This window comes from Synechococcus sp. CCY 0621 (assembly GCF_019038465.1).
Classification (GTDB): domain Bacteria; phylum Cyanobacteriota; class Cyanobacteriia; order PCC-6307; family Cyanobiaceae; genus Cyanobium.
On sequence record NZ_JAFKRH010000005.1, the window covers coordinates 1 to 53,329 of the forward strand.

General features: G+C 67.4%; 62 protein-coding genes, 2 pseudogenes and 1 riboswitch. Of the genes and pseudogenes, 19 read left to right on the forward strand and 45 right to left on the reverse strand.

The window, feature by feature from the left end; translation table 11 throughout:
- Positions 1-301, reverse strand: a 301-nt coding sequence (locus KUG43_RS00665; RefSeq protein ID WP_216905210.1) for a hypothetical protein, incomplete at its 3' end; no start/stop codon positions are given.
- A 238-nt stretch (positions 302-539) separates the two neighbouring features.
- On the opposite strand from KUG43_RS00665, the pseudogene KUG43_RS16835 reads away from it, so the two are divergent.
- Positions 540-647 (forward strand): annotated as a pseudogene (locus KUG43_RS16835) (sulfite exporter TauE/SafE family protein); the annotation flags it as partial.
- Positions 648-745: 98 nt separating this feature from the next.
- Positions 746-901 (forward strand): hypothetical protein, encoded by a 156-nt coding sequence (locus KUG43_RS16840; protein ID WP_353617876.1) that lies wholly within the window; start codon positions 746-748, stop codon positions 899-901.
- Between the two features lie 11 nt (positions 902-912).
- Here KUG43_RS16840 and KUG43_RS00675 read toward each other — a convergent pair whose 3' ends face one another.
- From KUG43_RS00675 to KUG43_RS00695, 5 genes are all read right to left on the reverse strand, one after another.
- Complete coding sequence (locus tag KUG43_RS00675; protein WP_216905279.1) at positions 913-1,446, reverse strand: universal stress protein; 534 nt, start codon at positions 1,444-1,446, stop codon at positions 913-915.
- Positions 1,447-1,893, reverse strand: a complete 447-nt coding sequence (locus KUG43_RS00680) for a hypothetical protein (protein ID WP_216905211.1) — start codon at positions 1,891-1,893, stop codon at positions 1,447-1,449.
- The gene (locus KUG43_RS00685; protein ID WP_286194258.1) at positions 1,890-2,756 is read right to left on the reverse strand and encodes a sulfite exporter TauE/SafE family protein; all 867 of its coding nucleotides are present in this window, start codon (positions 2,754-2,756) and stop codon (positions 1,890-1,892) included. The genes KUG43_RS00680 and KUG43_RS00685 overlap by 4 nt, the downstream gene beginning before the upstream one ends.
- A gap of 11 nt (positions 2,757-2,767) precedes the next feature.
- Positions 2,768-3,322: a rhodanese-like domain-containing protein gene (locus KUG43_RS00690; RefSeq protein ID WP_216905213.1), complete on the reverse strand. Its 555-nt coding sequence runs from the start codon at positions 3,320-3,322 to the stop codon at positions 2,768-2,770.
- Positions 3,323-3,384: 62 nt separating this feature from the next.
- Entirely contained in the window at positions 3,385-4,506 is a 1,122-nt protein-coding gene (locus KUG43_RS00695; protein ID WP_216905214.1) for an MBL fold metallo-hydrolase, read from the reverse strand.
- A 139-nt stretch (positions 4,507-4,645) separates the two neighbouring features.
- Here KUG43_RS00695 and KUG43_RS00700 point away from each other — a divergent pair, with 139 nt between their 5' ends.
- Complete coding sequence (locus tag KUG43_RS00700; RefSeq protein WP_216905215.1) at positions 4,646-4,993, forward strand: ArsR/SmtB family transcription factor; 348 nt, start codon at positions 4,646-4,648, stop codon at positions 4,991-4,993.
- On the opposite strand, the gene KUG43_RS00705 is transcribed toward KUG43_RS00700, so the two are convergent.
- Complete coding sequence (locus KUG43_RS00705; protein WP_216905216.1) at positions 4,994-6,289, reverse strand: NAD(P)/FAD-dependent oxidoreductase; 1,296 nt, start codon at positions 6,287-6,289, stop codon at positions 4,994-4,996. It lies immediately after the preceding gene.
- A 126-nt stretch (positions 6,290-6,415) separates the two neighbouring features.
- Here KUG43_RS00705 and KUG43_RS00710 point away from each other — a divergent pair, with 126 nt between their 5' ends.
- Positions 6,416-7,309 carry an ion channel gene (locus KUG43_RS00710; protein ID WP_216905217.1) on the forward strand — a complete coding sequence of 298 codons (894 nt, stop codon included), beginning with the start codon at positions 6,416-6,418 and terminating at the stop codon, positions 7,307-7,309.
- Between the two features lie 30 nt (positions 7,310-7,339).
- Here the strand turns inward: KUG43_RS00710 and petC are convergent, their stop codons facing one another.
- The 4 genes from petC to psbA all read right to left on the reverse strand — a co-directional run bounded on the left by petC (position 7,340) and on the right by psbA (position 10,339).
- A complete protein-coding gene (gene petC / locus KUG43_RS00715; protein ID WP_216905218.1) occupies positions 7,340-7,888 on the reverse strand; it encodes a cytochrome b6-f complex iron-sulfur subunit in 549 nt (182 codons plus the stop codon).
- 70 nt (positions 7,889-7,958) lie between these two features.
- On the reverse strand, positions 7,959-8,603 hold the full coding sequence (locus tag KUG43_RS00720; RefSeq protein ID WP_216905219.1) for a Tll0287-like domain-containing protein: 645 nt from the start codon (positions 8,601-8,603) through the stop codon (positions 7,959-7,961).
- Positions 8,604-8,607: 4 nt separating this feature from the next.
- The gene (locus tag KUG43_RS00725) at positions 8,608-9,078 is read right to left on the reverse strand and encodes a DUF4079 domain-containing protein (RefSeq protein WP_216905220.1); all 471 of its coding nucleotides are present in this window, start codon (positions 9,076-9,078) and stop codon (positions 8,608-8,610) included.
- 181 nt (positions 9,079-9,259) lie between these two features.
- Complete coding sequence (gene psbA / locus KUG43_RS00730; RefSeq protein ID WP_216905221.1) at positions 9,260-10,339, reverse strand: photosystem II q(b) protein; 1,080 nt, start codon at positions 10,337-10,339, stop codon at positions 9,260-9,262.
- 243 nt (positions 10,340-10,582) lie between these two features.
- Between psbA and KUG43_RS00735 the strand changes: the two genes are divergently transcribed.
- Positions 10,583-11,017, forward strand: a complete 435-nt coding sequence (locus KUG43_RS00735; protein WP_216905222.1) for a DUF3122 domain-containing protein — start codon at positions 10,583-10,585, stop codon at positions 11,015-11,017.
- Positions 11,018-11,358: 341 nt separating this feature from the next.
- On the opposite strand, the pseudogene KUG43_RS00740 reads toward KUG43_RS00735, so the two are convergent.
- Positions 11,359-11,700 (reverse strand): annotated as a pseudogene (locus KUG43_RS00740) (Mo-dependent nitrogenase C-terminal domain-containing protein).
- 346 nt (positions 11,701-12,046) lie between these two features.
- On the opposite strand from KUG43_RS00740, the gene KUG43_RS00745 reads away from it, so the two are divergent.
- Positions 12,047-12,280, forward strand: coding sequence for a hypothetical protein (locus KUG43_RS00745; protein ID WP_216905223.1), 234 nt, complete (start codon positions 12,047-12,049; stop codon positions 12,278-12,280).
- A 267-nt stretch (positions 12,281-12,547) separates the two neighbouring features.
- On the opposite strand, the gene KUG43_RS00750 is transcribed toward KUG43_RS00745, so the two are convergent.
- Positions 12,548-13,588 carry an L-lactate dehydrogenase gene (locus tag KUG43_RS00750; protein WP_216905224.1) on the reverse strand — a complete coding sequence of 347 codons (1,041 nt, stop codon included), beginning with the start codon at positions 13,586-13,588 and terminating at the stop codon, positions 12,548-12,550.
- Between the two features lie 189 nt (positions 13,589-13,777).
- Positions 13,778-14,194, reverse strand: coding sequence for a hypothetical protein (locus KUG43_RS00755; protein ID WP_216905225.1), 417 nt, complete (start codon positions 14,192-14,194; stop codon positions 13,778-13,780).
- 146 nt (positions 14,195-14,340) lie between these two features.
- Between KUG43_RS00755 and KUG43_RS00760 the strand changes: the two genes are divergently transcribed.
- Both KUG43_RS00760 and hemN read left to right on the forward strand, forming a co-directional pair.
- Positions 14,341-15,030 (forward strand): biliverdin-producing heme oxygenase, encoded by a 690-nt coding sequence (locus KUG43_RS00760; protein ID WP_216905226.1) that lies wholly within the window; start codon positions 14,341-14,343, stop codon positions 15,028-15,030.
- Positions 15,031-15,077: 47 nt separating this feature from the next.
- Positions 15,078-16,448 (forward strand): oxygen-independent coproporphyrinogen III oxidase, encoded by a 1,371-nt coding sequence (gene hemN / locus KUG43_RS00765; RefSeq protein ID WP_216905227.1) that lies wholly within the window; start codon positions 15,078-15,080, stop codon positions 16,446-16,448.
- 6 nt (positions 16,449-16,454) lie between these two features.
- Here hemN and KUG43_RS00770 read toward each other — a convergent pair whose 3' ends face one another.
- The 4 genes from KUG43_RS00770 to cpcB all read right to left on the reverse strand — a co-directional run bounded on the left by KUG43_RS00770 (position 16,455) and on the right by cpcB (position 19,753).
- A complete protein-coding gene (locus KUG43_RS00770; RefSeq protein ID WP_216905228.1) occupies positions 16,455-17,174 on the reverse strand; it encodes an SDR family NAD(P)-dependent oxidoreductase in 720 nt (239 codons plus the stop codon).
- Positions 17,175-17,269: 95 nt separating this feature from the next.
- A complete protein-coding gene (locus tag KUG43_RS00775; protein WP_216905229.1) occupies positions 17,270-17,608 on the reverse strand; it encodes a P-II family nitrogen regulator in 339 nt (112 codons plus the stop codon).
- Positions 17,609-17,622: 14 nt separating this feature from the next.
- Positions 17,623-18,924, reverse strand: a complete 1,302-nt coding sequence (locus KUG43_RS00780; RefSeq protein WP_286194264.1) for an ammonium transporter — start codon at positions 18,922-18,924, stop codon at positions 17,623-17,625.
- A gap of 310 nt (positions 18,925-19,234) precedes the next feature.
- A complete protein-coding gene (gene cpcB, locus KUG43_RS00785) occupies positions 19,235-19,753 on the reverse strand; it encodes a C-phycocyanin subunit beta (RefSeq protein ID WP_216905231.1) in 519 nt (172 codons plus the stop codon).
- Between the two features lie 122 nt (positions 19,754-19,875).
- Here cpcB and KUG43_RS00790 point away from each other — a divergent pair, with 122 nt between their 5' ends.
- Genes KUG43_RS00790 through KUG43_RS00800 form a run of 3 tightly spaced genes read left to right on the forward strand, consistent with a single transcriptional unit; the run spans position 19,876 to position 22,095 of the window.
- Positions 19,876-21,171, forward strand: coding sequence for a glutathione S-transferase family protein (locus KUG43_RS00790; protein WP_216905232.1), 1,296 nt, complete (start codon positions 19,876-19,878; stop codon positions 21,169-21,171).
- A 26-nt stretch (positions 21,172-21,197) separates the two neighbouring features.
- Positions 21,198-21,773 (forward strand): DUF2808 domain-containing protein, encoded by a 576-nt coding sequence (locus KUG43_RS00795; protein ID WP_216905233.1) that lies wholly within the window; start codon positions 21,198-21,200, stop codon positions 21,771-21,773.
- 43 nt (positions 21,774-21,816) lie between these two features.
- Positions 21,817-22,095, forward strand: coding sequence for a DUF427 domain-containing protein (locus tag KUG43_RS00800; protein WP_216905234.1), 279 nt, complete (start codon positions 21,817-21,819; stop codon positions 22,093-22,095).
- Between the two features lie 5 nt (positions 22,096-22,100).
- On the opposite strand, the gene KUG43_RS00805 is transcribed toward KUG43_RS00800, so the two are convergent.
- The 10 genes from KUG43_RS00805 to KUG43_RS00850 form a co-directional block, all read right to left on the reverse strand.
- On the reverse strand, positions 22,101-22,352 hold the full coding sequence (locus KUG43_RS00805; RefSeq protein WP_353617877.1) for a hypothetical protein: 252 nt from the start codon (positions 22,350-22,352) through the stop codon (positions 22,101-22,103).
- A gap of 60 nt (positions 22,353-22,412) precedes the next feature.
- Entirely contained in the window at positions 22,413-23,573 is a 1,161-nt protein-coding gene (locus KUG43_RS00810) for an FAD-dependent oxidoreductase (RefSeq protein WP_216905236.1), read from the reverse strand.
- A complete protein-coding gene (locus tag KUG43_RS00815; protein WP_216905237.1) occupies positions 23,570-23,989 on the reverse strand; it encodes a tellurite resistance TerB family protein in 420 nt (139 codons plus the stop codon). The genes KUG43_RS00810 and KUG43_RS00815 overlap by 4 nt, the downstream gene beginning before the upstream one ends.
- Before the next feature lie 109 nt (positions 23,990-24,098).
- A complete protein-coding gene (locus KUG43_RS00820; RefSeq protein WP_216905238.1) occupies positions 24,099-24,365 on the reverse strand; it encodes a DUF3136 domain-containing protein in 267 nt (88 codons plus the stop codon).
- 134 nt (positions 24,366-24,499) lie between these two features.
- Positions 24,500-26,668: a glutamine synthetase III family protein gene (locus KUG43_RS00825; RefSeq protein WP_216905239.1), complete on the reverse strand. Its 2,169-nt coding sequence runs from the start codon at positions 26,666-26,668 to the stop codon at positions 24,500-24,502.
- 106 nt (positions 26,669-26,774) lie between these two features.
- Positions 26,775-27,203: a Hepatitis C virus core protein gene (locus KUG43_RS00830; protein WP_216905240.1), complete on the reverse strand. Its 429-nt coding sequence runs from the start codon at positions 27,201-27,203 to the stop codon at positions 26,775-26,777.
- 13 nt (positions 27,204-27,216) lie between these two features.
- Positions 27,217-27,582 (reverse strand): hypothetical protein, encoded by a 366-nt coding sequence (locus KUG43_RS00835; protein ID WP_216905241.1) that lies wholly within the window; start codon positions 27,580-27,582, stop codon positions 27,217-27,219.
- 69 nt (positions 27,583-27,651) lie between these two features.
- Entirely contained in the window at positions 27,652-28,344 is a 693-nt protein-coding gene (locus KUG43_RS00840; RefSeq protein WP_216905242.1) for a pirin family protein, read from the reverse strand.
- Between the two features lie 28 nt (positions 28,345-28,372).
- Positions 28,373-28,891, reverse strand: coding sequence for an NADPH-dependent FMN reductase (locus tag KUG43_RS00845; RefSeq protein ID WP_216905243.1), 519 nt, complete (start codon positions 28,889-28,891; stop codon positions 28,373-28,375).
- A 1-nt stretch (position 28,892) separates the two neighbouring features.
- Positions 28,893-29,960 carry an alkene reductase gene (locus KUG43_RS00850; RefSeq protein ID WP_216905244.1) on the reverse strand — a complete coding sequence of 356 codons (1,068 nt, stop codon included), beginning with the start codon at positions 29,958-29,960 and terminating at the stop codon, positions 28,893-28,895.
- Positions 29,961-30,106: 146 nt separating this feature from the next.
- On the opposite strand from KUG43_RS00850, the gene KUG43_RS00855 reads away from it, so the two are divergent.
- Positions 30,107-30,463 (forward strand): winged helix-turn-helix transcriptional regulator, encoded by a 357-nt coding sequence (locus KUG43_RS00855; protein ID WP_353617879.1) that lies wholly within the window; start codon positions 30,107-30,109, stop codon positions 30,461-30,463.
- On the opposite strand, the gene KUG43_RS00860 is transcribed toward KUG43_RS00855, so the two are convergent.
- From KUG43_RS00860 to KUG43_RS00875, 4 genes are all read right to left on the reverse strand, one after another.
- Positions 30,372-32,375, reverse strand: coding sequence for a glycosyltransferase family 2 protein (locus KUG43_RS00860; protein ID WP_216905245.1), 2,004 nt, complete (start codon positions 32,373-32,375; stop codon positions 30,372-30,374). The genes KUG43_RS00855 and KUG43_RS00860 overlap by 92 nt on opposite strands.
- 629 nt (positions 32,376-33,004) lie before the next feature.
- The gene (glnT, locus tag KUG43_RS00865) at positions 33,005-34,252 is read right to left on the reverse strand and encodes a type III glutamate--ammonia ligase (protein WP_216905246.1); all 1,248 of its coding nucleotides are present in this window, start codon (positions 34,250-34,252) and stop codon (positions 33,005-33,007) included.
- A 41-nt stretch (positions 34,253-34,293) separates the two neighbouring features.
- Positions 34,294-35,325 carry an alpha/beta fold hydrolase gene (locus tag KUG43_RS00870; protein WP_216905247.1) on the reverse strand — a complete coding sequence of 344 codons (1,032 nt, stop codon included), beginning with the start codon at positions 35,323-35,325 and terminating at the stop codon, positions 34,294-34,296.
- An 11-nt stretch (positions 35,326-35,336) separates the two neighbouring features.
- Positions 35,337-36,308 carry a fatty acid desaturase gene (locus KUG43_RS00875; protein ID WP_216905248.1) on the reverse strand — a complete coding sequence of 324 codons (972 nt, stop codon included), beginning with the start codon at positions 36,306-36,308 and terminating at the stop codon, positions 35,337-35,339.
- 171 nt (positions 36,309-36,479) lie between these two features.
- Between KUG43_RS00875 and KUG43_RS00880 the strand changes: the two genes are divergently transcribed.
- Both KUG43_RS00880 and KUG43_RS00885 read left to right on the forward strand, forming a co-directional pair.
- Complete coding sequence (locus tag KUG43_RS00880) at positions 36,480-37,340, forward strand: sugar phosphate isomerase/epimerase family protein (RefSeq protein ID WP_353617880.1); 861 nt, start codon at positions 36,480-36,482, stop codon at positions 37,338-37,340.
- 16 nt (positions 37,341-37,356) lie between these two features.
- Complete coding sequence (locus KUG43_RS00885) at positions 37,357-37,572, forward strand: hypothetical protein (protein ID WP_216905249.1); 216 nt, start codon at positions 37,357-37,359, stop codon at positions 37,570-37,572.
- Here KUG43_RS00885 and KUG43_RS00890 read toward each other — a convergent pair.
- From KUG43_RS00890 to KUG43_RS00930, 9 genes are all read right to left on the reverse strand, one after another.
- Positions 37,521-38,570: an aromatic ring-hydroxylating oxygenase subunit alpha gene (locus KUG43_RS00890; RefSeq protein ID WP_216905250.1), complete on the reverse strand. Its 1,050-nt coding sequence runs from the start codon at positions 38,568-38,570 to the stop codon at positions 37,521-37,523. The genes KUG43_RS00885 and KUG43_RS00890 overlap by 52 nt on opposite strands.
- Before the next feature lie 10 nt (positions 38,571-38,580).
- Positions 38,581-39,348 (reverse strand): ABC transporter ATP-binding protein, encoded by a 768-nt coding sequence (locus KUG43_RS00895; RefSeq protein ID WP_216905251.1) that lies wholly within the window; start codon positions 39,346-39,348, stop codon positions 38,581-38,583.
- Between the two features lie 5 nt (positions 39,349-39,353).
- Positions 39,354-40,130, reverse strand: coding sequence for an ABC transporter permease (locus tag KUG43_RS00900; RefSeq protein WP_216905252.1), 777 nt, complete (start codon positions 40,128-40,130; stop codon positions 39,354-39,356).
- A gap of 5 nt (positions 40,131-40,135) precedes the next feature.
- The gene (locus KUG43_RS00905) at positions 40,136-41,146 is read right to left on the reverse strand and encodes an ABC transporter substrate-binding protein (protein ID WP_216905253.1); all 1,011 of its coding nucleotides are present in this window, start codon (positions 41,144-41,146) and stop codon (positions 40,136-40,138) included.
- Positions 41,147-41,273: 127 nt separating this feature from the next.
- Complete coding sequence (gene glnT, locus KUG43_RS00910; RefSeq protein WP_216905254.1) at positions 41,274-42,638, reverse strand: type III glutamate--ammonia ligase; 1,365 nt, start codon at positions 42,636-42,638, stop codon at positions 41,274-41,276.
- On the reverse strand, positions 42,638-43,339 hold the full coding sequence (gene hypB / locus KUG43_RS00915; protein WP_216905255.1) for a hydrogenase nickel incorporation protein HypB: 702 nt from the start codon (positions 43,337-43,339) through the stop codon (positions 42,638-42,640). Before hypB ends, glnT (KUG43_RS00910) begins: the two co-directional genes overlap by 1 nt.
- A gap of 6 nt (positions 43,340-43,345) precedes the next feature.
- Positions 43,346-43,747 (reverse strand): hydrogenase maturation nickel metallochaperone HypA/HybF, encoded by a 402-nt coding sequence (locus KUG43_RS00920; RefSeq protein ID WP_216905256.1) that lies wholly within the window; start codon positions 43,745-43,747, stop codon positions 43,346-43,348.
- Between the two features lie 3 nt (positions 43,748-43,750).
- Positions 43,751-44,965 (reverse strand): agmatinase, encoded by a 1,215-nt coding sequence (gene speB / locus KUG43_RS00925; protein ID WP_216905257.1) that lies wholly within the window; start codon positions 44,963-44,965, stop codon positions 43,751-43,753.
- Positions 44,966-44,996: 31 nt separating this feature from the next.
- Positions 44,997-45,144, reverse strand: a riboswitch (guanidine-I (ykkC/yxkD leader).
- A 68-nt stretch (positions 45,145-45,212) separates the two neighbouring features.
- Positions 45,213-45,491 carry a DUF3136 domain-containing protein gene (locus KUG43_RS00930; protein ID WP_216905258.1) on the reverse strand — a complete coding sequence of 93 codons (279 nt, stop codon included), beginning with the start codon at positions 45,489-45,491 and terminating at the stop codon, positions 45,213-45,215.
- A gap of 227 nt (positions 45,492-45,718) precedes the next feature.
- Between KUG43_RS00930 and KUG43_RS00935 the strand changes: the two genes are divergently transcribed.
- From KUG43_RS00935 to ppk2, 3 genes are all read left to right on the forward strand, one after another.
- Positions 45,719-45,877: a hypothetical protein gene (locus KUG43_RS00935; RefSeq protein WP_216905259.1), complete on the forward strand. Its 159-nt coding sequence runs from the start codon at positions 45,719-45,721 to the stop codon at positions 45,875-45,877.
- 69 nt (positions 45,878-45,946) lie between these two features.
- Entirely contained in the window at positions 45,947-46,105 is a 159-nt protein-coding gene (locus tag KUG43_RS00940; protein ID WP_216905260.1) for a hypothetical protein, read from the forward strand.
- Positions 46,106-46,207: 102 nt separating this feature from the next.
- Positions 46,208-47,170: a polyphosphate kinase 2 gene (gene ppk2, locus KUG43_RS00945; protein WP_216905282.1), complete on the forward strand. Its 963-nt coding sequence runs from the start codon at positions 46,208-46,210 to the stop codon at positions 47,168-47,170.
- Here the strand turns inward: ppk2 and KUG43_RS00950 are convergent.
- The 3 genes from KUG43_RS00950 to KUG43_RS00960 are packed head-to-tail and all read right to left on the reverse strand — an operon-like array spanning position 47,161 to position 51,137.
- Positions 47,161-49,545: a CPBP family glutamic-type intramembrane protease gene (locus tag KUG43_RS00950; RefSeq protein ID WP_286194267.1), complete on the reverse strand. Its 2,385-nt coding sequence runs from the start codon at positions 49,543-49,545 to the stop codon at positions 47,161-47,163. The two genes, ppk2 and KUG43_RS00950, sit on opposite strands and share 10 nt — an antisense overlap.
- 7 nt (positions 49,546-49,552) lie before the next feature.
- Positions 49,553-50,134 (reverse strand): rhomboid family intramembrane serine protease, encoded by a 582-nt coding sequence (locus KUG43_RS00955; protein WP_216905262.1) that lies wholly within the window; start codon positions 50,132-50,134, stop codon positions 49,553-49,555.
- A 37-nt stretch (positions 50,135-50,171) separates the two neighbouring features.
- Positions 50,172-51,137, reverse strand: coding sequence for an AEC family transporter (locus tag KUG43_RS00960; RefSeq protein ID WP_353617883.1), 966 nt, complete (start codon positions 51,135-51,137; stop codon positions 50,172-50,174).
- Between the two features lie 65 nt (positions 51,138-51,202).
- Between KUG43_RS00960 and KUG43_RS00965 the strand changes: the two genes are divergently transcribed.
- Together KUG43_RS00965 and KUG43_RS00970 are read left to right on the forward strand one after the other, a co-directional pair.
- On the forward strand, positions 51,203-52,006 hold the full coding sequence (locus KUG43_RS00965) for a prohibitin family protein (protein WP_216905284.1): 804 nt from the start codon (positions 51,203-51,205) through the stop codon (positions 52,004-52,006).
- Between the two features lie 11 nt (positions 52,007-52,017).
- Positions 52,018-53,001, forward strand: a complete 984-nt coding sequence (locus tag KUG43_RS00970; RefSeq protein WP_216905263.1) for an isopenicillin N synthase family dioxygenase — start codon at positions 52,018-52,020, stop codon at positions 52,999-53,001.
- Here KUG43_RS00970 and KUG43_RS00975 read toward each other — a convergent pair.
- Positions 52,955-53,254, reverse strand: a complete 300-nt coding sequence (locus KUG43_RS00975) for a hypothetical protein (protein ID WP_216905264.1) — start codon at positions 53,252-53,254, stop codon at positions 52,955-52,957. The genes KUG43_RS00970 and KUG43_RS00975 overlap by 47 nt on opposite strands.
- Positions 53,255-53,329 lie beyond the last annotated feature (75 nt).

Consider the following 53,329-nt stretch of genomic DNA (forward strand, 5'->3'; position numbering starts at 1 on the left):
TGACCGAATAGACGACGCTGAACCAGAAGTGGATCCGCCGCCAGGGCCGCCAGCGCGTGGCCGGACCGACCGTGGTGGCGGCGTAGGCGATCAGCACGATCGCGATCAGCGGCAGCAGGAAGTAGCCGAGCATCGCCCCGAACAGCAGCGGCAGAGCCCCCTCCTGCACATGACTGTGGATCTCCGGCGAATGGCCGTGGAACAGGGGCATCAGACCCAGGTCCACGTGGAAGAGCATCGCCAGCAGCCAGGCGATCCAGAGCGTGATCAGCCGCAGGGCATGGTTGATCGACGCGTTCATTGGCCTGGAGGCTTGTTCCTTCAGTGTGGAGAGCACGGCAGCGAACACATCGGCAACGTGGCGGTTCTTCGCGGATGGATGAACCAGCTGCCGACCGGATGCGGCTACGGGGCCAGCCGCTCGATCGCCCAGCGAATCGGCCCTGGTGGCACCCATGCCGAAAGCTCCGAACCCCCGTAGTGGCGCTTGGCTCCTGATCCGGTTAGGAATCTCCCCTCTTCTCCCTGCGGACAACGCCATGATCACCGTCATCCTCTATGTCCTGCTGGGGATCACAGCCGGCACCCTGAGCGGCCTGATCGGCATCGGCGGCGGCGTGATCATCGTGCCGGCGCTGGTGTTTGTCTTCGGGTTGTCGCAGCACGCCGCCCAGGGCACCACGCTGGCCCTGCTGGTGCCGCCGATCGGCATCTCGGTGCCTGGACCTACTGGAAGCAGGGCTATGTGGACATCCGCATCGCCGCTTTCATCTGCCTCGGGTTCCTGCTTGGCAGCCTGCTGGGGGCACGGGTCGCCACTCAGCTGCCAAACCTGCTGCTGGGGAGGATCTTCGGTGGGGCGACGGTGCTGATCGGCCTCAGGATGCTGCTGGCCCGTTAGGCCTCACGGCCTCACGAGGCAGGGCTCACCGCAGGGGGCCGCCACACCAGCACCGGCAGTGTGCTGTGCGTGAGCACTTTCTGTGTCTCGCTGCCCAGCAGCAACGCCCCGAGCCCGCGACGGCCGTGGGAGGCCATCACGATCAGATCACAGCCCAGCCGCTGAGCCGCTTCGAGGATCGCGCGGTGCGGCTCATCGCTCTCGAAGCATTCCGCCGCCACCTGGATCGAGCCATCAGGGTCGCCGGCCTGCTCAACACGAGCCACGAGGCCCTTCAGATAGGTGGCGGCGCTATCAGTGATCAGCTGGTGAACCTCCAGGAGGGTCTTCGCATTGATCTCAGCCTTATCCACGAAAGGTGGCACCGTGGCGTAGGCATAGGCGCCGACCGTGGGCAGCGCATAGAACACGGTCAGCCGTGCGTCCAGCCTCTTGGCTAGAGCGATGGCGGCCTGCAGCGCCCCTTCCGACAGCTCACTGCCATCGACCGGAATAAGGAAGTGGGTGAATATGTCAGCGGGGAATAGGGGAGAACTCCATCGGATTCAGCCCAGAGAGGTGAGGTCGATGCGCTTGCGCACCCCATCGGGCAGGTTGCGGGAGATGGGGCAGAGCTTCATGCGCTCCTGCATGTAGGCGATGGCGTCAGCATCGGCAAGGCCCCGTTCCTGCTCGGAGGCGGCGGCATCCAGGCGGATGCGGAAGTCACCCTCCACGCTGGCCACGATCCAATCGCTGCTTGTGGTGACGACGAAATCGGCCTCCACCTGTTGCAGCGGAATGGCCTTCTCCCTGGCATTGGCCACCAGGTAGAAGTGCTGGCAGAGCAGCAGCGAGATCAGGTAGATCCGGAACCCCGGCATGGTGAGGCTGAGCTGCTGGGGTTCCCAGGCGCCGGAATCGGTGAGGAACTCCACCACTAGGCCAGCGGTGGCGCGATCCGGAGCGGTGTGGCTGCTGCGCAGTCTGAACTGGAAGGAGCGTCCACTCATGGTGCGATTGAAACGGCTGAGGAAGCGGAGACGGGAGAGGCTGGCCAGGAGGGAGACCGCACGTTCTGGCGGCTGGCGGCAGCTGTGGAAACGGCAGGCGGGTGGTCGTGGCGTCGCCAGGCCTCAAATCCGGTGAGCAGCGCCGAGCCGATCAACAGGGCCGAGAAACCCTGCCGCAGCCGCACCTCTGGCAGGTGAGGCGCAAGACGCTGGCCGACCACTGCCCCCAGGAAGCCACCACCCACCAGAGGAAACAGGAGCGGCAGCTGGGCCGTGGGCCAGTGGCCCAGGGCGGCAAGGGCCACCAGGGAATTCGTGGTGATCAGCAGCAGGCTCGTGCCGCTGGCGAGCGGCATCGGCAGGCCCGCCAGAAGAACGAGGGCTGGCACGATCGCAAAACCGCCGCCCACCCCAGCGACACCGGTGAGCAGGCCGACCAGCACGCCCTGGCTGGCCAGCGCCACGGGGGAGCCTGCTGGGCGTCCGTCGTTGGGGGGATGCTCCAGTGCAACCCGGCGATTGAGCAGCCAGGACGCAAGCAAAGCCGCTGCCGTGAAGATTCCCAGCTGCACCGCCTCCGGGATCAGACCGGCCTTCACCAGGGAGCCGCCGATCCAGCTGCCGGCGAGTGCCGGCAACCCCAGCACCAGGGCGGGTTGGATCGCGACCTGGCGGCGGCGGATGTAGGGACCCACATTGCCGAGGGCCAGCAGGCTGACCACCAGCAGCGAGAGCGGAACCGCGGCCTTGGTGGGCAGGGCCGCACCGCTCACCAGCAGGGGCAAAAGCAGGATCGAGCCGCCTGCCCCGAGCACGGCGAGCAGAAATCCGATCAAGGCGCCGCCCGCCAGGAGCAGCGCCATGGTTGCTGTGATCATGTCCGTTGTGATCCCATCGCCACCTTGTTCCAGGGCATGGCGGCGAGCAGGCGGGCCATGCCGCAGAAGCCGCTGATGCCCGCGAAGGTGAGGCCGGCGCCCACGAAGCCACTCAGCCAGATCCAGCCCGGGGCGACCGTCTGGCTCAGGATCACCCCCAGCAGCACCAGGCTGCCGGCCGCGATCTGCACCTGGCGCATCAGGGGAAGGGGTGCCCCCTTGAGCTTGCGCACGTCAAAACCGGCCTGCTGCCAGGCGGGCACGCCGCCCAGCAGGTCGGCCATCGGGTGGGGGTGGCCCTGCCGGAGGAGTTGGTTCAAGGCCTTGGCACTGCGATTACCGCTCTGGCAGACCAGCACCAGTGGCCCGCGGGGTAGATCGGCCTGGGTGATGCGCGAGAGCGGAATGTTGAGGCTGCCGCTGATGTGGCCGGAGGCATACTCCATCGGTTCGCGCACATCAATCACGGTGACGCCTTGGGCCGCCAGTTGGTCGGACAGGTCATGGGCGCTGATGCGGGTGGCGCCTGGTGTCGCGGAGGTGGTTGTCATGGTTAGGGGAGTGAAGATCTGAGGAAGGGGTGGCACGGGCTAGACGATCGGAACTGGAAGCCTCAGGCCTGCTTGGCACCATCGAGTGGGTAGCCCTCAGCAGCCCAGCGGCTCAGGCCGCCGCGGAGGTTGGCCACCTGGGAACGGCCGGCCTTGAGCAGCTGCTGGGTGGCCAGGGCCGAACGGCTGCCCGAATGGCAGACCACCACCAGGGGGCGACCTGTGGGGATCTCGCTGGAGCGGCTCTCGAGCTCCGGCAGGGGGATCAACAGGCTGCCGGCCACCCGGCCATCGGGTCCGTTGAATTCCTCGGCGGAGCGCACATCGAGCACGGTGAGATCGCTCTGATGGGCGACCACCCAGGCCGGGGTGAGTTCAGGCAGGCCGGCATAGCTGCGGGCGAGGGGCGCCCAGGCGGGCGCGGCGGCGGCCTCGCGGGGCTTGCCGGAGCGCATGTTGCCTGGCAGGGCCTCGGCGATCTTGTGGGGATGGGGGAGCTTCATGTTCTCCATGTGACCCACAAAATCCCGCTCGCTGGCGTCGCCGCCCAGGCGGGCGTTGAAGGCCTTCTCCTCGGCCACGGAGGTGACGCCCCGTCCGGTGTAGTCGTGGCCGGGATAGAGCAGGCAGCGCTCGGGCAGGGAGAGGATCTGCCCGGTGATCGAGTTCCAGAGGGTGTGGGCATTGCCCTGCTGGAAGTCACAGCGGCCGCACCCGCGAACCAGCAGGGCATCGCCCGTGAAGGCCATGCTGTGGTCGTCGAGCACGAAGGTGATGCAGCCGTCGGTGTGGCCTGGGGTGGCACGCACCTCCAGAGCGCGGCCGCCGAAGTCGATGCGATCCCCATGGGCCAGGGGAAGGGTGACGTTCTCGGCGCGGGCAGCTGCCGCCAGGCCGATGGCACAGCCGGTGGCCTCGTGCATCAGCCAGCTGCCGGTCACATGGTCGGCATGGGCGTGGGTGTCGATCGAGGCCACCAGATCAATGCCCAGCTCCCGGATCAGGGAGAGGTCGCGGCCGTGCTGCTCGAAGACCGAATCGATGATCACCCCCTTGCGGCTCGGCACATCGGCCAGCAGGTAGGTGAAGGTGCCGGTGTCGGCATCGAACAGCTGGCGGAAGAGCAAGGAGCCACCGCCGGCGGCGGCCGAGAGGGACAAGGCGGGAGCGGGAGCGACGGCCATGGGTGATCGATCACTAACTGCTATGAGCATAGCCGCATTATGCGCGTTAAGACCATGTGTGTTGTCCGGGCCGCTGGTCGCCAACGGCCCACGCCCTTAACGCGTGCTGCATAATGCGTTTATCGACATAAGCCCGTTCATGCGCCGGACCCTGCCCCAGTCCCTGCCAAGTCCCCAGCTGCTCGATGAACTCAGCAGCTTCTTCCGCCTTCTGAGCGAGTCGGCCCGACTTCAGTTGCTCTGCCAGCTCAAGCACGGCGGGCCCATGGATGTGGCCTCCCTGATCGAGGCCACCGGCTTCAGCCAGTCCCACATCAGCCGCCAATTGGGTCAGCTGCAGCGCGCCGGGCTGGTGAGCTGTGACCGGGATGGCACACGGCTGATCTATGCGGTGGCCGACCCCCTGGTGGAGGACCTCTGCAACCTGGTGCAACGTCGGCTCAAGCAGCGGTTGGAGCAGCAGCTCAGCCAACTGCAGGCGGTGTGATCACGGCTGCTTGAAAGCCAGCCCCAGGGCACGCACCAAGGGCCCGAACGGCTTGAGGAAGCGGCTCTCGTGCAGGCGCCCCTTGAGCACCCGGTGCCAGTACACCCAGGGGAACACCCGTGTTTCCACCAGGAACATGCTCCAGCGCTCCTTGGTGGGATCCACCAGGAAGGAACTCACCGGCTGGAGGCTGTAGTCGAACTCCGCCATCACCACGTCGTGGAAGCTGGTGATCAGGGGGCAGGCGGTGTAGCCGTCGTAGTGGGCTTGTAGCGGGCCTCCATCGAGCTGGGCCAGCAGGTTGGCCACCAGCACCGGCGCCTGGCCGCGCACGGCCGCCAGGCTCTTGGCGGTGGGCAGGGAACTCACATCCCCGAGGGCGAACACATCGCCGTAGCGCTTGTGCTGGCAGGTGAGCCTGTCGACTTCCACCCAGCCCCCCGGCCCGGCGATCGCCAGGGGGCTGCTGGCGATCACATCCGGGGCCGCCATCGGCGGCACCACGTGCAACAGGTCGTAGGGGATCTCCTCCCGCCGGGGCTCCCCGCCCTCGCCCCTGACCTCGAAGACGGCCACCCGCTCCTCGGCTCGCACCTCGATCAGGTTGTGGAGCAGGCGGGTCTCGATGCCTCGGCGCGCCACGACGCACTCGACGCTGGCGTTGTAGGCCTCCACCGGATACAGCTGCGCCTGGGCGCTGCAGAAGATCACATGCGTGTTCACGCCCACCCCGCTGGTGGCCTGGAAGATGTCGTCGGCCAGGTACATCACCTTCTGCGGGGCCCCCCCGCATTTGATCGGTGTGGCGGGATGGGTGAACAGGGCCGTTCCACCGCGGAAGTCGCGGATCGCCTTCCAGGTGGCGGCGATGTGGGGGTGGGAGTAATTGCTGACGACCCCGTGCTGGCCGAGGGCCTCCGGCAGGCCCTGGATGCGGCTCCAGTCGAGCTTCAGGCCGGTGGCCACCACCAGCACCTCGTAGCTGAGGGCGACCCCGGCCGCGGTGATCACCCGCCGGGCCTCCGGCTCGAAGGAGGCGGCGCTATCCCGGATCCAGACGGCACCGGCCGGGATCACGGCGGCCTCGGGCCGTTGGGTCTGGGCGTAGGGGAGCAGGCCGGCGCCGGCCAGGATCCAGCCGGACTGGTAGGCGTGAACGGAGGCGGGCTCCAGGATCGCCACGTCCAGGCCGGGGCGGGCGCGCAGCAACTGGGCGGCGACGGTGATCCCGGCAGAGCCACCGCCCACGATCAGAACCTGGTGGTGGCGGTGGTGTTTCGCTACGGATTCGACCATCTCACGGCCATGCTCTTCGTCCCAACCTGGGTCGGGCCCCAGCCGACACGCCGCCCGCCACACACAAGTTAATGCGCCAAAACGCATAAAAAGATAAAATCAGTTGAAACCTCGCCGGTCACGCCGATGCCTCCAGCTCCGCTGCGGCTGCAGAAGCATGGGGGCATCTTCACCGCGGTGAACCCCTCCGACTGGCTGCGGCACTGGCGCCACCCCAATCACCTGATGCTGGCGGTGCCTTGGCCCGGTTTCTTCGGGCTGATCGCCGCGGGGTATCTGCTGCTCAACCTGCTGTTCGCCCTTCTCTACTGGCTCGATCCCCATGGCATTGCCGGGGTGGCTGGCGAGACCACCAGTTTCCTCGAGGCCTTCTTCTTCAGCGTTCAGACCCTGGGCTCAATCGGCTATGGCGCTTTCCATCCCAGCAGCCTGTTCACCCATCTGGTCGTCACCGTCGAATCGTTGCTGGGACTGATCGTGATCGCCCTGACGACGGGGATGGCGTTCAGTCGCTTCTCCCGTTCCACGGCCCGGATCCTGTTCTCGGAGGTGGCCACCGTGCACGACTACGACGGCCAGCCCACCTTGATGTTTCGCCTGGCCAACGAACGCCGCAAGACCATCCTGGAGGCCACGGTTCAGGCTTATCTCGCCATCGATGAGCGCACGACAGAGGGCCATCGGATGCGGCGTCTGCACCCGCTGGCCCTGAACCGCGATCGCTCCCCGCTGTTTCTGCTCACCTGGACGCTGATGCATCCGATCGATGACCGCAGCCCGCTGCGGGGGCGAACAGCCCGGGATCTGGCCGCTGGCGAGGCCGAGATCCTGGTGTCCTTCCGCGGCATTGACGAAACCCTGGAGCGACCGATCTATGCCCATCACAACTACCCCATCTCCCGGGTGTTGTTCGGTATGGCCTTCGTGGACATGATGCAGGAGGAGGATGACGAGGGCCAACGTTTCGAGTCCGCCAATTTCAACAGGACCCACCTCTGCCCATCCATTGAGCCGTCCTGAGTGGCTGGAGCCAGCTTCCTGACGCTCAGCTCAGCTCCACCAGGGCTTCTCGCCGGTGCGGGGATCACTCTCGCTCCAGGTGCTGAGCAGCACCCGTTCGTCCTCCACGGCCACATGGGCCAGGGCCAGGGGCAGCGGGGCGGGACCGCGGACCACGGCCCCCTCGGGGTCGTACTGGCTTCCGTGGCAGGGGCAGATGAACTTGTTTTCGCCGCTGTTCCAGGGGACCACGCAGCCCAGATGCGTACAGATGGCGTTGAGGCCGATGGCGCCGATGGCGCCCTCTGCTTCAACGATCAGATAGGTGGGATCGCCCTTGAGGCCCTGCACCAGGCTGCGGTCGCCTTCGCTATGGCTGGCCAGCCAGCCGCTGGCCGCGATCGGATTGCCGAGCTCGTCGAGGGCAAGGGCGCCACCCGATGAGCCAGCCTCCCGTGGAGGGATGAAGTAGCGCACCACCGGGTACAGGGCGCCGAGCGCCACCCCGGTGACGGCACCGAAGGTGAGCAGGTTCATGAACTGGCGACGCCCCAGGCTGGGGACCTCGTCTCTGGATGGGAGTGCGGGAATGAGGGTCATGGCTCAGGAACGTCCGATCCATTTATGAGGTGATACGCATACTGTAGAAAAGTCTTGGCAGTGGTGTGGCTCAGCCCGCGGCAGCGGCGAGAGCCGCCTGAACCTCCGGCAGGTGTACGGCATACATGCCCCGCAGGTCACCCACCTTGAAGTCGAAGGCCTTGTCGTCGGGGTAGTTGGCCTTGATGAACGCCGGCCGACTGGCCTTGGTGCCGTGGCAGGCCAGGCAGCTCGGCTCAACGTTGATGCGGCGGTAGTAGTTCAGGCCGGCGCCCTGGTCTGCCACGGCCGGCTCCCAGAGCCCGTTGATCTCAGGGTGTCGGCTGAACAGATCGATCACCTGGCGCTCCTGAGCGTTGGCGGGGGCATGGTCGGGGTTGCGGTATTTGCTGGCCACCTGGCGCACCTGCCAGCCGTTTTCCTTTCCGATGGCGATGACCCGCATGCCTACGGGCTTGCACACCTCCTTCATCGTTTCGATGGTGGGCTCCTCGGTGCGGCCCTCGAGGGTGGAGGCCAGGGAGATGCGCATCTGATCGAGCTGCTCCATCGCCACAACGGCCTTGGAGAGTGCTGCCGAATCGACCGGCGGCGAGGCCTCTGCTGCCAGGGCGGTACCCGGCAGGGCCGTCAACAGCCCAACGCCGACCAGCATCAGGAGCAGGGTGGAGAGGGCCAGCCGTGCCAGCCGCTGGAGAGGAGTGGTGAACGTCATCGGATCAGGTGCCAAGAGAGGTTGGTGATGCCGCTGAACTCAGCAGCTTCTGGACAATGGCGATGCCAGTGGTGGCCTGCCAGCCGAACAGCAGCAGCACACCCCCGTTGATGGCCACGTGCAGGCCCCGGGCCCAGTCCTTGCCCTTCTGGAGGGAAGGGCCCAGGGAGGCCGTGGCGATCACCAGCACGGCAACGGCAAGACCGACAAACAGGTGGGGGCCGATGATCAGCTTGCCGTTCTTGAGGAAGGTGGCAGCCATCCCACCGGCGGCGCCCAGCAGGGTGAGGCCCAGGATCACCACACCGAGTTGGGCATGACGCTGGCCGTAGTGCAGGGGAACCAGCGCCTTGCGTTCCTCGGCGCTCACCTTGCGGATCAAGCTGGCCTTGTAGCCGAGGTAGCCCGAGTAGAGCATCAGGCCCAGCAGCACCCACATCAGCACCGGGTGGACGAAGTTCAGGGCGAAGGGCATGGGGCCTCGGGAACGAAAGGGATCCGCGAAGGCGGCATCATTTCAAGCCTTGCCAGGTTGCCCATCGGTGAAGGGGGAGGGAATCAGGAGATTGAAAAGGGCCCGGATCACTCCAGGCCCCAGGGTGGCTGCTCAGTCCATGGAGCGAAGCAGGATCGACTGGGCGGGATTCAAAGTCCCACTAACCGATCGCAGGCGCACGGAGCGCCACAGGGGTCAGCTCAACCGCCGCCAGATCGAGGGGGAAGTTGTGCACGTTGCGCTCGTGCATCGCCTCGATGCCGAGGCCTCCGCGGTTGAGGATGTCGGCCCAGGTGTTGATCACCCGGCCCTGGTGATCCATCACCGAGTGGTTGAAGTTGAGGCCGTTGAGGTTGAACGAGAAGCTCACCACCGCCAGGGAGGCGAACCAGATGCCCACCACCGGCCAGGCGGCCAGGAAGAAGTGGAGGCTGCGGCTGTTGTTGAAGGAGGCGTACTGGAAGATCAGGCGACCGAAGTAGCCGTGGGCGGCCACGATGTTGTAGGTCTCTTCCTCCTGGCCGAACTTGTAGCCCTTGTTGAGGGATTCGGTTTCCGTGGATTCCCGCACCAGCGAACTGGTGACCAGGGAACCGTGCATGGCGGCGAACAGGGCGCCACCGAATACGCCCGCGACACCAAGCATGTGGAAGGGGTGCATCAGCACGTTGTGCTCCGCCTGGAGCACCAGCATGAAGTTGAAGGTGCCGGAGATGCCCAGGGGCATGCCGTCAGAAAAAGAGCCCTGACCGATCGAGTAGATCAGCAGCACGGCGGTGGCGGCGGCCACCGGAGCGGAATAGGCGACGGCGATCCAGGGGCGCATCCCCAGGCGGTAGCTCAGTTCCCATTCACGGCCCATCCAGCAGAAGATGCCGATCAGGAAATGGAAGATGATCAGCTGGTAGGGGCCGCCGTTGTAGAGCCATTCATCGAGGCTGGAGGCGGCCCAGACCGGGTAGAAGTGCAGGCCGATGGCGTTGGAGCTGGGCACCACCGCGGCGGTGATGATGTTGTTGCCGTAGAGGAGGCCGCCGGAGACGGGTTCGCGGATGCCGTCGATGTCGACGGGCGGGGCGCCGATGAAGGCGATCACGAAACAGCAGGTGGCCACCAGAAGGGTGGGGACCATCAGCACGCCGAACCAGCCCACGTAGAGGCGGTTGTCGGTGCTGGTCACCCAGTCCTTGAAGCTGTTCCATGGGTTGCCCCAGGAACGCTTGAGGATGGTTGTCGTCATGGCGAGGAATGAAGACGGGACTGGGGAGAGCTGCGAAGGCGAGGGCGGCCCATCGTGGTGGATGGACAGCCGAGCGCCGACTCTTCCCAATAAAACGGTAGCGTTGAAGCCTTCTATGACGCGAAAGACGTTATGAGCATTCTTTCTCAAAGGGCTGGTGCGGGTTTCCGCCCAGCTGCGCACCGGCTGCATCGACCCAACTGGCGGCCAGTCTTCGCCGCTGTTCTGCTGGCCCTGACCCTGATGCTGCTGCCGCTCCAGGCCCAGGCAGCAGCCGATCCACAACGCTGGACCCTCACGGATTCCTCGGGTCATCTCTGGGGCCTGACCCTGTCCGAGCAACCTGATCCCGCCTACCCAGCCGGCTGGCGAGTGCGCCTGACTGCCCGCTCACCCGGGCAGATAGTCGATCACCAAAGGCCACTGCTCCTGAGCGATGGCCTCGGCGGCGCCTGGGAGCTGCCGAACCGCAGTGAGGAACTGGTGCGACAGGGGGAGGAGGTGATCCCCGAATCCTCGGCCCAGTTCGACGCCCACGCCCTGGACCCAAGGCCCAGCGACGTGCTGCCGCTGCAGCTGGAGGTGCCGACCGACAATCGAGAGGGCACGACCTTGGTCATGCTGCAACCTGAACTGGTTCAGGCGCTCCATGAGCTGCCACCCAATGAGGTGACATGAATGCGTTGGGCTACCGGCTGAGAGGAAGGCTTCGCCCGGCTATCAGCGAGGCTTGAATGTATGACGAGCAGGATCAGGGGCCTTGGGATCTGCCGAACCCTCCTGGGTCTGTCCGCAGTGAAGCCCAGATCACAGACTGCCAACCCGTCGTCATCTACGGAAGCTTTCAGGTGCCAGAATCTCTAGCTACATATTTTCACTGTGAACTTCGGCTTCGCCGGTGCCTGCCCTCAGCGGCATGAGCGACATTTCAAGCTGCCTCTGCTATGCGTGGGGTCCTCTGAGGCGCAGGGCTCCTAACAGCAGGCCCGTGAGTTTCCCGATCGGTTGATTACCTTCGGCTATGGCAACGTGTTTCTGTTTCCGCCGGCCTGAGTTGGGGCCTCCAAATAGCAGAGGCAGCGAAAACGCAGGGCCGCCAATTCGTCGTAGAGAGGATTCAGTTTTCAGAGCGCGGGAATGTGGAGCAGCGTTCTCCCGTACAGCATCACATCGCGCTCGAATGGATACTGGCCGGGGATCAGGCGCAGCAGCAGTCGCGCGAAGAACGGATCCCTGGGTTCGATGCGCTGCAGCAACCGCTGTAGCGGGGTGAACAGCGATGCGGTTCTCTCGCCGGGAGCCTGGAGGTTCGTGGCGGTCATCAGACAGCTCACTGGGTGACTCAAAGGGGAGGGGGCCATGCGAATCAGCCGGACCTGGCAGGCGTTCCCGTGGAGGCTGCGCCCTCATTCCCTCGGGCGAGGGTGGGCAGCGCCGTGGATGGTTGCCCGCCGCCGTTCGTAAGCCAGCGCCCACTCCATGGGATCGCCGCCACGGGGGAGCAGACGGAGGAATTCCGGCAACGCGAGGATTACCTCCACTGCCTCGCCCAATCGTTCCACCGAGCGACTGCCAGCCTACTGTTTTTTCAGCTTCTGCTCCAGCCGTTGGAAGTACCAGGCCGAGGCTTCCAGGCCCGCCCTGGGCCGTTGCCAGCAGGTGGGATCGCGGTGGCTACCGAGCAGGTGATCCCAGACGTAGTGCGCCTTGTCCGCCGCAGTTGCAGCAGGCTTCTCGAATCTCAGACATGTCTGGTTTTTCAATTTCATTCCGATGGCGGACGGATTTGCCAAGGTTGGCGTGATGGAGGAGTTCGGCCCCTCCTCTCAGATCTTCAATTCCCCCAAGCAGGAATCAACCAGGGATTACGTCGCCGGGCTGTTCGGCTTAGAGCTTGCTGAAACACCCTGCGAGACCTGCAAAAATGGGTCATTGCCCTGAGGTTGATGCGAGGTCAGCAGGAGCGAAATAGCTCTCTGTTTCCTAGGTGTTTGCGGGTAGCCGTCTCAGCTGCCGTGTTTTCACAAATTCCCAAAGAAGCTCTTGGCAACAAGCCTCTGATAAATCCGCAGACTTTCTAATTGTTCAGTACCAACTTCAAAGGGCATATTTTGGCGATTCGGTTTTTCCCCGATCGTGCGCCTGATTGGCCTCGTTCTGTGGTGGGTGATGCCCCTCAACGAGAGCAGCCCAACGCCGCCCATCGCCTCAGAACCCCGCCTCATCGAGCATCCCCCGCAGCACCTCGGCGCTGTGGCGCAGCTGCCCCATCTCCTTCTCGGTCAGGGCCATCTGCACCAGGGCGGCGGCGCCGCTGTCGTTGACGATCGTGGGCAGGCTGAGGCAGACGTCGGGCAGCCCGTAGTGGCCGTGGCTGCGGCTGCTCACGGTGAGCATCTGGTCCTTGCTGCGCAGCACCGCCTCGACGATCTCGGCGGTGGCCAGGCCGATCGCCCAGGAGGTGCTGCCCTTGAGCCGGATGATCTCGTAGGCCGCCTGGCGCACCTCGCCATGGAACAACGCCTGAAGCTCGGGATCCGCCAGGGTGCGGCTGCCTTCCCAGCCTCCATCGACCAGCTCCGAGCCGGCCACCACCACCCGGCTCCACACCGGCACCTCCGAATCGCCGTGTTCGCCGATCACGTAGGCCTGGACGTCGTGGGGATCGATCCCGAGACGACGACTGATCGCCATGCGGAAGCGGGCGGAATCGAGCACGGTGCCCGAGCCGATCACCCGGTGGGCGGGGAAGCCGCTCAGCTGGCCGGCGATGTGGGTGAGCACATCCACCGGGTTGCTCACCACCAGCAGCACCGCCCGGGGGCAGTGGAGGGCGATCGGTGGCACGAGCTTGCGGAACAAGGCCGCATTGCGCTCGATCAGCTCCCGCCGCGACTGGCCCGGCTGCTGGGCCACACCGGCAGTGATCACCACCAGGTCGGCATCCCGTCCCTCCGCCTCCACGCTCCCGGCCCGCAGGTCGGTGCGGGGCAGGAAGGGCAGGCCATGGCAGAGGTCCATCACTTCCCCCTCCAGCCGGTCATGGGCCACATCCACCAGCACCAGCTCCTCCTGGCAGCCCCGATGCAGGATCGCCACGGCGCAGGCCATGCCCACGGCGCCGCAGCCCACGATCACCACCTTGCGGCCGGGGAGGGTGCGCCCCCGCGTCTGGGCGCCGGTGGGAAGCAGCAGGTTGCAGAAAGGGGCGGCTGAGGCGTCGCCGACCGCCGGGGTGAGATTAGGCACCGGCGGCAGGGGCCTGGGGGTGGCTGGAACAGGTCGTTGCGGTTGGGTTCACTGCGCCTCCGCCCTGGGAATCGGGCCGTCAGCCCAACGGAAACACCACCGGGCGCCGCTGTCACGGCTCCGGGACCACAGCCGGGGGTGTTCCCCGAGGCCAAGGAACCGCACGCCAGCGGCGCCGGGATCCCCCGACTAGTTCCTGTCGGCGCGGGAGGCGGTGTCGGCGGCCGGCGCCCGGGGCGGCAGTCCCCCCGCCCGCTCCTGCAGCCAGCCTGCCGGCAGAGCGAGGCTGCCGGCGCAGCCTCCGAAGCGCAGCTGCAGCCAGGTGATCACCGCCGCGTCGCCGGCCACGATCGCTTCGATGGGCTCCTGTGGACTCCCCTGGTCCTGGTCTTTCGCAGGGGGATGGCGGAAGGCCTGGGCCAGTCGCAGCTCCTCCACCAGCTCCGGCCCCAGGTACCAGAGCTCCACGGCCGCGCCCTTGCGCTGGCGCCGTTCCTCGATCAGTTCCCGCAGCTGGCCGTCCCCGCTGAGCTGGCCCCGTGGGGCCACCAGGAAGGAGAGGGAGCGCTGGGGCGCGGCGGTCGGGGCCTTGGTGGTGGTGGACATGGCGTAGCGGGGTGCGGAGGGGACGGAGGTGGGGTACGGCGGCGGATGCAACGAATTTGCCTCCATAGCAGCATGAAACCACAGTACCGTTATACCGTAAGCACCAGCGCCCTCCCGGGCCCGACCTCCCCCCTGCGCCGTTCCCCATGACCACCGCCATCCCTGTCGCCATCTCCGACCATGCCAGGCCCGCCGATGTGCAGGCTCACAAGGGTTTCGGTCCCCGGGTACACCGGCTCCACGGCCGCATCGGCGCCGCCCACCACCAGGCCGAGGGCATGTCCTTTTCCCGGTCGCTGCTGGCGGGCCAGGCCAGCCCCCGCCAGCTGGCGGCCCTGATCCGTGCCCTCGCCCCCGCCTACGGCCTGATCGAGGCCCAGGGCCCCCTGCTCGCTGCCGCCCTGGGAGCCGGCGGTTTCCCCTGGGCCGACCTGGCCCGCAGCCAGGCCCTGCACCAGGACATCGACAGGCTCGCCGTTGTCCCGGCCACGCCCGCTTCCGCGGCGGCCGGGATCTGGTTGGAGCACCTGCAGCGCCTGGCCCAGCAGGCCCCGCACCGGTTCATGGCCCACGTCTACGTGCGCTACGGCGGCGATCTCTCCGGTGGCCAGCAGCTGGCCGAGCAGGCCCAGGCCATCCTCGCCAGCCAGGGCCTGCCGCCCCTGCAGTTCTGGCAGTTCCAACGCCCCATCCCCGAGCTGAAGCAGGAGCTGCATGACGCCATCGAACGGATGGACCTCAGCGATGACGAGGAGCAGGAGCTTCTGGAGGAATCCGTGGTCGCCTTCCACGACACCCAGCGATTGCTGGCGGAGCTGGGGGACCTCGCCGTCTAGCCGCCCCGCCTGAACCCCTCTCCCACCCAACCTCCCCTCCCCACACCATGACCCCAGCGGCCACCGTTTCAGCGCCCGGCGCCACCACCATTGATCTGCTGCTCAAGCACGACCGGCCCGTCCCCCGCTACACGAGCTATCCCACGGCGGCGGCCTTTCACGGGGGCGTCACGGCGGCCGACCTCGAGACCCAGCTGGCCCGCCCCACGGACGAGCCGTTGTCGCTCTATGTGCATGTGCCCTTCTGCCGCAACGCCTGCTGGTTCTGTGGCTGCAACCGCGTCACCACCGGCGCCGGTTCCAAGGTGGTGGGTCCCTACCTGGAGGCCCTGGCCGCGGAGCTGGAGCTGATCTCCCGCCGCTCCGCCCAGCGGCGGCGCCTGGCCCAGCTCCACTGGGGCGGAGGCACCCCCAACTACCTGACCATTGCCGAGCGCGAGAGCCTCTGGCGGTTGATTGAGCGGCACTTCGATCTGGAGGACGATCTGGAGGCCTCCATCGAGGTCAATCCGGAGGCCCTCAGCCGGGAGGATGTGATGGAGCTGCGCCGCCTGGGCTTCACGCGGATCAGCTTCGGCATCCAGGATGCCGATCCCCTGGTGCAGCGGGCGGTGAACCGGGTGGTGCCCGTGGACCAGCTGCGCCGGGCCATGGCCTGGATGCGGGAGGCGGGCTTCGCCAGCGTCAACGTCGATCTGATCTGCGGGTTGCCGCTCCAGACCCCGGAGCGCTTCGACGCCACCCTGGCCCTGGTGCAGGACCTGCGCCCCGACCGGGTGTCCCTGTTTTCCTTCGCCTACCTCCCCGAGCAGCTGCCCCTGCAGCGCAAGATCGCCCGGGAGGATCTGCCCTCCCAGCGGCAGCGGCTGCAGATGTTGGAGAGTGCCGCCTCCCGGCTGGGCGGCTGCGGCTACGACGCCATCGGCATGGATCACTACGCCCTCTCCGGCGACAGCCTGGCCGTCGCGGCGCGGCAGGGTCGCCTGCACCGCAACTTCCAGGGCTACACCACCGGTGGGGAGCTGGAGCTGCTGGGGGTGGGGCCCACGGCCATCAGCCAGTTTCCCGGGCTGTTCAGCCAGAACCAGCGGGATCTGAAGGCCTACGCCGCCAGCATCGCCGCCGGCCAGCTGCCGGTGGAGCGGGGGCTGGTGGTCAGCGATCCGGAGGTGCTGGAGCGGCGGGAACTGATCCGGGAAGTGATGTGCCATTTCCAGGTGGCGATCGATCCGGAGCTCTACGCCGCCGAATGGGCCGCCCTCGGGGAGCTGGCCGGCGACGGGCTGGTGCGACTCAGCCAGGTCGACGGCCTGGGACTGGTGGAGGTCACCGCCTCGGGCCGCTGGCTGATCCGAACCGTGGCGGCCGTGTTCGATCCATCCCAGCGCCGGGTGGCCTCCGGCTCGCGGCTGATCTGAGCGGCCTCAGCCCTCCAGGACGCAGTTGATCTTCAGCTCGAAGGGCACGGCGCTGGCGGGCAGTCGCAGCAGCTGGGCGGTGAGGGCGGCCAGGTCCTCGGGCTGGGTCATGGCGTCGGCGGAAACTGCCGTCACCTGGGAGGCCATGGCGGTGTTCACCCAACCCGGGCAGATCGCCGTCACCCGGATGCCGGCGTCCCAGCCCTCGTTGCGCATCGACTGGCACAGGGCCATCAGGGCGAACTTGCTGCATGGATAGGCCGCCAGGGAACCCTTCACCCGCTGGCCGCTCATCGACACCAGGGTGATCACCCGGCCGTCGCCGCTGGCCACCAGTGCCGGCCAGGCGGCCCGGCTGAGCCACCAGGGACCCATCAGATTCACGCGCCACAGGTCCTCGATCTCCTTTTCCCCGCCTGGCGGAAACAGCAGGCACAGCCGGGAGAAGAGCCCGGCGCAGTGGATCACCCCGTCGATCGTGCCGAAGTGGGCCAGGGTCGCCGCTACCCAGTTGCTGGCCTGGCTGGGGTCGCGGGCGTCGTAGGGATGGAGCCGCACCCGCCCGGGCTGCAGGCGGGCGGCCTCCAGCAGCAGGCCCTGCGGCAGCCTGGCGGGATCCCGCACCCCCAGGCTGAGCCGATGGCCGTCGGCCAGGGCCCTCTCGGCGATGGCGCGGCCGATGCCGCGGCTGGCGCCGCTGATCAGCAGGGTGCGGGGCTGGGTCATGGCCGGCAGGTGCGGGGGTAGGGAGGGACAAAAAAAGGAGCTGACCGCCGTGGTCAGCTCCTGGTGATGTCTCCTGAGCCGCAGGGATCGTGGGGTCAGAGCGTGGCTTCGCCGGACTCTCCGGTGCGGATCCGGATCACCGTTTCCACGGAGGTGACGAAAAGCTTGCCGTCGCCGATTTCGCCGGTGTGGGCCGCCTTGGTGATGGCGGCGATGGCAGCGTCCAATTTGGCGGTGGGAACCACGATCTCGATTCTGGCTTTGGGCAGAAACTCGACAGTGAACTCGGTGCCTCGGTAGCGTTCGACCTGGCCTTTCTGGCGACCGAATCCACGGGAATCGGTGACCGTCATGCCGATGATGTCAAGGGCGACGAGGGCTGTCTTGATGGCATCCACCTTGGAGGGGCGGACCATGGCCGTGATCATTTTCATGGAAGGTTTGGTCTTCAGTTGGTCATTGGATCGTAGGCCTCTTCTCCGTGAGCCACGAAGTCGAGACCGCGCTCTTCCTCTTCAGCGCTGACGCGCAGGGGCATCAACGCACCGAGAATCCAGAGAATAACAGCCGTGCCCAGAGCAACAAATCCGTAGGTGAGGATAACAGCTTTGAGCTGGGCGATGAACAGGCCGAAGTTACCTGATTCCTCAAGGATCTTGGCGGAGAGGGGGAAATAATCCCCGGGCACCAGCGCCTTGGAGGCGAGGATCCCCGTGAGCAGGGCGCCCACCGTGCCTCCCACGCCATGCAGCATGAACGTGTCGAGTGAATCGTCGAACTGGATGGTGGCTTTCACCCGCACGGCGATGAAACAGGCCACGGCCGTGAGGATGCCGATCAGGATGGATTGCTCCATGTAGACAAAACCCGCTGCCGGGGTGATGCCCACCAGGCCGGCAACGGCACCGGTGGAAGCCCCCACTGCCGTGGGTTTGCCGTCCTTGAACCATTCGATCAGGCACCAGGTCAGCATGGCCGCTGAGGCCGAGGTTGTGGTGGTGAGAAAGGGGTAGCCGGCTGTCTTGGAGGCGAACATGCTGGCCCCGTTGAACCCGAACCAGCCGAACCAGAGCAGGCCGGCGCCCAGCAGGATGAACGGAACGTTGTGGGGCGGTCGCTTGCTGTTCGGCCACGTGGTGCGGGGGCCGATGATGGCGGCGGCCACCAGGGCGGCCACGCCGGAGGCGATGTGGACCACGGTGCCACCAGCGAAATCGATGGCTCCGATCGCACCGAAGGGTCCGATGAATCCACCCCCCCAGACCATCTTGGCCATGGGGGAATAGATCAGCAGGCTCCAGATCAGGCAGAACCAGAACCAGGCCTTGAAGCTGACACGCTCCACGAGGGCCCCGGAAATCAGGGCGGGGGTGATGATGGCGAACATCCCCTGGAACAGGGCAAACGATGTGGCGCTGATTGGGAACCCAGCGGCCAGGGGCTGGTCGCCCAGTTCACCGCCGACGCCATGCAGGAACATGGATCCCAGGCCACCGATGAAGGGGCTGCCGAAGCCCGTATCAAAGGACAGGCTGTAGCCGATCACCACCCAGAGAACCCCGATGAGCCCCATCAGGAAGAAGCTCATCATCATGCAGTTCAACACGTTCTTGGAACGGGTGAAACCGCCGTAGAAGAAAGCCAGACCTGGGGTCATCAGCAGGACCATCGCCGAGCCCACCAGCATCAGCAGGGTGTCGGCCCCATCGGTCGGGGCCAGGGCCAGGGAGGCGTTGGCGGCTCCGGCCATCAACGGCAGCAGGCCGGCCCCAAGCGCGAGCAGAAAAAAGGCGAGACGACGCAGCTGAGGATCCTGGAGGCGTTCCAGAAACGTTTGGCGGAAGCGATCAAAGGTCCTTGCTACGGACCAAGCTCCACCGGAAGGTGAACCGTGCATTGTGAGGGGAAGAATCCTTCCTCAGTGGCCACCTTTCACCCTCTGTGCCTAGGGAGCAAGCCTCTGTAGCAACGACCACAAACATCCGGTCCGACGAGCAAACGGTCACAAAAAAGCCGGGAGTGGTTCCCGGCTCAGTGTTTGGCTAGAGGAGGGGCCGGACTCAGGCGACGGCGGCGGCAGCGCGGTCGAAGTAGGTGCCCACTTCCGACATCAGGGCGGCGCAGTCCCCCTGGGTGATGCCGTTGCGATCACTGGCGATGGCGATGGCGGCGTCCTTCATCTTGCGGATGCCTTCGGCCACCGAAGCCCCGGGAACGCCGAGGGCCAGGTAGGTCTCACGCAGGCCGTTGAGGCAGCGGTCCTCAAGCACAGACGCATCACCGGTGAAGATCGCGTAGGTGATATAACGCAGAACGATCTCCATGTCGCGCAGGCAGGCAGCCATGCGGCGATGGGTGTAGGCGTTGCCGCCGGGGGCGATCAGGGCGGGCTGCTGGTCGAACAGATCGCGGGCGGCGTTGGTGACGATCTTCGAGGCGTTGGAGGTGATGCGGTTGACGGTGTCCATCCGCTTGTTGCTCTCGGCCACCATGGCTGCCAGGGCGTCGATCTGGCCGGGGCTGAGGAACTCGCCGCGGGCGTCGGCCTGGGCAACGAGCTTGGTGAAGGCGTCGAACATGGGGTGTCGCTGGTGGCGCGGGTCCCCAGACTTTAGGTTCGTCGTCCTTGGTGGTGCGAGGGCCGCCTGTGGGTTTTGGCCATGGGGGGATGCCTAGGCTATGGAAACCGTTTGTCCCTGCCATGGCCGGCTCCTTCACCGCGCCATTCGAGCCCATGGACTGGGCGGAGCTGGCCGTGGAGGCGGCGCCCACCCTCGCCACCCCAGCCTTTCGGGATCCGGCAACAGGGCCCACCAGCCCCCAGGCCCTGTGGCGTCTGTTCGGCCGTCCGGAAGGGGAAGTCCGGGTGACGCTGTACCGGGACCACCACGCCTGGTGCCCGTACTGCCAGAAGGTCTGGCTGTGGCTGGAGGAGCAGCGGATTCCTTATCGGATCCGTAAGGTGACGATGTTCTGCTACGGGCAGAAGGAACCCTGGTACACCGACCTGGTACGGGGCGGCATGTTGCCGGCCCTTGAGCTGGACGGTCGGCTGATCACCGAAAGCGACCGCATTCTGGAAGCCCTTGAGGCGAGTTTCGGTCCGCTTGGGCAGGGAATGAACGCCCAGCAGGTGCTTCCCCTGCGCCAGTTGGAGCGTCAGTTGTTCCGGGCCTGGTGCCAGTGGCTCTGCGTCCCGAGCCGTGGGGCCCAGGAGGAGGTGCGGGGCCAGCAGGGTTTCGATCGCTTCGCCGAACGCTTCGCCAGCGCCCTCAGCGCCGGCCCCGGACCGTTTCTGCTGGGGGAGCTGGGCACGGTGGACCTGATCTTCGTGCCCTACCTCGAGCGCATGAACGCGAGCCTGGCTTACTACAAGGGGTACCTGCTGCGGGAGCGCTACCCGGCCATCGATCGCTGGTTCCATGCCCTCGAGCAGCGTTCCACCTATCTGGGCACCCAGAGCGACTTCCACACCCACGCCCACGACCTACCCCCCCAGATGGGGGGCTGTTACGCCAGCGGCCTGCCGCAGCAGCAGGCCATGGCGCAGCGCATCGATGCCGGCCCCTGGCCGCTGGTGGCCACACCCGGGTCCGATCCCGAAACCAGCCAGAGCGAGCCATCAGATGCGGCCGGCGTGGCCCTGGCCAGGGTGCTGCGGCACCGGGACACCCTGCTGGCACGCAATCCCCTCGGCCGGGACGGGATGGATCGGCCCTTGCGCTGCGCGCTCACCCTCCTGATCACGGGAAGGGAGTGCCCGCCGCCGGCGGGATCGGCCAAGGGGCTGCGCTACCTGCGCGATCGCATCAGCGTGCCGAGGGACATGCCACTGCATGCCGCCCGTCGGCTGCGCCGCTCCCTGGAGGCCACCGCCCGCCTGGATCCGGCCGACGCCACCGCCCAGGGGGAGCCGATTCCGGTGCAGCATCGCCGCGACCAGGATCCGTCTCCATTCCTGGCCGCTGTGAACCGCTCCGCAGGTGCGGCCCCTTAGCGTTAGCTCCACCGCTGCAGCTGGCCATGGCCCGTCCTTCATGGCCCAGGCCCCCGGGGGGGAGTGCCGCCCTCCTGCCGCTGGCGGCGCTCTTGTTGCTGCTCGGCAGCGCGGCGCCCGGCGCCCGAGCCCTGGAACTGGGGGACCGCACCGCGTTCGTGCGGGCCCCCTGGAAGGTGACCCTCACCAGCTTCACCACCAACGTGGGCCAATCCCCGGCGGAGTACTTTTTCACCCTCAGCCTCGATGAGCTGGCGGGTGCCTCCCTCGGCGGCCTGACCATCCAGCAGACCAGGGGTGCCGACTGGCAGTTCCCCTTCGCCGTCGAGCGGACCCGGGCCTTCCTGGGGGCCCCCCGTCGTGAGGGCCGCCAGGTCCCCGTGCTGGCCAGCTTCGAACCGGCCGCCCGGCGCTTCACCCTGCAATTCCCTGAGCCCGTTCCCCCCGGGGCGACCGTCACCGTGTCGCTGCGGCCCTGGTTCAACCCCGTCCAGGCCGACACCTATCTGTTTCAGGTCACGGCGATTCCAGCCGGACCGGGCCCAGTGGCCAGCCCGGTGGGGGTGGGCACCCTGCGCATCTACCAACCCAACGACTGGTGAGCTGAGCGGGGGTCAGAATGAACACACTTCGACGGCGTCAGTGATGCAGGCCAGCTGGAATGGAACGGTGATCGCCAGCAGCGATGACATCGTGACGGTGGAAGGCAACGCCTACTTCCCGGCGGAGTCGCTGGATGCCGCCTGCATCAGGCCTTCCAGCCACCGCTCGGTCTGCGGCTGGAAGGGGGAAGCCCACTACTACGACCTGGTGGTGGACGGGAAGGAGAATGCCAATGCCGTCTGGTACTACCCGGAGCCGAAGGAGGCCGCCAGCAACATCCGTGGCCGGGTGGCCTTCTGGAAAGGCGTGTCGGTGGGCTGAGACCCTCAGGTGCCCGGGTAGCGCAGGGTGCGCCATTCACCGCTCATCGTGCTCACTTCCACGCCGATGCCAACCGGTCCCTGCACGGGGCCGAATTCTTCCTGCCACCAGTGCAGCGCCTCACTCCAGGCCGCATCCAGGGACTCGTAGAGGTCGTCGAGGATGGGATGGGGTTCACCCTGCTGATCCACCAGCCGGTAGGTGCGGCAGGAGGGAGAACTGCTGCGGTGACGGGTCTGAGGTAAGGAGATCGCCACGTCTTGCCTCGTATACAGGAGTTTCATTCTGCCCCCTGTGCCAGATCCGAACTGTCACCTTCACAACATCTTTCGGTGTTGTTCAGGCGTTTGGACCCCGGCGCTGTCACGGCTGGGGGGGCGTTTGCGGCCCGTGCGGTGACTGACCTGGCGGCTGCGCTCCTGATAGCGGTGCACCACCGGCAGCCTCTCCTGCTGGTAGCGCTGCAGGGCCAGCTCCGGGGTGGCGGAGTTGCCGGGGGCAAGCCAGCCGGCCAAGGCCACCGCATCCTCCAGTCCTGCCGTCATTCCCCGGGCCTGGGATGAGCTCATCGCATGGGCGGCGTCGCCGATCAGGGCCACCCGCCCGGCAACGAACGCCGGCAGGGGGTCGATGTCGAAGGACCAGTTCGCCACCACCCCTTCCGGGTCCGTGGCACGGATGATGGCAGCGGCATCGGCGGGCAGCTTGGCCAGGGCCTCGGCCGGGACCCCCTCCTCCAGCAGCCTTTGCCGTGTGCCGCGGTCGGCGGGGAGCTCCTCTTCCTGGAAGAAGCCCCAGTGGGTGCGCCCGTTGCCTTCCCCATCGGGGCCCAGATCGAAGAAATTGGCGTAGATGCCCCGGCCGCGGGCATAGACGAAGAAATCGCCGCCGGCGCAGAAGGTCTCGTCGGTCACGACCCCACGCCAGACCCGATCGCCGAGGTACTGCAGGCGCCGCTCGGGGCGGAGCAAGGCGGCCACCTTGGAGAAGATTCCGTCGGCTCCGATCAGCAGATCGCCCGTCCACGGGGGGCCTTCGGCGAACTGCGCTTCGACGCCTTCCTGGCTTTGGCTCCAGCTGACGAGGCAGCGACCGCCCTGGAAGCCAACGGGATCGAAATGGCGCCAGAGGGCGTCCAGGATGGCGCGCCGGTGAATCAGCAGCGACGGCAACGCGTCGGCCTCCCTTTCGGCCGGGCTGGCTTCGATCAGATCACCCCTCAGGTTGCGGAAGACGAACCGCTGGACCGGATGGCCACCGACCAGCAGATCGTCGAGCAGACCGGGGATCGCGGCGGCGGCCACCGCCTCGACGCCACTTTTCACAAGCAGGATCCCGCAGCCTTCGGTGCGCAGCCGTGGTGAGCGTTCGAACAGGGTGACCCTGTGGCCCTGGCGCTGCAGGATCACCGAGAGCAGCAGGCCGGAACTGCCGGCCCCCACCACGGCGATGCGAAGGCCGGCGGGGGCGGAACTCATGCGCTCACGGCGGGCTCCAGGATGCTGGCATGGAGGACGTCCATCACCTCCAGGACCTTGCTGGTTTCTTCTGGATCCAGGCGCAGGGTGGTGGCGAGGTCGGCGAGAATCGTCTGCTCCTGATCCTGCAGCGGGCCGTCGGAGCGCATGATCTCCGCTGCCACGGCGTAGGCCGTGTGGCGCTGGCGGTCATCGAGCACCGAGGCCGCTTCCTCCATCAGCCCGATCGACCCCTTGGCCCGCAGGCCCTGAAGCAGGGTGTCCATCAGGGTGATCATCTCCTTGTCACTGCGACCCTTGAAGGGGGCGCGGTAATCAAGGGCGTGGCGCAGGGCCCGTGTGCCCGCCATGGTGAGAGCACCATCCCAGGAGACGGCGGCGAGTGCGACCGCAGCGAAGGCCGTAGGTGCGTCCATGGATCGCGTCAAAAGCAAGGAACACCCGTCATCGTTCTCTTCAGGGGTGCCTGTCAGTGGCCGATGTGACCGAATCCACGAAAGAGTCCCCGGCAGCGCCCTGCGGGCCTCAGCGCCTGGTCGCCGCCGCCCCGCCGTTCCCGCCTTCCCGGCACAGTTTCAGATAGAGGGCGTCGGGTTCCTGGTAGCGGGCCGGGCGGCAGTCGTGCAGGCGGGCCAGTTGCTGCCAGCACACGGTCCGCTGCACAGTCTTGAGGCTCTTGCCTTCCCGCACCAGCATGCCCATGGCCCGGCAGTAGGAGCCGTAGCGATCCTCCAGATCCCGGAGTTCGGCGGATCCGTCGGCGGCGGGGAGCTGGTCGGCTGGAGGACACATTCATCGACTTCAGCACCTCCCACCATGGCGCGACTGTGCCGAAGGGAACCAAGCGCGCAGGACGAGAGGCCCCTCCAGCTGAAGGCCACAAAAAAGGGCCCCGAAGGGCCCTTCAGCAGGTGCGGCCTGGGGGCTCAGCGAATGAACAACATCTCCTGGTAGGAGGGCAGGGGCCAGAGGTTGTCATCGACCAGGGCCTCAAGGCCATCAACCACTTCCCGCAGCTGATGCATCAGGGGCATCAGGGTGTCGGCGGAGTAGCGCATGTGGGCCATGGTGCCGTGGGGGGCCTGGCTGATGGCACTTTCGAGCGCACTGCTGAGTTCCATCAGCTTGGCGCTGAGGGATGCGACCTTGTTCTGGGTGTCCGGGGACACATGGAGGCCCACCGCGGTCTGCAGTTGCACGGAATGGGCCAGCTCACCCAGGTAGCGCATGGCGGCCGGGTAGATCTGGGTCTGGGCGATCTGCACGGCCAGCTTGGCCTCCACGTCGATGGCCAGCACGTACTGCTCGGCGTAGACCTCGAAGCGGCTCTCCAGCTCCAGGGGGGTGAGGACACCCTGCTGGGCGAACAGGTCGCGGACTTCAGGCCGCTGCAACACCGGCAGGGAATCGGCGGTGGTGGGCAGGTTCTCCAGGCCCCGCTCCTCCACGGCCATCCGGTGCCATTCGCTGGAGTAGCCGTCGCCGCCGAACACCACGTTGCCGTGGTCGGTCATGATCTGCTTGAGCACGGAGAAGGCGGCACCGGGGAGGCTTTCGCCCGCGGCCATCTTCTGCTCCAGCTGGTCGCTCACGTAGGCGAGCGAGTCGGCCAGAATCGTGTTCATCGTCACCAGGGGCCCAGCCACCGACTGGTTGGAGCCAACGGCACGGAACTCGAAGCGGTTGCCTGTGAAGGCGAAGGGGGAGGTGCGGTTGCGGTCGCCGGGGTCCTTGGGGAATTCCGGCAGGGTGTCGACGCCCAGCTGCATGACGCCGGCATGGGTGGAGCCCGTCACGTCGCCTTCCTTGATCTGGCGGAAGACATCTTCGAGCTGGCTGCCCAGGTAGACGGAGATGATCGCCGGAGGAGCCTCGTTGGCGCCGAGGCGGTGGTCGTTGCCAGCGGTGGCTACCACGGCCCGCATCAGGGGGCCGAACTTGTGCACGCCGCGGATGACGGCGCCGCAGAACAGCAGGAACTGCATGTTCTCGTGGGGGGTGCTGCCCGGATCCAGAAGGTTGCCCTGGGTGGGGTTGCCCACCGACCAGTTGACGTGCTTACCGGACCCGTTGATCCCCTCGAAGGGTTTCTCGTGCAGCAGGCAGTTCATGCCGTGGCGCCGCGCCGTGCTCTTGAGGATGGTCATCGTGAGCTGCTGGTGGTCGGTGGCCACGTTGGCCGCCTCGAAGAACGGGGCGATCTCGAACTGGCCAGGGGCGACTTCGTTGTGGCGGGTCTTGGCGGGGATGCCCAGCTTGTACATCTGGCGTTCCACGTCCTGCATGAACACCTGCACCCGCTGGGGGATGGCGCCGAAGTAGTGGTCGTCAAACTGCTGGCCCTTGGCGGAGGGCTTGCCGAACAGGGTGCGGCCGGCCAGCAGCAGGTCGGGACGCAGGGGCACGTAGGCGCTGTCGATCAGGAAGTATTCCTGCTCGGCGCCGCAGCTGGAGTTGACCGGGGCCACATCGGTTTCACCGAGCAGCCGCAGCAGGCGCTGGGCCTGCTTGTTCATCGCGGCGTTGGAGCGCAGCAGGGGGGTCTTCTTGTCGAGGGCTTCGCCAGTCCAGGAGATGAAGACGGTGGGGATGCAGAGGGTGAGACCGTTGGGGGTCTCCATCAGGAAGGCCGGGCTGGTGATGTCCCAGGCGGTGTAGCCGCGGGCCTCGAAGGTGGTGCGGATGCCGCCGCTCGGGAAGGAGGAGCCGTCGGGCTCGCCCTGCACCAGCACCTTGCCGGTGAATTCGGTGATCACCGAGCCATCGCCCTGTACCGAGATGAAACCGTCGTGCTTCTCGGCGGTGGCGTTGGTGAGTGGGTAGAAGACGTGGGCGTAGTACAGGGCGCCGCGGCCGGTGGCCCATTCCTTCATCGCCTGGGCCACCACGTTGGCCACCGAGACGTCAAGCTTGCCGCTCTCCCGGATCGTGCGCTGCACCGACTTGAAGATGTCCTTGGGCAGCGCCGCCTTCATCTTGGCCAGGCTGAACACGTCGCTGGCCCAGAGATCATCGAGGGATTCGATGGGAGGGGTCACCACCGGAACACGACTGTGAATCTCCTGCAGGGCGGCGAAGCGTTGGGGGCTGGGCATGGAAACAGCGTTGGTCGGCTGGAGGGTATCCAATCCTTGTGTCCTGCCCTATGGGTGGTGCCGTTGATACAGAACGGCAGGTTGCCCAGCGGGCCGGGCCGAACCCTCAGCTCAGGTACGAGCGGATCGCCGGCCGGCACCAGAACACCAGTGCCGCCAGGGTGAGGCCCCAGGCCAGGGGACCTGCCACGGCCAGCAGGAGGCGCTCTTCGCCCACCAGGGTCATCCGCACGATGCCGTAGGCCATCTCAATCGCCAGATCCAGCGACAGCGCCACGATTGCCAGCACCTGGCCCCACAGCCTCCACTTCAGCAACGCGACGCAAGCCACCACCCCCAGGGCCACCGCGGGCAGCACGGCGCTGGTGTAAACGACGACATTGGCCGTTCTCCAGATGCTGGTGAGCAGGATCGCCGCCAGGCCCAGCGGCAGGACCAGCAGGTTGGCCACCAGGCCGAGCCAGGCCAGGACCCGATAGCCCCGTGGTGGCTGGAGTTCCGCCAGGGCGGCCGGTGTCGTCAGGAGCGTCTGCATCCCTGTCATTGTCTCAGTAGCGGTCGGGGAGGGCGCCGTCCCGGTCGGATCGAAACACCAGGTCAAGGTCCGGCATCACCTGAGCCGCGATCGCCACCAGCGTCTCGAACAGTTGCTTGGTGTGGGGCGCGCCGGCCCCCATGGCTTCCCGACTCATCAGCACCAGTTCCAGCACAGGCCCATCCGCCTTGGCCTGCACGTCAGCGATCAGCTGCAGCCGCAGCATCTCGTGCTCCCCCCGGACCATGGCACTGAGGTGGGCGGGGGAGCGATGCTCCACGTCGGCGTGAAACCGCTGGATCAGGGGATCGAGGCGACCGATGAGTTCAGTTGGCGGCAGCGGCTGCCGGGGCCGGAAGAGGAGCAGAAAACGGGCCATGACGTCCGGCTGTTGTCCCCATCCTGAAGCCGGGACGAGGAAGTGCACCACCGTGCCAGCCAGCTCCGCTCAGCGCAGCTCGAACAGCAGCACATCTGCCCCATCGGCGCCGGCCTCGAAGCTGTCGGCTGGGGCCGCCGGAAAGCCGAGACCGTCGCCCCGCTGCAAAGGCTGCCCGAAGGCTGTCCCCTGGCCAGAGATCAGCTGCAACCAGCCAGAGGTCCCAGGGGCGATGGCCAGCGCCAGGCGCTCTCCTGCCGCAGGTTGTGCCCGCCAGAGGCGCACCGGCCGGTTGATGGCCAGGGCCCCCTGTCGTTCGTCCGGATCCAGCAGCGGCGTCCAGTCCGGGCCGAGCTCGAACGGCTCCTGGCGATAGGCGGGGGGGTGGCCCGCCCGATCCGGTTCGATCCAGATCTGCAGCAGCCGGCAGGGGCTTTCGCCCTGGTTCATCTCGCTGTGGACCACGCCGGTGCCGGCGCTCATCGCCTGAACCTCTCCGGCCCGCAGCACCTCGCTGTGGCCCATGGAGTCGTGGTGGTTGAGCTGGCCCTCCACCATCACCGTGATGATCTCCATGTCCCGGTGCGGATGCATGCCGAAGCCCCGGCCGGCGGCGATCGTGTCGTCGTTGATCACCCGCAGTGGCCCGAAACCCATCCAGGCCGGATCGTGGTGGTGGGAGAAGGAGAAGCTGTGCCAGCTGTCCAGCCAGTCGAGCTGGCTGTGGAACCGCTCCGAGGCAGATCGGAAGACAAGGGTCATGGGCTGGGGGGCCTGGGGTTGGGGGTCGTCAGGGTTGAATCGGTTCCATCCGCTGGAGGCGGTGCACGATGTCGTCGATGCTGCTGTCCTTCGCGGGGTTCTGGCGGCTGCTGGAGAGCTGGCGACCGACCACATGGGCCCCGAGGTGGGCCAGCTGGATGCGCAGCACGGCCAGCACCTCCACCCCGGGCCCGCCGGAATGGGTGGCGATCGCGATCGGCCGGCCGTTGAACAGGCTGCGGAACCCTTCCCCCTGGACCGAGAGCCAGGCGATGGCGCTGGTCAGCACCGGGGGCAGCGAGCCGTTGTACTCGGGGGCGCAGATCACCCAGCGAGGGGCGGCTGCGAGGGTCTGGCTGAGCGGGCCCACCTCGGCAGGAAGGCCGGCTTCGGCATGGGTGCGGGGGTTGTAAAGCGGCAGGGAGAGGTCCGTGAGGTCGAGCACGTCGGCCCCCATGCCGCGGGCGCGGGCCGCGGCGGCGAAGCGTTCAGAGAGGGCCAGGTTCTCACCGTTGCTGGCGCTCAGCACCAGAAGATCGGGGGCCATGTCAGGCGGGCTCCAGGAAGGGATAGTCGGTATAGCCGGCAGGACCGGCGGTGTAGTACGTGGCTGGGTCGGGATCCTGCAGGGGGGCGCCACGGCGGAACCGTTCGGGCAGGTCGGGGTTGGCCAGGAAAGCGTTGCCGAAGGCCACCGCATCGAGCTGGCCGGCGGCGATGGCGGCGTTGGCTTCCTCGGCGCTGTAGCCCATGTTCCCCACCAGCACCCCACTGAAGGCGGCCCGGATCGGGGTGAGCACGTCGCCGTGCTGCTGGCCGAGGAAGTCACTCCGCATCACGTGCAGATAGTCCAGCCCCGTTCCATTCAGCCGCTCCGCCAGCCAGCTGGACAGTCCGATGGGGTCGCTGTCGACCATCGCGTTGAAGCCGTTCAGCGGAGAGATCCGCAGGCCTACCAGGGGGCATTCGTTCTGCACGGCCTCCAGTACCTCCAGCAGCAGCCGGGCCCGGTTGGAGATCGGTCCCCCATAGGGACCACTGCGCCGGTTGCTGCCGTCCCGCAGGAACTGATCGAGCAGGTAGCCGTTGGCGCCATGGACTTCCACCCCGTCGAAGCCGGCGGCGGTGGCGTTGCGAGCGGCCTGCCGGAACCCGGCCACGATCGTCGGCAGTTCGTCATCGGCAAGCTCCCGGGGCTCGACGTAGGGCTGTTTCCCCTCGGGGGTGTGCACCTCGTCGCCGGTGATGGCGATCGGGCTCGGGGCCACCGGCTGACGGCCGTCGTTGAGCAGGGGGTGGCAGGCCCGACCGCCGTGCCAGATCTGCAGCACGATCCGTCCACCGGCGGCGTGGACCGCCTCAGTGGTGAGTCGCCAGCCCTCCACCTGGGCCGGCGAATGGATGCCGGGTTCATGCCAGAAGGCGGAGTTGCCCTCCATCACCATCGTGGCCTCGGCGATCAGCAGACCGGCGCTGGCCCGCTGCTGGTAATACGAGGCCATCAGTGGGCCCGGAACGTGGCCAGGTTCGGCGCGACCGCGGGTGAGGGGAGCCATCAGCACCCGGTTGGGCAGCTCCAGGCGACCCACCGTCAGGGGAGTGAACAGGTCGCTCATCGTGCGGAGACCGGCAAGGGAGAGTGGAAACAACCTGGACTGGTAGGGATCGTTAAGGTCATGGGAAGACTCTGGCGGACGCGCCCCTTGCCTGACAAGAACGCACCGACTGGTGCCTGGGTCACCCGCTGGTAACCCCCGTATCCGTGACCACGTTTCTCGACGACCTCGGCAGCAGCGGTGATCCCCAGGTCTGCCCGGCAGAACTGGCCCTGCGGGTCATGCGCGGACGCTGGAAGCTGATGATCGTGCGTGAGCTCAGCGGTGGTGTGCGCCGGTTCTCGTCGTTGCAGCGGTCGCTTCTGGGGGTGAGCCACAAGGTGCTGACGGCCCAGCTGCGGGAGCTGGAGGCCGATGCTGTGGTCTGGCGTCGGGTCTTCAGCGAAGTGCCGCCCCGGGTGGAGTACGGACTCACCGAGCGTGGTCAGGCACTGCTGCCCGTGCTGGAAGGTCTGCATGCCTGGGGAGCAGCAGCGCCTCCAGCGGGGGAAGCTGGGGAATGAGGCTGCGGCGGAACCAGCTCTCCGGCGCGATCCTCTGCAGGGCTCGCAGCAGCACCTGTGGCAGGGTGCGCAACTCGAAGGCGGCCCGCAGGGTGGGCCAAAGACCCTCGCGTCGGTAGAGCAAGGTCTCGAGCTGATCCCGCTGCAAGGGGGTGAGCGGTCCCCAGGTTCCGCCGATGGCAGCGGCGCGCTGGGCCACCGGCACGAACGGCAATGTTTGGCCTGGCAGAAGGCCCTCCACGCAGAGGGGGGCGGTGGCCTCCAGGGCGCGGGCAGCGTCTTTGCTCTCCAGGCTGAGTTCGGCGCCCGTGGCGCTGATCGCCTGCAGTCGTCCCGGTACCATCCCTCCCTCGTGGTGCAGCCGGACCGGCAGGGACAGGGCGAACCATGGCACCCCATCACTCCGGGGCCGATCCCAGCAGCTCCGGATCGCCAGCAGCAGCAGCAGAGCGTTGAGCAGGCTCCAGCCCAGCAGCACCCCGAGGGTGGCGACCGAGACCGGCAGCGCCGCCCCCTGGCCCGCCAGCAGCGGCTGCCGACCCGACGCCAGGTTGCCCAAGGCCAGAAGTTGCAGGCCGAGCAGCACCAGCAGCGGCAGTAACAGGCCCGCATCGGGGCCGGTGGCCCCCTGGCCGGTTACCGCCTTCGGGGTGACCCGGAACTGGCGCGGCCGCCCCAGGGCCGTGGACACCACGGCGGCGCAGATCGGCAGCAGGAAGATCCAGCGGTAGAGCTCCGGCAGGATCGCCGCCCGGGCGTGGCCACTCAGCCAGCGGGTGAACAGAAGTTGGCAGAGGAAGAACGGCAGGGCCACGCTGACCAGCGCCTCCCCGCCGATCAGGATCGGGGCAATGCCCAGCAGGCCCAGGCTGAGCGGTGTGCAGAGCAGCACCAACTGGGCCGGGAAACTGAACCAGTGCAGGATGCCCTCGCTGTAGGCCAGCCGTTGCAGTGGACTGAGCCCGGGGATCCGCAGCGGGTCGGCGCCCGTGCGCAGGGTCTGCAACGAACCGCTGCCCCAGCGGCAGCGTTGCCGGGCCATGGCCGCCGCCGTGAACGGGGCCAGGCCGGCGCTGAGCTTCTCCGAGAGGTAGTGGTTGCGGTAGCCCGCGGCCGTGATCCGGATACCGGTGGCGAGATCCTCCGAGGGGGTGGCCGTTTCGAAGCCCCCCACCCGCTCCAGGGCACTGCGCCGCATCACGAAGGAGGTGCCGGCGCAGACCACCGCATTGAGGTTCTGGCGGGTGGGCTGGATCCAGCGGTAGAAGCTCTCCTCATCCGGCAGCAGCCAACGCTCCAGCCGCAGGTTGCGCATCACCGGATCGGCATTCATGTAGCTCTGGGGGGTCTGCACGAACCCCACGGACGGATCTGTGAACAGGCCGACCGTGCGGCTCAGGAACGGCCGCAGGGGCACGACATCGGCATCGAACACCGCCACCAGATCGCCCTGGCAGTGGCGCAGTCCGTGGTTGAGGTTGCCGGCCTTGGCGTGGGCGTGGTCGACCCGGGCGAGGTAGCGGCAGCCGAGGCGGTCACTGAGCTCGGCCAGCTCCGGCCGCCCAGCGTCATCCAGCAGCCAGACTGTCAGCGCCGGGTAGTCCATCGCCAGGCAGCCCCGCAGGCAGCGTTCCACCAGTTCGGCCGGTTCCCCACAGCTGGGCACCAGCACATCGACCGCCGGGGCCGGCATCGGGATCGGGCCTGCGGCAGGCGCGGGCCGCTCGGGCAGGAGGGTGAACCAGAGCTGCAGGAAGAAGCCGGCCAGCAGCACCAGTTCGGCGGCCAGCGTCAGCAGGCTCAACGTGGTGGACAGAGAGGTGGCCAGGTTGAGACTTGCGCTGAGGCGCCAGCTCAGATAGCGGGCCCCCAGCAAGGTCAGCAGCAACACGGCCCAGGGCAAGCGCGTCATCAACCCTGTCCAATTGTTAAGCAAACCTAGGTGGTTTCCACGGGCCCCGGCCGCGGCCCCCCTCCACGCCAGCGGCGCCCATGAAAAAGCCCGGCTTCCAGGAGAGCCGGGCTTGGGGTGGAACGGGGATCGTTCCTGGCTTGTGTTGATGGGTCTGATGTCGGTGTGAGTTTGGACGATCAGAAGGGCTGACGATCAGGTCCTTGGGGACCGCTGATGGGTGATGACGAAACGGGGCCGAGGATGCCCACGCCGTCATAATCGCGCCATCGAAAAGAGGTCAGCTGAGATGGGGATCCGTGGGAGTCCCCGGGGGGTGGTTTTCGGAGTCGGAGTTGCGGGCGGTGGCACCTGGGGCCGAGGCATCCAGGAGCTGGTTTCCGTAGACCCGTGGGCACCTGAACGATGCATCGGGTGATCTGCAAGAGAACGGGAAACCGTTGGTGGGAACAAGACTGTTGGAGCAGGGACCTGCCGTCAACGAACTCCTGGCATCTGACCGGGTGGTGTCTCTTCCATCGCTGGAGCCTCCTGGTTGATGCAGTCACTCTCTCCCTTCTGGAGCGTCCTGGCTATAGGCAGTTCTGCTGATCTTCCCCTGGCCCGGAGATGACGGGCCAGGGGCGATCTCAGCCATCGCTGCGCTGGGCGATGAGGGCTTCGTAGGCCGTGCAGAACGCCTCGCCCAGGGCGTGCCGCAGCGGTCCGTCGTGGCGGAACGCCTCCAGGGCATCGGCCTGACAGGTGGGCAGGGAGGGCGCACCGTCCGGTGCCTGCACATAGGTGTTCAGGTCGCTGCGGGGACCAGGGTCGAGGCGGCGTTCGATGCCGTCGAGCCCCGCCGCCAGCACGGCGGCCTGGAGCAGATAGGGGTTGGCGGCGCCGTCACCGAGGCGCAGTTCAATCCGCTGGTCGTCGGGGATGCGCACCATGTGGGTGCGGTTGTTGCCGCCGTAACTGATCCAGGATGGCGACCAGGTGGCACCGGAGCTGGTGACGGAGCGGGCCAGGCGCCGGTAGCTGCCGGCCACCGGATTGGTGAGGGCGCACAGGGCCGGGGCGTGGGCCAGCAGGCCGGCGAGAAACTGATAGGCGAGTTCCGACAGGCCCTTCTCCCCCGCCGGGTCGTGGAAAACGTTGTGCCCAGCTTCATCCCAGAGGGAGGCGTGCAGGTGTGCGCCGTTGCCGGTGAGGGCCGGGATCGGCTTGGGCTGGAAGCTCACCCGCACGCCATGGCGTTCAGCAAGGGCGGCCGCCATGACCCGGAAGAAGGCATGGCGGTCGGCGGTCAGCAGGGATTCGGCATAGGTCCAGTTGAGCTCGAACTGGCCGTTGGCGTCCTCGTGGTCGGCCTGGTACGGCCCCCAGCCGAGGTTCTCCATGCCCTCGAGCAGTTCACTGATCAGGGGGTAGTGCCGCATCAAGGCCAGCTGGTCGTAGCAGGGCTTTGACTGCCGATCGAGTCCATCGGCGATGGCCTCCCGCTCAGGGTCCATCAGGAAGAACTCCGCCTCCACGCCACTGCGGAACTGCAGGCCCAGGGCGGCCGCCCGGGCGATCTGCCGTTGCAGAACACGGCGGGGGGACTGCTCCAGCGCCACGCCCTCCACCTGCAGATCGGTGGCCACCCAGGCCACCTCCTTCTGCCAGGGCAGCACCATCAGGCTGGTGGGATCGGGGATCGCCAGCACGTCCGGGTCGGCCGGCGTCATGTCGAGCCAGGCGGCGAAACCGGCGAAGCCGGCCCCGGAACGGGCCAGTTCGGCGGCCGCGGCGGCTGGAACAAGCTTGGCCCGCTGCACCCCGAACAGATCGCAGAACGAGAACAGGAAGTGCCGGATGCCATGGGTGGCGGCGAAGCGGGCCAGGTCGGTCATCGGTTGGTGGTGAGGGGATGGGGGACGGGGCCTTGGCCACGTCAGCCGGCGCAGAGCCGGTCCACGGCGGCCCGCAGCTGGCGCTGCTCGGCCGGGGCGTCCCTTGGATTGCCGGCCCTGTGCCCCTGGTCGGACTCCAGGACCTCGAAGTGGGCACCGCTGATCAGGGCGGCCTCGGCTCCGCAGTCCTCGGGGGTGAAGTAGAGGTCGTGGCGACCGGCGATCACGGTGGTGCGGGCCTCGATCCGGCCCAGGGCTGCGGCCAGATCGGCCTCGGCGTCCCCCGTGGCGACCCCCGCGGCGGCGGCCACGTCGTTCGCCAGCCAGACATCCAGCATCGCCAGCAGGTCGTGGGGGTCGTGGCGGCGGTAGGCCGGCAGCCAGGCCTCCTCCACGTAGGCCTCGACGCTGGTGTAACCCAGCTGCTGATAGGCACCGCGGCGGTAGAAGGGCTGGCTCGCGGCCCAGCTGGCGTAGATGAAGGCAAAGGTGCGCAACCCCTGCTCCGGCGCACCCCGGAAGCGGTGTCCATCCCAGCTGGAATCGGCGGTGAGGGCCTGGCGCAGGCTGAGCAGGAACACCCGGTTGTGGTCTGTGGTGCGCGCCGTGCCACACACACAGCACATCCGCTGGGTTCGCTCCGGCTCCAGCACCCCCCAGTGGTAGGCCTGCTGGGCCCCCATCGACCAGCCGTAGATCAGGGCCGGCGAGGTCACCGCGAACACCTCCTCCAAGAGCCGTCGCTGGGCGGCCACGTTGTCGCGGTGATCCACGGTCCAGCGGCCGCTGGCCAGCCCTGGATCACCGCTGCTCGGGCTGCTGGAGCGACCATTGCCGAACTGGCTCACCAGCACCACGCACCAGCGCTCCGGATCGAGGATCGGGCCCACCACCCAGTCGATGTCCTCCGGCCAGGCGCCATAGGAGCTGGGGTAAAGCACCAGGTTGGAGCGGTCATCGGCCAGGGTTCCGTAGACCCGGTAGTCGAGCCAGGCGGCGGGAAGTGTCCCCCCTGCGGCGAGGGGAAAATCCCCGAGCGCGAAGCGGCGCGGGGACGCGGGGGTGGGTGGCAAGGGATCGGGACTCAGGGGAGGGCGAGCAGGGAGGGGTCCTGCAGGAAGCTGCGGTGCACCGCCAGGTAGCCATGGCCCGTGTGCACCAGATGGGGGGCCAGATGGCCGTGGGCCTCGGCCAGGGCGTGAAAGGGCAGCGAGGGGTAGAGGTGATGCTCGACGTGGAACGGCATCTCCCACATCAGCCAGCGCAGGGGCCCCAGGGTGCTGGTGGTGCGGGTGTTGCTGAGGCCGTCGGTGTCCGTGCTGCAGCCGCCGTGTTCGGCCATCAGCACGAAGCGCAGCAACGGCTGGCCAACAGCGAGGGGCAGCAGCCAGAACCAGAACAGGGCGCCGTTGGCCTGCCACAGGGAGGCCACCAGCAGCACGGCGTAGACGCCGAATTGGAGCCGGATCGATCGGGTGACCGCCGCCACGGCCTCGGCGGGGATGTAGGGCCTGCCGCCGAAGTCACCAAACAGGCCGGCGGTGTGGCCCCGGACCTTGCCGATCAACCAGGGCAGGCCGCTCAGCTCGAGCAGGTAGCCGGCCAGGGTGCTGGCGGGCGCTTGCTCAAGTTCGGGATCGAGGCCCGGCTGGTGGGTGAAGCGATGGTGCCACTGGTGGTAGCGGCGGTAGTAATCAGCGTTGTAGAAGCTCAGCACTCCGGCCCACCAGGCCACGGTGTCGTTGGCGCCCTTGCTGGCAAAGGCAGTGCGGTGACCGCACTCGTGCATGGCGCAGAAGCCGAAGGCCAGGCCCCAGCCCAGCAGCAGCAGGCCCACCAGCCGCAGGGCCCAGAGGGCAGTGGTGGGAAGGGCCGGCGGCATGGGCCATCCCCACAGCAGAGCCCCCAGCCCCAGCACCGAGAGGTGGAAGGCCAGGCGGCGCCAGCCGGGCCCGTCCCGTCGCTCGTTGAGGCGCTGCAGCAGCGGACCGGACAGCAGCGGAACAGCGGCGCCCGGGCCGGCCGCCGGTGGCGCGGAGGGTGGGGAGGCGGTCAAGAAGGTCGCCGTTGGTCGGCGGAGGGAGACGTCGTCAACCCACTGTCCCGCTCGGAGTCCGCCGGACACCGTTCGTCACGAACACTTGCACCGGGTGTGGCTCCCGGTGGGGATGGTGACCCGCCGGGGGCCTGCGGCAGGGAAGAGTGGGATCTGTGTCGTGACGCTCCGGTGCCTTCCCTGCTGTTCTTCTCCCTCTGGGGCTTTGAGGGGCCCCTCACCACGGCCCTGGAGACGGCCGAGCGGGGAGGCTTCGACGGGCTGGAGCTGAACATCCAGCATCCGTCCCTGGTCGGCGACCCGGACGGACCCGCCCGCCTGCAGGAGGCCGGCAGACCCCTGGTGCTGGAGGTGGTCACCGGCGGCGGTTACGTGCCGGAGTTGGCCGTGACGCCGGTGCAGCATCTGGCGGAACTGGGCGGCCAACTGAGCCGATGCGCCGAGCTCCGTCCCCACCGGGTGACCGTGCTCACCGGCAGCGACGCCTGGCCCCTGGAGCGGCAACGGTCCTTCCTGGCCGAGGCCCAGGCGCTGGCCGCCGCCAGCGGCCTGCCGGTGAGCTTCGAAACCCACCGGTCCCGCTGCCTGGGGATGCCCTGGACGATCGCGCTGCTGCTGCAGGCCGTGCCGGGGCTGCGGCTGACGGCCGACCTGAGCCACTGGTGCGTCGTGGCCGAACGGCTGATGACCCCGGATCTGGAGCCGGTGCAGGCGATGGCCGACCGGGTCGACCACATCCATGCCCGGGTGGGCCATGCCCAGGGTCCCCAGGTGTCCCATCCCTTCGCCCCCGAGCACGAGGAGGCCCTGGCGGCCCATCGGGCCTGCTGGCAGCTGTTCAGCGCCCGGGCGCTGGAGCGCGGGGCGCCGCCGCCCAGCTTCACACCCGAATTCGGACCGGATGGCTACATGCCCACCCTGCCGTTCACCGATCAGCCGGTGGCCGATCTGCTGACGATCAACACGGCGATGGCGGAGTGGTTGCGCAGCCAGCCTTTAGCTGGAAACAGCGATAAGCTGTGTTCATCGTGAACAGAGTTACGTCGTGATGAACGTGATCGACGCCCCGACCGCCACACCGTCGGCCAACCCTTCCAGCGGAGGGTCCGATCTTCGCCAGGCTGCCCTGGTTGCTTCCCTGCGCGCCCGCTACGCCATCGCCGAGCAGCGCCAGGACGCGGACGCCAAGCGGGCCCTGTTCAAGGAGGCCGCCTACCTCGGCATCCGCCCCGACGCGTACCAGGGCTCCAGCAGCGCCGCGTAGATCGCCTGCTGGTGCAGGATCCGGGCCTCCAGCCGGTGCGGCGGCCCGGTGCGGAACCCCTCCCCGTACCCCCGCTGGGCGGATTCCACCAGCGCGCGGTCTTCGGCGAGGAACTGCACCATCTCCGCCATCAGGGCCTGCCCTTCCCCCAGGCGCTCCTGCGGGCCCAGCAACCACACCTGCATGGTGCAGCTGTCCAGATGGTTGGGCAGAAACTGGATCAGGGCCAGGCGTCCGTCGGGCCACAGCAGCAGGTGGTTCCAGGGCGGCAGACCGAAGGTGAGGAATTCGGCGTCCCCTTGCAGCCAGGGAGTGGCCAGCACGTTGGCCCAGGTACCGAAGCGATGGCTGTAGTGGCGTACCGGCCCCTGCATCCGGTGCAGGGTGGTGGGATGGGCGATGGCGACGTGGTAATCGTCGAGGGTGTTGTCGTGGGCGATTTTCCAGTTGCAGGCCAGGGTTCGCCTGTGGAAGGCCAGGGACACCAAAGGCCTGGCCAGGGCAATGGCGGCTTCCTGCAGCGGCAGATCGAGCTGGTCGTCGAGGGGGATCGGATCGGCACCGAGGGCCACCCAGATCAGGGAGGCCCGCACCTGGCAGGCGAGGGCCTCCAGCGGCCAGGCTTCGCGATCAAACGGTTCGACGAACTCCGCTTCGCGAGCGGCCGCCAGCAGCGTTCCGCCCAGGTCGTAGGTCCAGCCGTGGTACGGGCACACCAATCTGCGGCAGGCCACGGCCCCCTCGGCCGGCACCCGGAAGGCCACGGCCCGGTGGGGGCAACGGTTGCGGAAGGCCCGAACGACGCCATCGCTGCCGTGGCAGAGCAGCACCGGCAGGCCCAGCAGCTCCACCGCCCGGACATGGCCCGGGGGGAGCTCGGCGGCGGCGGCGACGGGATGCCAGAAACGCGATGCATAGTGCTCACTCTCGAGGGCGGCGACGGCCTCGGAGCGGTAGAGCTCCGGAGGCAGGAAAGCGGCTGTGGCGGCGGACGGCATAGCAGGGTGCTCAGAGCAGGGAGCCATCCAGGCTGCGCAGGCGGCCCGCCAGTTCCTCGCGCAGTTCCAGGAAGGGTTGGGACACCCGCAGGTGGCGCAGATCGGAGCGATCCAGCTGCACGGCCACGGTGTGAACGATCCTGCCGGGCCGCGGCGCCATGATGTGGACCGTGCCGGCGAGGAGCAGGGCTTCCTCGATGTCGTGGGTGATCAGCAGGGCCGTGAGCCCCGTGGTCTTCCAGAGGTCGTGGAGGAACTCCTGCATGGACTCCCTGATCTGCAGATCCAGGGCCCCGAAGGGCTCATCCAGCAGCAGCACCTTCGGCTCGGTGGCCAGGGCCCGGGCGATCGCCACCCGCTGCTGCATGCCCCCGGAGAGTTCCCGCGGCAGCAGCCGGGCCGCGTCCGCCAGGCCGACGACGTCGAGGAAGTAGGCGGTCCGCTCACGGATCTCTGCCTTGCCCCTGCCCTGGAGCGACAGGCCGAAGGCGACGTTCTGGGCCGCCGTGAGCCAGGGGTAGAGGCTGTACTTCTGGAACACCATGCCCCGGTCGGAGCCGGGGCGCCGGACCTGCTCACCATCCAGGTGGATGGTGCCCTCACTGGGCCGCTCCAGACCGGCGATCAGCCGCATCACGGTGGATTTGCCTGACCCTGAGCTTCCCACCAGGGCCATGAACTGCCCGGACACCAGCTCGAAGCTGATGTCCTCGAGGACGAGCTTGCGATCACGCCCCTCACCGAAGCTCTTGGAGACGTTGGAAACCTGGAGATGCATGGGGTTCAGTTGGCCCAGGAACAGGCCCGACGCATCAGGAATCGGAAGCCGAGATCGATGATCAGGCCGATCAGGCCGATCACGATCAGGCCGACGAAAATCTCATCGGTGCGCAGGAATCTCTGGGCCAGGCTGATGCGTTTGCCCAGGCCTTCGTTGGCCGCCACCAGTTCGGCAACGATCACGAGATTCCAGGCCGACGCCATGTTGATCCGGTAGGTGTCGAGCACCTGGGGAGCAATGAAGGGGGCCACCACCCTGGTGAGGATCGGCACACCCCGACCCCCCAGGGTGAGGGCTGTTTCCACCAGTTCGGAGGGAACGAACTTCACCGCATCCATGATCATCAGGGTGTTGAAGAAAAAGGTGCCGATGAAGATGAGCATCACCTTCGGCAGCTCTTCCAGACCGAAATAGATGATCAGCAGGGGAATGAAGGCCGGCGCCGGCATGTACCGGATCAACCCCATCAGCGGCTCGAGGAGATGGCAGATGGTTCGGTTCGTGCCCATGGCGATGCCGATCGGCAAGGCCAGCCCGGCGGAGATCACGAATCCCAGGAAGACCCTCTGGATGCTGGCGATGGCGTCCTTGACCAGAATCCCCTGCTGGAACTGATCGCTGCCCGCCTGCCACACCGCCCCGGGTCCGGGCAGGAAGAGCTTGTCGACCATGCCGCTGGAGGTGGCCAGAAACCACACGACAAAGACCGTGAGGATGCCGAGCACCCCCAGGACCCAGGGGTGATGGAAGAAGCGGCGCAGGGCAGGAGACCGGACCATGGCGGTCAAGGGGCGTTATCGACGAACTGGGAATTCAGCAGGTTGGTCAGGTCAGGCTTGCTCTTGGCCAGGCCTGTTTCCACCAGGAAGACGCTGATCTGCTCGGCGGCATAGGGCAGCGAGAGCATCGTGGTGCCCTGTTTGAAGTTGCTGCGGTTTTCCGCCAGGGTCTGGATGGTGGTGCCGGCGTTGTACGCCTTGAACTCCGCCTCGCTGACACCGGAGCGCTCCACCAGGATCGGCAGGGTGCCGCCGGGATCCTCCTCGATGGTCTTGAGGGTGGCGAACCAGGCGTTGACGATCTTCTGGACCTTCTCAGGATTCTTGGCGACGAAGTCGGTGCGGCAGACGAGCAGATCGCTGATCGCCCCCGGATGGTCCTTGGAGGTGGCCAGGGCCCGGCTGCCGGGACGCTTCAGGGCCTGGGTGGTGAAGGGCGCATAGACGCCCGCCGCATCCACCTTGCCGGCGGCGAAGGCCGCAGCAGCGGCGCCGGTTTCCAGGGGGACGAAGGTGATGTCCTTGGCGGAGAGCCCCGCCTCCTTGAGCACCTTCAGCAGCAGGAAGTGGTCGACCGTACCTTCCTCGGCGGCCACCTTCTTACCCTTCAGACCAGGGATGGAGGTGATTTCCACTGCGGCGATGATCTGGTCGTTGCCCGTGGAGAAATCGTTCTGCAGCACCACCTGCAGATCCGCACCGCCAGCCACGGAACTGATGGTGTCGTTGAGGGTCTGGCTGTTGCAGTCAAGCTGGCCGGCGTTGAGGGCATTGATGGAGTCGAGGTAGCCGTCGAACCACTGCATCGAGGCCGCCACACCCTGCGCCTTGAACAGGTCCTTGACCTCAGTGACTTTCCATGGGAACCAGCCTGGCCAGGCGCTGTAGCCGATCTTCACGGGTGCCTCCCGGCTCGCAGGTTGCTGGCAACCGGCCAGCAACCCTCCCCCGAGGGTGGCCATCAGGATGAGGGAAATCGCCCGGCGTTGACGACGAAGGAAGGAGGGTTTCAACATCAGGAGATTCGGGGAAAGGGTGGCGTCTGTAGATGGGGATCAGAGCTGATTTCGGCGTTTTGGACGATCACTTCGAGCGATGGCGTTCGCGGTGTCGGTGATGGTTGAAGCGCCTTTGCTGAGGGCGTCAGAAGAACTCCAGATAACGCTGCTGCTCCCATTCGGAAACCGCAGAGTGGTAAGACTCCCACTCTTCTCTTTTGTAGGTGATAAATGCCTTGAACATGGCATCACCGAATACGCTTTTGGCAAGTGGATCCTGGGAGAAAGCATCGACGGCTTCGCCGAGGGTTCTCGGCAGCATCGTCAGGCCCCGTTCAGCCCGTTCTGCTGCGCTGAGTGTGTAGGCATTGACCAGATTGGGCGCACCCGGATCGAGTTCTTCGCGGATTCCTTCCAGCCCGGCCGCGAGCATCAGGGCGGCGCCAAGATAGGGGTTGCAGGAGATGTCGGCGGCCCGGCACTCCACCCGTCCTCCCGGTGAGGGAATGCGCAGCATATTGGTGCGATTATTGTTGCCGTAGCACACGAAAACCGGAGCCCACGTGAATCCTGACATGCTCCCCTGCGCCACCAATCGCTTGTAACTGTTCACCGTCGGAGCGATCACCGCGCAGATGGCGGGTGCGTGGCGGAGAACGCCGGCGATGAAGTGCTCGGCCAGCCGGGTGACCTTCCCCGGGGTGGCTTCGGGGGTGGCAAACAGGTTGGCGCCCGTCTGTCCATCGGCCAGGGACATGTTGAAGTGGGCGCCGCTGCCGGTGCGGTCACCGAAGGGCTTGGGCATGAAGGTGGCCAGCAGGCCATGCCGATGGGCGATCTCCTTGGCCATCAGCTTGAAGAAGGTGAGCCGGTCGGCCATCGTGAGGACATCGGCGTAGTCGAAGTCGGTCTCGAACTGGCCGGGGCCGTCCTCGTGGTCGAAGGAATAGACCCCCCACCCCAAGCCGTTCATCGCCTGCACCAGCTCGTCCAGCCAGGGCAGGTTGTCGAGCAGGCCGCGCACGTCGTAGGCGGGTTTGTCGAGGGTGTCGCGGTCACTGAAGGGAACCCAGCCGCCCGTCGCCCCCTTCTTCAGCACGAAGAACTCGGTCTCAATGCCGAGGTTGAAGCGGAAACCCATGGCGGCGGCCTCCTGGCGCACCCGGCCAAGGATGTGGCGGCTGCAGGCGTCGAAGGGGCGGCCGTGCAGATGCAGATCACTGGCGAACCAGGCCACCTCCGGGTGCCAGGGGAGCACGGTGACGCTGGCGGGATCGGGAACCGCGGCCACCTCGTCGTCGCTCACCTCCTGGGGAACGCCGTCGAGGGCCGCCCCTGTGAACAGTTCGGAGCCGGCCATCATCTGGCCGAGGTGCTCAAGGGGCACGGCCTTGGCCTTGCTCACCCCGTGCAGGTCCACGAAGCTGGCCAGGGCGTAGCGGACGCCCTTCGCGCGCAGGTCGGCCTGCAGGGCCGTGGTGGAATCGGAGGAGGGATGCTGGTGACTCATCAGGCGTGCAGCAGGGCGGGGGAGGTCTGAACGGCCTGGCGCTGGGCGTCGAGCCAGGCGTGCCAGGCCTCGAAGCCCTCTCCGCTGGTGGCGGAGAGGCGGAACACGGCGCAGCGGGGATTCACCTGGCGGATGTGGGCTTCGATCCGCTCCACATCCACCGGCAGGTGGGGCAGGAGGTCCACCTTGGTGATCAGCACGCAGTCGGCTTCCCGGAACATCACCGGGTACTTGAGCGGCTTGTCGTCGCCCTCGGTGACGCTGAGGAGCGCCACCTTGCGGTGCTCACCGATGGCGAACTCGGCGGGGCAGACCAGGTTGCCCACGTTCTCCACCCAGAGGATGTCCAGGGCGGCGGGATCGAGGCGCTGGCGGAGCAGCTTCAGGCCGCCGCTGACCATGGCGGCATCCAGGTGGCAGGCACGGCCGGTGGTGATCGGCACCACCGGAATCCCCACGGCCTCCAGCCGCTCGGCGTCGAGCAGGGTGGTCATGTCGCCTTCCAGCACAGCCATGGCCCAGCGGCCTGAGAGGGCGGCCAGGCTGCGCTCCAGCAGGGAGGTCTTGCCGGCGCCGGGGCTGCTCATCACGTTGAGACAGAGCAGGTTCCAGGCGTCGAAGTGCTCGCGGTTGTGCTCGGCCCGTTGCTGGTTGGCCGCCAGCAGGTTGAGGCCGAGGGTGTCTTCGAGGGGCATGTGCATGGCGGATCAGCAGGCGGGGGTGAAGCAGGGTGCGGTGGGCTGTGTGGTGGCGGTCTCGAAGCCGTAGGCGACGGAGCGGATCCGCAGTTCGCGGCCGCTGACGATCTCCTCCATCGGGTGCTGGCAGCAGGGGGAGCGGAAACCGTTGGCTGGATCGGGGCTGTAGGTGGCCTGGCAGCGGACGCAGCGACCCACCAGGAGCACCGACTCGATCACCAGCTCGGCGCCGTCGAGCCAGCTGCCCTTGACGGCATCGGCCCAGGTGACCACCAGCTGGTCGGGTTCGACGCAGGTGAAGGTGCCCACCTCAAGGTGGACCCGATCCACCGCCGGCACCCGGGGAGCGTGCTGCTGCTTCCACTCGTTCATGGACAGCAGCAGGCAGCGGGTCATGTCGACTTCATGCATGCCCTATCTCCAGGCGCGGTCGACCTGCATGTTGCAGTCCCTGGAAAGCCAGGCGGGGGCTGACTTGCGGGGCAGCTGGCCGCTCACCACGAGGTGGGCCATGGTGTCGCAGATGACCCGGGTGGCCATCAGGGAGGTCATGTCGCTGACGTCGTAGGGGGGGGAGACCTCGACCACCTCAAGGCCGCAGACCGGCACGTTGCGCACGATCAGCTCCAGCAGCTTCAGGGCTTCACGCGGCAGCAGTCCCCCCGGCTCGGGCCAGCCGGTGCCCGGCACGAAGCCGGCATCGATGCAGTCGATGTCGAAGGAGATGTAGACGCAGTCGGTGCCGTCGGTGGCCCGTTCAATGGCGTACCTGGCCGCCGCTTCCAGGCCCATGTCGCAGATGTCGGTGACGGTGAGCACGTTGGTGCCCCGCTCGCGGCAGACCTTCACCCCTTCGCGCGGCACCTGCCAGCCGCCGATGCCCAGCTGCACCAGGTTCTCCGCCGGGGCGTTGGCCATGTTGGTCGCATGGAACCACGGGGTGGTGTGCATGCGTTCGTCGAGGTCGGTCTCCTGGGTGTCGACGTGGCGATCGAAGTGGATGATGCCCACCTTCTTGTCGCCGAGGTGGCGGCAGACGCCCCGGACGGTGGGGAAGCCGATCGAGTGGTCGCCGCCCAGGATGATCGGGAAGGCGCCGCTGGCGAACACGTGGGCGATGCCCTTGGAGATCTGGTCGAAGCTCTTCTCGTTGTTGGCGGGGATGGTGAAGATGTCACCCACGTCGCAGAGGGTGATCTGCTCGCGCAGGTCGACCCCCATTTCGTAGTTGTACGGGGTGTACAGGGCTGAAATGCGCCGGATGCCCTGGGGGCCGAAGCGGGTGCCGGGGCGGTAGGTGGTGCCGCTGTCGTGGGGCACGCCCACCACAGCCACGTCAAACTCCCCGACCCGGTTCACATCCTCCAGGTAAGGGGCCTTCATGAAGGTGTTGATGCCCGCGTAGTGGGGCAGTTCACCGCGGGAGAAGGTGGAGATGCGCCGATCGACGATGCTGCTGGCCGCCTCCAGGCCGTAGCGAAGTCCCTGGTCAACCTCCTGTTGCCAGCCCGTCAGGGGCAGGGCGGCTTCTTTCTCCAGGGCCCGGGCCCCTTCGCTGCCGGCAGGGTGACCACCCCGCGCAAAAGCATCGGCCGCATCAGCTGCGCTGCCGCTGGACGGTTCATTCATTCAGACCTCTGGGCACGGTGGGAATGGGGCGGTCTCCCGGGCTTTTGTCCCTCCGTGCCACTCGCTGTTTTGGGGGCGTGGGCCACACACAACAGTGAATGTGCTTCTCTCGGACCAGGCATCCATTCCACTGGTGGCAGAGCCAGCTGTGGGGGATCGGAACCCTAGAAGCAACTTCCGCTCAGGCATGGTGAAGGTCCATGGGGCTGACCGTTGTGACGGTTGCTACAGGAACTCCCTGGTCGGCTCAGGTGGGGCAGGGGAGACCCGCCGCCTTGCGGTTGGTTTCGCGGCGCAGCAACAAAAAGAGGTAGTCCGGGTCCTTGTACTGGCTCGGCAGGCACTGGTGCAGCTGCTCAAGGCGGTGCCAGCAGACCGTTCGCTGGATCTTCTTCAGGGTTCGTCCTTCCCGGACCAACAGACGCAGGGCCTTGCAATACATCGAATAGTTGGCCTCCAGTTCACCGATGGTGACTTTCGGGATCGTGGCCTTCGGCAGGGACGCTGGAAGCGATCGGGTGCTCATCGGCCATCCTTCGGGGCAGGCCCCGCAGAGATCCTTCCACTGTCGTCCATGGCCGGCCATCGCGCGCCCCCCAAACGGGGACATTGCCGCTGGACGCACCGCCCGGGGCTGCTGCTGCCGGCGGTGCCGATGGGGGCCGGCCATGGGGGTTCGCTGACCCGAACGCGGCGATGGTGCTGCACCCCTTCCGATTCGGTTAAGGTTTTGGCAACAGATCGACACCAGCCATGAACGCTGACCATCCCGTTCTGAATGCGCTGCTGGCGCAGCTCCGCTCCCTCAACGAGCAGTACAGCCGTCTGCCCAACGAAATCAACCGGTACCGCGTTGTCCGCCAGGAGCAGCTGATCTCCCAGTGGGCCCCAGGCTTCAGCCTTGCTGTCTGAGCCGCCCTGCGCCTCAAGCCTTGCATTGATTAACTTTCCATAAGATATCGATACCTCTCCGGTGAGGCCATGAACAAAAATCATCCCGTCTACCACTCGCTCGTCTCCAGGCTGGAGAGCCTCAAGGATCAGTACCGGCGCAATCCCTGCGAGACAAGCCGCTATCGGCTGGTACGACAGGAGCAGTTGATTGCCCAGTGGGTCCAGGGCTCCGATTTTCCCGCCTGAGGCTGTCTCAGCGACGTTGCCTGTTTGTCGCGGGGTGACCATTGTTGCCGTCTCCCCGCCGTGGATCGGCTATTCCGTCAACAGCTCACCTTCCGCAGTCGCATGGGTAAGAAAGACAAAAGTGGTGCCAAGGTCAAGGCCGAAAAGCCCAAAGCGCTGAGCGGCAAGGGCAAGTCCGAAAAAAAATCCGGCAATGCGCACCGATCCGGCGGGATCAGTGAGGCGGATCTCTACCACCCCTCTCCCTTTTTCGACGACCTCGCCAACCATCCAGAAGGCCGTCACAGCAAGCTGGACCGGAAGTTCTACGAGAAGGAACTGGCCCGGCTGCAGGTGGAGCTCGTCAAGATGCAGTACTGGGTGAAGCATGTGGGCTACCGCATGATCCTGCTGTTCGAAGGCCGTGACGCCGCCGGCAAGGGCGGCACCATCAAGCGGATCACCGAGCCCCTGAACCCCCGCGGCTGCAACGTGGTGGCCCTTGGCACCCCCTCCGACCAGCAGAAGTCGCAGTGGTACTTCCAGCGCTATGTCGAGAACTTCCCTTCAGCCGGGGAGATCGTGCTCTTCGACCGCAGCTGGTACAACCGGGCCGGCGTTGAGAAGGTGATGGGCTTCTGCGCGCCGGAGCAGGTGGATGAGTTCATGCTGTCCTGCCCGGAATTCGAGCGCATGCTCGTGCGCAGCGGCATCACCCTGATCAAGTACTGGTTCTCCGTCAGCGACGATGAGCAGGAGATCCGTTTTCGCTCCCGTCTCGAGGATCCGGCCCGGCGCTGGAAGCTCAGCCCGATGGACCTGGAATCCCGCGATCGCTGGGTGGAGTTCTCCCGGGCCAAGGATGAAATGTTTGCCCACACCAACATCCCGGAGGCTCCCTGGTTCACGGTGGAGGCCAACGACAAGCGCCGGGCCAGGCTCAACTGCATCCGCCATCTGCTGAGCAAGGTCCCCTACGAGGACATGACCCCGGCCGCCATCGAATTGCCCCCCCGCAAGAGCGGCGGCGACTACCAGCGGCCCCCGATGAACGAGCAGTTCTTCGTTCCTAACGCCTACCCCTGAAGCTGCTGGCCAAGCCGCCAGCGGCCCCCCAGCAGCTCCAGCCAGATCAGCACCACCAGCCAGTGGATCAGCACCGGCGGCCAGATCGAGCCGGTAGCGAGGTACGCGATCACGCAGACCACCCCCAGCAGACTGGCCAGGAGCAGGAACCGGCCGTCATCGAACAGGTGCCGTCCCTGGGGATACCAGAGCCTGCCGGCCAGAGGATGCCAGGCTACGAACAACCCCACACTCAGAGCCCCCCAGGCGAGGCTGTCCCAGACGCCCAGACCTTCGAGCGGGTGGGGCATCAGGGCCGCGCGGAACAGGGTTTCTTCGATCAGGGACGGGGTCAGCAGCAGCACGATCGCCTGACGCACCACCACCATGGGCCGCAGCCTCGCTCGCTGCGCCGGCAGGAATCCCGTGCCACGCCCCAGGGCGAGGGCCACGGTGGCGTAGCCCCCCAGCAGCAGGGCGCCCAGGGCCAGCCCGCGAACCGTGAGGGGGGCGAAGTACGCGTCCATCAGGCGGGGCAGGACCACCCCCACCACAGGCAGCTGGCCCAGCAACTGGGTTGGAGCCAGGGGGGCCAGGCGCTCGTCGGCCCCGGGTAGTTGGTTGGTGCGCACCAGACGCAGGCGGTCGCCATGGCGCAGGAACACCCCGGCCATCTCATCGTGGGCCCGGCGGGGCAGCATGGAGCGCCAGCTGAGCACCCCGTCCCACAGGCTGCGGCTGGCCTTGAACCGGTCCGGGCCATCGCCCGGGGTGTCCATGAGCGAGGCGTTGTGGCGCCAGTCTTCGCGCACCATGCCGAAGGGGGTCAGCAGGGCATCGAGGGCCTGGGCCAGCGACGCCAGACGGGGTAGTTCACGGCCGTCCAGCGCCCGGCGTCGGCGACGCAGCTGGTCGATGGCGATCCAGAGGGCCTGGCTGGAATCCTGCACGCAGGAGATGGCCGGACTGACCAGGGATACACCGCTGCCGTCGCCGCTGCGGTAGCGGGCCATCAGCACCTCCGCCTGGATCGCCAGTTCCTCCAGCAGCCGGGGCTCGGTGCGTACCAGCACATCGGAGATCGGACGGGTGCCCAGCCAGCCCCGCTGCAGGTTGCCGGTGTAGGCACTCCAGTCCTGGCTGCCGGAGACGATGCCGTTGGGGTTGTTGGCGTAGATCTGGTGGTAACGCAGCTCGAAACGGGGCTGGCCCGTGAAGGGATCGACCACCACCCGGGCGGCGCCAAAGGCGAAATGGCCCGTGACCGTGAAGCCGCTGATCGGCTCGCCCTCGGGGCCACCGATGCCGCCGAAGCTGTGGATCACCAGGGAGCGGTCGCCGGGCTGCCACGGTGTTTGGTCACCGCCAGGGAGCAGGTCGACCCGGTTGGCGCGGCCGCGGCGGGTCTGGTCGTCGCTCCAGTTGACCCGGTTGATGTGGTTCAGCCCGGCGGTGGTGCCCCGCAGGAGCTGGTCGCTCGCCAGGGAGGTGAGCCGGCGGGGCTCGAGGGCCTGGGCGGTGAAGGTGCCGGCGCCATCTGGTGCGCCGTAGAGATACCAGCCATCGGCGCCCGCTGGTGTTTCCAGCAGCCCCTCCGGATCGAAGAAGCGCCGGCCGTGGCGATCGGGTGGCTGGCGGGGCAGTCGCACGGTCTCGATGGCGCCGCTGAAGCTGCCCCGGCGCCGGTCATAGTGCTGCACCCGGAAACGCTCAGGATCGGCAGGATCGCGGGAGAGCAGTTGCACCAGGCCCACCCAGCGGCCGGTGCTCTGCAGCGGCGGACGGCCGATGCGCAACACGGGCTCTCCGTCCCGCTGATCGAGCTGCACCGCCTCTAGCGCCACGGTGATGTCGTCGTGGGGGTGGGCCCCGGCCAGGGACTGCAGCGGCCCCACGTCAGCGCGGCCGTTGAGCCGGGTGGGAACCACATTGCCCTGCTGGGCCGCCAGGCGGGCCTCGGCCCCGAGCCGCACCGGCGTTCGCACATTGCCCACCAGGGCTTGCAGCTTCGGGTCGTCCAGCCAGCCCAGACGCAGACGCTGGCCGATCAGGTCGTCATGGCCGGCCGGGGCCTGCTCCACCTCCAGCCACACCCAGTCTTCGCCGCCCTGGGCCATGGCGGCGGCAGGGGGAAGAATCAGCCGCCCAAACCAGTCGCCGTGGGGGCGGTAAAGGGCCGGGTCCGGCCGACGCTCCAGGGGGTAGTGCGCCGGACGGTTGAAGGGGGCCCGCCAGGCCAGGTCATAGCTGGTGGGGGGTGGCGGCCCCGCCTGGGCCAGGGCCGCCCTGGCCAGGGGCAGGGACAGCAGCGCCAGGGCGGCGATGGCCAGCAGGATGGCAGGCCAGCGGCGGCGGCGCTGGGGACGCCGCCTCAGCCCTGGCTGTGGCAGGGGCAACAAGTCGCTAGCTCCCCCCCTCGCGGTGGATCGCCAGAGCGGCCAGCACCCCCCCGGCGAAACCGGAGGCGTGGCCGATCCAGCTCACCCCCGGGGGACTCAGGAAGGGCAACAGGCTGGGCAGGGCCCCCCCGTAGGTGAACAGGGCCGTGAGTGACAACAGGATGGAAAGTGGTCGACGCTCCAGCCAGCCGATCAGCAGCAGGTAGCCCAGCAGTCCGTAGATCACCCCGGACAGGCCATGGCTGGCCTGGTGCCAGAACAGCCAGACCGGAATGGCCGTGGCATAGACCCCCAGCCACACGGCCAGGTAGTCGCCGCGGCTCTTGGCCAGCACCAGCCAGGAGAGGGGCAGGAACCAGAGGCTGTTGCTGATCAGGTGCCCGAAACCGCCATGGCTGAAGGGGGCTGTGAGGACGCCGAGGAAGGGCCCCCCCGGCACCATCGGCAGGTTCCAGCGCCCCCCGAAGACCAGCTGGTCGATGATCTCCTGGATCCAGGGCACCGCCAGGATCAACAGGGGCAGCACGGCCACACCCTTGAGATGGGACAGGCTGCGGTCGAGCCGCTGGGCGAGAGATCCGGCCATGGCCGCCGTCGGGTGGGCAATGCGTTGCGCGCCTGTCCTAGCTCCCCAGCGGACCGCGCAGCAGCCACCACCACAGCGGAACCGAGATCAGGGCCAGGGCGGTGCTCCACAGCACCAGAGCCGCCACCGCTTCCGCCGCCCCCTGCTGCTTGGCAGAGGCCACCTCCTGCCGCCCCACGCCGGCCGCTTCCGTCAACAGCAGCACCGAGACGGCGGTGGGTGCCGCCGCCTGCAGCACCACCGCATCCCGCAGCAGGGACGGCAATCCCAGCAGGCTGGCCAGCAGCAGCATGGCCAGGGGCAACGCCAGCAGCTTGCCCGCCAGGGCCACCCCCAGCCCGGGGGGGCTCTCAGGGCTCGGATGGCGACGCCGCAGCACCAGAGCCAGCCGCATCCCGACCATCGCGAGGGCCACCAGCACCACCAGGCGTGCGGGCCACCACAGCCACTGGGCCAGCGTGGCGCTCCAGGGGGTCTGGTGCACAACCATGGCGAGCCCCAGACCCCGGATGGCCGGGCTGGTGGCCAGGCCCCGCAGCTGCTGGCGAAGGCTGCCGGCGCGCCGGTCCACCAGCAGCGGGCCAAGGCTCCAGGTGATCAGGGTGGCCATCAGATCGAAGGCGATCGTGAAACCGATGGCCTCGGCGGGGAGCAGGGCCAGCCCAACAGGGAGTCCCCAGTAGGCGGTGTTGCCCACGATGCAGCCCAGCTGCAGGCTGCCGTCGGGAATCTGGTGGCGCAGGGCCGGCAGGCGCAGCAGCAGCAGCCCCAGTCCCGAGGCGGCGGCGGCCATCAGCGCCGCCGTGAGCAGGTTGGCCTGGAAGCCTGCGCGCAGCAGCAGGGCCACCAGGCTGATCGGGATGCCCCAGGCAATCAGCGGTGGGGCCAGCCTCCCCGGCAGCCCAGGGAACCGGAGCCCCAGCACCAATCCGATCCCCAGGGCCGGCACCAGTTCGAGCAGGAAGCGCAGCACCAGCCCTCCCCCAGCTGCCGGGCCTCCCACGATGGCGGCCCTGGGCCTCCAACGCTGCCTAGGGTCGTGGCACCCCCATGGTTCCCAGGTTCCCGATGCAATCCCCCATGCGCTCCGGCGCAGATAACGGCTTCGGCGGCCTCTGGCAGCTGATCTTCGCCGCCGTGCTGGGAGGACTGGTGCTGCTCACCCAGACGGTGTTCATCGTGCCGGCGGGCAGCGTCGCCGTGGTCACGACCCTCGGCAAGGTCACGGGCGCGCCGCGGCAGCCGGGGGCCAACTTCAAGGTCCCCCTGGCCCAGAACACCTCCCTCTTCGATGTGCGTACCCAGGTGCGGCCGGAGCAGTTCTCCACCCTCACCAAGGACCTGCAGGTGATCCAGGCCACCGCGACGGTGAAGTACGCCATGAAGCCCGCCGAGGCGGGTCGCATCTACGAAACGATTGCCACCGATGACCAGCAGATCTATCCGCGGGTGATCCAGCCGTCCCTGCTGAAGGCCCTCAAGTCGGTGTTCTCCCAGTACGAACTGGTGACCATCGCCACCGAGTGGAACTCCATCTCGGAACTGGTGCAGGAGAAGGTGGCTGAAGAGCTGCGCAAATTCGACTACGTGACCGTCCAGGGCCTGGATCTCACCGGCCTGCAGATCGCCGAGGAGTACCGCGCCGCGATCGAGCAGAAGCAGATCGCCGAACAGCAACTGTTGCGGGCCCAGACGGAGGTGCTGATCGCCGAGCAGGAGGCCAAGCGGTACCAGACCCTCAATTCCAGCCTCGACGACCAGGTGCTCTACAAGCTGTTCCTCGACAAATGGGACGGTCAGACCTCGGTGGTGCCGGCCCTGCCAGGCGCGTCCGGCGGCGGCAGCCCGGTGATCGTCAACGGTCGTCGCTGAATCCGCCCCCCATGGCTGAAGCCATTCTCGACGTGGATCTGCTGGCCTTCGAGCGGGGCAGCCAACGGGCCAGGGAGGCCGTGGTCGATGGCGTCAGACGCAGTCTGGCCACTGGTTTCGTCTACACCAACAGCGATCTCCCCGTCGATCTGCTGGATTCCGCCTACGACCTCCTGCAGCGGTTCTTCGCTCTGGAGACTGGGGCCAAGCGGCGCTTCCGCGCCCCGGGCGCCAGCGGCCAGACCGGCTACACAGAGCTGCTGGTGGAAACCGCCGCCGGCAGCGCGCATCCCGACTGGAAGGAGATGCTGAACTGGTCGGCCCCGTTGCCGCTGGGCCATCCCCTGCGGCAACGGTTCCCGGAGCTCTATCCCGAGCAGGTCCTGCCGGAGGCGGCGGTGCCCGGCATCACGGCCCTGCTGGCCGAGTTCCACCGGGCGATCGCCGATCTGCAACGGCGTTTCCTGCGGGTGATCGCCCTGGCTATGGGCTGCGCCGAAGACTTCTTCGAGGAGATGGTGTCGGAGGCCCCCACTCTCACCCGGGCCCTGCGTTACCCGCCCATGGCCCAGGCCCCGGCGCAGGGCCATCACTGGGCGGCGGCCCATGGCGACATCAACCTGATCACCGCCCTGCCGCGGGCCACGGGACCCGGCCTGCAGGTGCGGGTGGCTGGGGAATGGCTGGAGGCGGCTCCGCCGGAGGGGCGGGTGATCATCAACACAGGGCTGATGCTGGAGCGCCTCTCCAACGGCCGCATCCCCACCGGCTGGCACCGGGTGCTGGCGCCGGCAGGGGCCACCGATGAGCGTCACAGTGTCGTGCAGTTCTGCCATGCCAGGCCCTGGACAATCCTGGCTCCGGTGCCGTCCTGTTGCGGGCCCGACCACCCCCAGCGCTACAGCGCCATCCGTGCCGCTGATGCCCTCGAGGAGGTGCTCTACCGCATCAATCTTCTGGAGAACGGGATGGCTGCTGGTGCAGAGAACGGCTGATCCCGAGTCCCCCCTCGCCCATCAGTTCAACGATCCAGGGGGCGGGGATCCGCTCGATATCGCCGGTGTCGATGTTCAGCACCCGGGCGAAGTCCGTCGGGCCCGGGCCACTCAGGTCGCAGATCCGGCCGATGAACCAGGGCCGGCCGGCCATGGCCACCACGGCCAGATGGCCCGGACGGGCTTCACGGAAGCGTTGGGGGTTGGCCCGCCTGAGGGGGGCCACTGCGGGATCGATCTGACCGGGTGCCATGGCTGAGCCTTGGTACACCTGTACTGTAGCCGAGTCGCGTCGAAGCGCCAGGGGCGTGGGGAAGCGCATAGGCTG

Coding starts and splice junctions, on each gene's coding strand:
- KUG43_RS00680 (WP_216905211.1), bottom strand. CDS start 1,893: ATGAGTGGACGCTCCTTCCAGTTCAGACTGCGCAGCAGCCACACCGCT.
- KUG43_RS00685 (WP_286194258.1), bottom strand. CDS start 2,756: ATGGCGCTGCTCCTGGCGGGCGGCGCCTTGATCGGATTTCTGCTCGCC.
- KUG43_RS00690 (WP_216905213.1), bottom strand. CDS start 3,322: ATGACAACCACCTCCGCGACACCAGGCGCCACCCGCATCAGCGCCCAT.
- KUG43_RS00695 (WP_216905214.1), bottom strand. CDS start 4,506: ATGGCCGTCGCTCCCGCTCCCGCCTTGTCCCTCTCGGCCGCCGCCGGC.
- KUG43_RS00700 (WP_216905215.1), top strand. CDS start 4,646: ATGCGCCGGACCCTGCCCCAGTCCCTGCCAAGTCCCCAGCTGCTCGAT.
- KUG43_RS00705 (WP_216905216.1), bottom strand. CDS start 6,289: ATGGTCGAATCCGTAGCGAAACACCACCGCCACCACCAGGTTCTGATC.
- KUG43_RS00710 (WP_216905217.1), top strand. CDS start 6,416: ATGCCTCCAGCTCCGCTGCGGCTGCAGAAGCATGGGGGCATCTTCACC.
- petC (WP_216905218.1), bottom strand. CDS start 7,888: ATGACCCTCATTCCCGCACTCCCATCCAGAGACGAGGTCCCCAGCCTG.
- KUG43_RS00720 (WP_216905219.1), bottom strand. CDS start 8,603: ATGACGTTCACCACTCCTCTCCAGCGGCTGGCACGGCTGGCCCTCTCC.
- KUG43_RS00725 (WP_216905220.1), bottom strand. CDS start 9,078: ATGCCCTTCGCCCTGAACTTCGTCCACCCGGTGCTGATGTGGGTGCTG.
- psbA (WP_216905221.1), bottom strand. CDS start 10,339: ATGACGACAACCATCCTCAAGCGTTCCTGGGGCAACCCATGGAACAGC.
- KUG43_RS00735 (WP_216905222.1), top strand. CDS start 10,583: ATGCTGCTGCCGCTCCAGGCCCAGGCAGCAGCCGATCCACAACGCTGG.
- KUG43_RS00755 (WP_216905225.1), bottom strand. CDS start 14,194: ATGTCCACCACCACCAAGGCCCCGACCGCCGCGCCCCAGCGCTCCCTC.
- KUG43_RS00760 (WP_216905226.1), top strand. CDS start 14,341: ATGACCACCGCCATCCCTGTCGCCATCTCCGACCATGCCAGGCCCGCC.
- hemN (WP_216905227.1), top strand. CDS start 15,078: ATGACCCCAGCGGCCACCGTTTCAGCGCCCGGCGCCACCACCATTGAT.
- KUG43_RS00770 (WP_216905228.1), bottom strand. CDS start 17,174: ATGACCCAGCCCCGCACCCTGCTGATCAGCGGCGCCAGCCGCGGCATC.
- KUG43_RS00775 (WP_216905229.1), bottom strand. CDS start 17,608: ATGAAAATGATCACGGCCATGGTCCGCCCCTCCAAGGTGGATGCCATC.
- KUG43_RS00780 (WP_286194264.1), bottom strand. CDS start 18,924: ATGGCCGGAGCCGCCAACGCCTCCCTGGCCCTGGCCCCGACCGATGGG.
- cpcB (WP_216905231.1), bottom strand. CDS start 19,753: ATGTTCGACGCCTTCACCAAGCTCGTTGCCCAGGCCGACGCCCGCGGC.
- KUG43_RS00790 (WP_216905232.1), top strand. CDS start 19,876: ATGGCCGGCTCCTTCACCGCGCCATTCGAGCCCATGGACTGGGCGGAG.
- KUG43_RS00795 (WP_216905233.1), top strand. CDS start 21,198: ATGGCCCGTCCTTCATGGCCCAGGCCCCCGGGGGGGAGTGCCGCCCTC.
- KUG43_RS00800 (WP_216905234.1), top strand. CDS start 21,817: ATGCAGGCCAGCTGGAATGGAACGGTGATCGCCAGCAGCGATGACATC.
- KUG43_RS00810 (WP_216905236.1), bottom strand. CDS start 23,573: ATGAGTTCCGCCCCCGCCGGCCTTCGCATCGCCGTGGTGGGGGCCGGC.
- KUG43_RS00815 (WP_216905237.1), bottom strand. CDS start 23,989: ATGGACGCACCTACGGCCTTCGCTGCGGTCGCACTCGCCGCCGTCTCC.
- KUG43_RS00820 (WP_216905238.1), bottom strand. CDS start 24,365: ATGTGTCCTCCAGCCGACCAGCTCCCCGCCGCCGACGGATCCGCCGAA.
- KUG43_RS00825 (WP_216905239.1), bottom strand. CDS start 26,668: ATGCCCAGCCCCCAACGCTTCGCCGCCCTGCAGGAGATTCACAGTCGT.
- KUG43_RS00830 (WP_216905240.1), bottom strand. CDS start 27,203: ATGCAGACGCTCCTGACGACACCGGCCGCCCTGGCGGAACTCCAGCCA.
- KUG43_RS00835 (WP_216905241.1), bottom strand. CDS start 27,582: ATGGCCCGTTTTCTGCTCCTCTTCCGGCCCCGGCAGCCGCTGCCGCCA.
- KUG43_RS00840 (WP_216905242.1), bottom strand. CDS start 28,344: ATGACCCTTGTCTTCCGATCTGCCTCGGAGCGGTTCCACAGCCAGCTC.
- KUG43_RS00845 (WP_216905243.1), bottom strand. CDS start 28,891: ATGGCCCCCGATCTTCTGGTGCTGAGCGCCAGCAACGGTGAGAACCTG.
- KUG43_RS00850 (WP_216905244.1), bottom strand. CDS start 29,960: ATGAGCGACCTGTTCACTCCCCTGACGGTGGGTCGCCTGGAGCTGCCC.
- KUG43_RS00860 (WP_216905245.1), bottom strand. CDS start 32,375: ATGACGCGCTTGCCCTGGGCCGTGTTGCTGCTGACCTTGCTGGGGGCC.
- glnT (WP_216905246.1), bottom strand. CDS start 34,252: ATGACCGACCTGGCCCGCTTCGCCGCCACCCATGGCATCCGGCACTTC.
- KUG43_RS00885 (WP_216905249.1), top strand. CDS start 37,357: ATGAACGTGATCGACGCCCCGACCGCCACACCGTCGGCCAACCCTTCC.
- KUG43_RS00890 (WP_216905250.1), bottom strand. CDS start 38,570: ATGCCGTCCGCCGCCACAGCCGCTTTCCTGCCTCCGGAGCTCTACCGC.
- KUG43_RS00895 (WP_216905251.1), bottom strand. CDS start 39,348: ATGCATCTCCAGGTTTCCAACGTCTCCAAGAGCTTCGGTGAGGGGCGT.
- KUG43_RS00900 (WP_216905252.1), bottom strand. CDS start 40,130: ATGGTCCGGTCTCCTGCCCTGCGCCGCTTCTTCCATCACCCCTGGGTC.
- KUG43_RS00905 (WP_216905253.1), bottom strand. CDS start 41,146: ATGTTGAAACCCTCCTTCCTTCGTCGTCAACGCCGGGCGATTTCCCTC.
- glnT (WP_216905254.1), bottom strand. CDS start 42,638: ATGAGTCACCAGCATCCCTCCTCCGATTCCACCACGGCCCTGCAGGCC.
- hypB (WP_216905255.1), bottom strand. CDS start 43,339: ATGCACATGCCCCTCGAAGACACCCTCGGCCTCAACCTGCTGGCGGCC.
- KUG43_RS00920 (WP_216905256.1), bottom strand. CDS start 43,747: ATGCATGAAGTCGACATGACCCGCTGCCTGCTGCTGTCCATGAACGAG.
- speB (WP_216905257.1), bottom strand. CDS start 44,965: ATGAATGAACCGTCCAGCGGCAGCGCAGCTGATGCGGCCGATGCTTTT.
- KUG43_RS00930 (WP_216905258.1), bottom strand. CDS start 45,491: ATGAGCACCCGATCGCTTCCAGCGTCCCTGCCGAAGGCCACGATCCCG.
- KUG43_RS00935 (WP_216905259.1), top strand. CDS start 45,719: ATGAACGCTGACCATCCCGTTCTGAATGCGCTGCTGGCGCAGCTCCGC.
- KUG43_RS00940 (WP_216905260.1), top strand. CDS start 45,947: ATGAACAAAAATCATCCCGTCTACCACTCGCTCGTCTCCAGGCTGGAG.
- ppk2 (WP_216905282.1), top strand. CDS start 46,208: ATGGGTAAGAAAGACAAAAGTGGTGCCAAGGTCAAGGCCGAAAAGCCC.
- KUG43_RS00955 (WP_216905262.1), bottom strand. CDS start 50,134: ATGGCCGGATCTCTCGCCCAGCGGCTCGACCGCAGCCTGTCCCATCTC.
- KUG43_RS00965 (WP_216905284.1), top strand. CDS start 51,203: ATGCAATCCCCCATGCGCTCCGGCGCAGATAACGGCTTCGGCGGCCTC.
- KUG43_RS00970 (WP_216905263.1), top strand. CDS start 52,018: ATGGCTGAAGCCATTCTCGACGTGGATCTGCTGGCCTTCGAGCGGGGC.
- KUG43_RS00975 (WP_216905264.1), bottom strand. CDS start 53,254: ATGGCACCCGGTCAGATCGATCCCGCAGTGGCCCCCCTCAGGCGGGCC.